The sequence below is a fragment of the Kitasatospora sp. NPDC088134 genome, assembly GCF_044741705.1.
Lineage (GTDB): Bacteria > Actinomycetota > Actinomycetes > Streptomycetales > Streptomycetaceae > Kitasatospora.
This window is the reverse complement of record NZ_JBIUTD010000017.1, coordinates 111709-156978: the sequence shown is the minus strand read 5'-3', so window position 1 is coordinate 156978 and position 45270 is coordinate 111709. Positions and strand designations below refer to the sequence as shown.

At 75.5% G+C, this 45270-nt stretch carries 24 protein-coding genes (1 of these 24 only partly in view); 15 read left to right on the top strand and 9 right to left on the bottom strand.

Going from position 1 to position 45270, the window contains the following annotated elements:
• Positions 1 to 91 precede the first annotated feature (91 nt).
• The 9 genes from ACIOHG_RS25125 (at position 92) to ACIOHG_RS25085 (ending at position 31084) form a co-directional block, all read left to right on the top strand.
• Positions 92 to 1084 carry an ABC transporter substrate-binding protein gene (locus tag ACIOHG_RS25125; protein ID WP_400953845.1) on the top strand — a complete coding sequence of 331 codons (993 nt, stop codon included), beginning with the start codon at positions 92 to 94 and terminating at the stop codon, positions 1082 to 1084.
• A 140-nt stretch (positions 1085 to 1224) separates the two neighbouring features.
• Positions 1225 to 14037, top strand: a complete 12813-nt coding sequence (locus ACIOHG_RS25120; protein WP_400953844.1) for an amino acid adenylation domain-containing protein — start codon at positions 1225 to 1227, stop codon at positions 14035 to 14037.
• A gap of 107 nt (positions 14038 to 14144) precedes the next feature.
• Entirely contained in the window at positions 14145 to 23759 is a 9615-nt protein-coding gene (locus tag ACIOHG_RS25115) for an amino acid adenylation domain-containing protein (RefSeq protein WP_400953843.1), read from the top strand.
• Positions 23760 to 23804: 45 nt separating this feature from the next.
• Positions 23805 to 24017, top strand: coding sequence for an MbtH family protein (locus ACIOHG_RS25110; RefSeq protein WP_400702072.1), 213 nt, complete (start codon positions 23805 to 23807; stop codon positions 24015 to 24017).
• An 87-nt stretch (positions 24018 to 24104) separates the two neighbouring features.
• Positions 24105 to 25877 (top strand): ABC transporter ATP-binding protein, encoded by a 1773-nt coding sequence (locus ACIOHG_RS25105; RefSeq protein WP_400953842.1) that lies wholly within the window; start codon positions 24105 to 24107, stop codon positions 25875 to 25877.
• Between the two features lie 254 nt (positions 25878 to 26131).
• Positions 26132 to 27889 (top strand): ABC transporter ATP-binding protein, encoded by a 1758-nt coding sequence (locus ACIOHG_RS25100; RefSeq protein ID WP_400953841.1) that lies wholly within the window; start codon positions 26132 to 26134, stop codon positions 27887 to 27889.
• A gap of 113 nt (positions 27890 to 28002) precedes the next feature.
• On the top strand, positions 28003 to 28833 hold the full coding sequence (locus tag ACIOHG_RS25095) for a siderophore-interacting protein (protein WP_400953840.1): 831 nt from the start codon (positions 28003 to 28005) through the stop codon (positions 28831 to 28833).
• Positions 28830 to 30002 (top strand): FecCD family ABC transporter permease, encoded by a 1173-nt coding sequence (locus ACIOHG_RS25090; protein ID WP_400953839.1) that lies wholly within the window; start codon positions 28830 to 28832, stop codon positions 30000 to 30002. The genes ACIOHG_RS25095 and ACIOHG_RS25090 overlap by 4 nt, the downstream gene beginning before the upstream one ends.
• The gene (locus ACIOHG_RS25085) at positions 29999 to 31084 is read left to right on the top strand and encodes a FecCD family ABC transporter permease (RefSeq protein ID WP_400953838.1); all 1086 of its coding nucleotides are present in this window, start codon (positions 29999 to 30001) and stop codon (positions 31082 to 31084) included. The genes ACIOHG_RS25090 and ACIOHG_RS25085 overlap by 4 nt, the downstream gene beginning before the upstream one ends.
• Before the next feature lie 12 nt (positions 31085 to 31096).
• On the opposite strand, the gene ACIOHG_RS25080 is transcribed toward ACIOHG_RS25085, so the two are convergent.
• Positions 31097 to 31981: an amidohydrolase family protein gene (locus ACIOHG_RS25080; RefSeq protein WP_400953837.1), complete on the bottom strand. Its 885-nt coding sequence runs from the start codon at positions 31979 to 31981 to the stop codon at positions 31097 to 31099.
• Positions 31982 to 32031: 50 nt separating this feature from the next.
• On the opposite strand from ACIOHG_RS25080, the gene ACIOHG_RS25075 reads away from it, so the two are divergent.
• A complete protein-coding gene (locus ACIOHG_RS25075) occupies positions 32032 to 32607 on the top strand; it encodes a hypothetical protein (RefSeq protein ID WP_400953851.1) in 576 nt (191 codons plus the stop codon).
• Positions 32608 to 32614: 7 nt separating this feature from the next.
• On the opposite strand, the gene ACIOHG_RS25070 is transcribed toward ACIOHG_RS25075, so the two are convergent.
• From ACIOHG_RS25070 to dhbA, 8 genes are all read right to left on the bottom strand, one after another.
• Positions 32615 to 32839 carry a hypothetical protein gene (locus ACIOHG_RS25070; protein ID WP_400953836.1) on the bottom strand — a complete coding sequence of 75 codons (225 nt, stop codon included), beginning with the start codon at positions 32837 to 32839 and terminating at the stop codon, positions 32615 to 32617.
• 116 nt (positions 32840 to 32955) lie between these two features.
• Positions 32956 to 33438, bottom strand: coding sequence for a GNAT family N-acetyltransferase (locus ACIOHG_RS25065; protein ID WP_400953835.1), 483 nt, complete (start codon positions 33436 to 33438; stop codon positions 32956 to 32958).
• On the bottom strand, positions 33435 to 34235 hold the full coding sequence (locus ACIOHG_RS25060) for an ABC transporter ATP-binding protein (protein ID WP_400953834.1): 801 nt from the start codon (positions 34233 to 34235) through the stop codon (positions 33435 to 33437). Before ACIOHG_RS25060 ends, ACIOHG_RS25065 begins: the two co-directional genes overlap by 4 nt.
• Entirely contained in the window at positions 34232 to 34861 is a 630-nt protein-coding gene (locus tag ACIOHG_RS25055) for an isochorismatase family protein (RefSeq protein ID WP_400953833.1), read from the bottom strand. The genes ACIOHG_RS25060 and ACIOHG_RS25055 overlap by 4 nt, the downstream gene beginning before the upstream one ends.
• A gap of 43 nt (positions 34862 to 34904) precedes the next feature.
• Positions 34905 to 36644: a (2,3-dihydroxybenzoyl)adenylate synthase gene (locus ACIOHG_RS25050; protein WP_400953832.1), complete on the bottom strand. Its 1740-nt coding sequence runs from the start codon at positions 36642 to 36644 to the stop codon at positions 34905 to 34907.
• Positions 36641 to 36844 carry a hypothetical protein gene (locus ACIOHG_RS25045; protein WP_400953831.1) on the bottom strand — a complete coding sequence of 68 codons (204 nt, stop codon included), beginning with the start codon at positions 36842 to 36844 and terminating at the stop codon, positions 36641 to 36643. Before ACIOHG_RS25045 ends, ACIOHG_RS25050 begins: the two co-directional genes overlap by 4 nt.
• Entirely contained in the window at positions 36841 to 38025 is a 1185-nt protein-coding gene (locus tag ACIOHG_RS25040) for an isochorismate synthase (protein ID WP_400953830.1), read from the bottom strand. Before ACIOHG_RS25040 ends, ACIOHG_RS25045 begins: the two co-directional genes overlap by 4 nt.
• A 90-nt stretch (positions 38026 to 38115) precedes the next feature.
• On the bottom strand, positions 38116 to 38883 hold the full coding sequence (gene dhbA, locus ACIOHG_RS25035) for a 2,3-dihydro-2,3-dihydroxybenzoate dehydrogenase (protein WP_400953829.1): 768 nt from the start codon (positions 38881 to 38883) through the stop codon (positions 38116 to 38118).
• 253 nt (positions 38884 to 39136) lie between these two features.
• Between dhbA and ACIOHG_RS25030 the strand changes: the two genes are divergently transcribed.
• The 5 genes from ACIOHG_RS25030 to ACIOHG_RS25010 all read left to right on the top strand — a co-directional run.
• A complete protein-coding gene (locus ACIOHG_RS25030; RefSeq protein ID WP_400953828.1) occupies positions 39137 to 39439 on the top strand; it encodes a hypothetical protein in 303 nt (100 codons plus the stop codon).
• A gap of 124 nt (positions 39440 to 39563) precedes the next feature.
• Positions 39564 to 41195, top strand: a complete 1632-nt coding sequence (locus ACIOHG_RS25025; RefSeq protein ID WP_400953827.1) for an AMP-binding protein — start codon at positions 39564 to 39566, stop codon at positions 41193 to 41195.
• 234 nt (positions 41196 to 41429) lie between these two features.
• Positions 41430 to 43355, top strand: coding sequence for a hypothetical protein (locus ACIOHG_RS25020; RefSeq protein WP_400953826.1), 1926 nt, complete (start codon positions 41430 to 41432; stop codon positions 43353 to 43355).
• 259 nt (positions 43356 to 43614) lie between these two features.
• The gene (locus tag ACIOHG_RS25015) at positions 43615 to 44844 is read left to right on the top strand and encodes a hypothetical protein (protein ID WP_400953825.1); all 1230 of its coding nucleotides are present in this window, start codon (positions 43615 to 43617) and stop codon (positions 44842 to 44844) included.
• 130 nt (positions 44845 to 44974) lie between these two features.
• A protein-coding gene (locus ACIOHG_RS25010) for an endonuclease/exonuclease/phosphatase family protein (RefSeq protein ID WP_400953824.1) crosses the window boundary here: on the top strand, positions 44975 to 45270 show its start. Its footprint extends 688 nt past the window's final position; 296 of the gene's 984 nt are visible here — the first part of the coding sequence; its start codon is at positions 44975 to 44977; the stop codon falls past the right edge of the window.

The window sequence follows — 45270 nt, the reverse complement described above, 5'->3', positions numbered from 1 at the left end:
GCCGGACGGCCACTCCTCAGAAGCCACTGAAGGCAGAGAACCATAAGCCACATCCGGCCCTCCCGGGCCGCCTAACACCTTACGGAGAACCATGAACACCCGCGCGCTGACCTCCCGGACCGCGAGGGCGCTCGCCGCGGCCGCCGCCGTCGCGCTCGCCGCCACGGCCTGCGGCTCCGGCGGCGACCGCAAGGACGCCGCCCCCGCCGCCCCGGGCGGCGCCGCGAACAAGGGCCCGGTCGTCGTCGAGGCCAGCAACGGCAAGGTCACCGTCCCGGCGGGCGTCCAGCGGATCGTCAGCGTCTCCTACGCCACCGGCGCGCTGCTCGACCTCGGCGTGCAGCCGGTCGGCACCAGCACCATCGACGAGAACAACCCGATGGAGCTGCTGCCCGCGCAGACCGAGGCCGCCAAGAAGATCGAGCCGATCGGCTCCGGCATCGAGATCAACATCGAGAAGGTCGCCTCGCTCCGCCCCGACCTGATCGTCGTGGAGGGCGCCACCGCCTTCGACTGGGGCGTCAAGAAGCTCGAAGGCATCGCCCCCACCCTGTACTTCGGCATCGACAAGCCCGTCGACCTGCTGAACGCGCAGGAGAAGATCGCCACCGCGGTCGGCAAGGAGACGGAGTTCAAGAAGCTGAAGTCCGACTACGAGGCCAAGGCCGCGAAGATCAAGTCCACTTACGCGGACAAGCTCAACTCGACCAAGTGGACCATCGCCTCCTCCTACGGCGGCGGCGAGTTCCTGGTCGACACCGCCACCTCCTGGGTCGGCCGGGTGCTCCACGACGCCGGCGCCACCTTCTCCCGGGCGTCCGCGGACGCCACCGACCACGAGGTCACCTACTCGGTGGAGAAGCTCGACGTGCTCGCCGACGCCGACATCATCCTGATCCCCCGGACCGCCGCCACCGGCGAGGTCCCGCAGGACACCAAGGACCTGGCCAAGCAGCCGTCCTGGCAGAACCTCAAGGCCGTCAAGGCCGGCAAGGTCGTCCCGCTGACCTACGCCACCACCGACCGCTACGGCACCTCGATCAACGTGCTCGACCAGATCGAGACCGTCCTCAAGGGCCAGTAAGGCCCCCGCGCCGGAACCCGGGCCGCCCGCGGCAGCGGCCCGGACCCGGCGCCACCCCGGCACACGCACCTCGCACCACGCTGCGGCCCCCGCCCGTCCCCGGACCGGACCCGGCCGCCGACCTCGGGAAGGGCCCGACCATGGCTGGCACCACGACCACGCAGGCCGAACACGGAGCCGGACCGGAGCTGACGGCGGCCCAGGCCGGCGTCCTCGCCGCGCAACGCATCGACCCCGGCAGCCCCGCCCACAACGTCGGCCAGTACGTGCGCCTGGACGGCCCGCTCCGCCCCGACCTGCTCGAAGCCGCGCTCGCCCGCACCCTCGCCGAGGCCGACGGCCTGCACCTCACCGTCGGCCCGCGCCACGCCCGCCCCGGCCGCTTCGACCCCGACGCCTTCACCCTCGCCCGGCTCGACACCAGCGCCGCCACCGACCCCGTCGAGGCCGCCGTCGACCTGGTGCGCCGCCAACTCGCCCGCCCCGCCGACCTGGAGCGCGGACCGCTGCACGGCGCGCTGCTGGTCCGCACCGGCGAGGACCGCCACCTCTGGTTCCAGTGGTTCCACCACCTGGTGATCGACGGCTACGGCGTCACCCTGTTCACCCGCCGGGTCGCCGAGGTGTACACCGCCCTCGCCACCGGCCACCACGTCCCCGACAGCCCGCTGCGCCCCGCCGCCGTCCTCGCCGACGCCGAACGCGCCTACCTGGCGGGCGAATCCGCCGCCGCGGACGCCACCTGGTGGCAGCGGCGCTTCGCCGACCGCCCGCAGGTGCACGCCCTCACCGAGCAGCAGGCCGCCGCCGCGCCCGCCGCGCTCCGGCACCGGATCGAACTCGACGCCGCCCGCACCGCCCCGCTGCTGGCCGCCGCCAAGGCCGCCCGCGTCACCTGGGCCGAGGCCGCGCACGCCGCCCTCGCCGCCTACCTGCACCGGATCACCGGCACCACCGACCCGGTCGTCGGCCTGCACGTGATGGCCCGCACCGCGCCCGGCACCCTGCGCGTCCCCGGCATGGCCGTCAACATCCTGCCGCTGCGCCTCGCCGTCGCCCCCGAGGACGGCTTCGCCACCCTGCTGCGGCGCTCCGCCGCCGAGCTCAAGGACCTGCGCCGCCACCAGCTGCACCGTGGCGAGGAACTGCGCCGCTCCCTCGGCCTGGTCGGCACCGACGGGCGGCTGTACGGCCCGCTGCTGAACCTCAAGCCCTTCGACCTCGACCTGGACTTCGCCGGCATCCCCGGCCACACCGTCAACCTCGCCGCCGGACCGGTCGACGACCTCTCGCTCTCCGTCGCCAAGACCCCCGACCACCGGCTGCTGCTCGACTTCGACGCCAACCCGCGCCTGTACACCGAAGCCGAACTCGCCCTGCACGCCGAGCGGTTCACCGCCCTGCTGGAACGCCTGGCCGCCGAGCCGGACCGCCCCGTCGGTGAACTCGACCTGCTCACCGCCGCCGAGCGCACCGACCTGCTGGAGCACCGCAACGCCACCGCGCACCCCGTCGAGCCCGGCACCCTGGTCACCCGGATCGCCGCGCAGGCCGCCCGCACCCCCCGCGCCACCGCCGTGATCGCCCCCGACGGGACCCTGAGCTACGCCGAACTGTCCGAATCTGCCGGGAAGTTGGCCCGGGTGCTGGCCGCTGCCGGGGCCGGCCCGGACCGGATCGTCGCCGTCGCCGTGCCGCGCTCCGCCGCCCTGATGACCGCGCTGCTCGGCATCCTCGGCTCCGGCGCCGCCTACCTGCCGCTGGACACCGACCACCCCGCCGAACGCCTCGCCTCGATGGTCGAGGACGCCGACCCCGTCCGGGTCGTCACCACCGCCGCGCTGCTCGACCGGCTCCCCGCCGCCGCCCGCGAACGCGCCCTGCTGATCGACGGGTTGCCGCCGGACGCGGACGGTGCCGAGCCGGTCCCGGCCGGGCCCGACCACGCCGCGTACGTCATCTACACCTCCGGCTCCACCGGTCGCCCCAAGGGCGTCGTGGTCACCCACCGGGCCATCGTCAACCGGCTGGCCTGGATGCAGCACGCCCACCCGCTCGGCCCCGACGACCGGGTCCTGCAGAAGACCCCCGCCGGATTCGACGTCTCCGTCTGGGAGTTCTTCTGGGCCCTCGCCGAGGGCGCCACCGTCGTGCTGGCCCGCCCCGGCGGCCACAAGGAACCCGGCTACCTCGCCGACCTGATCGCCGAACGGGCCGTCACCACCCTGCACTTCGTCCCCTCCATGCTGCGCGCCTTCCTGGAGGAGACCGGCCTCGCCGCCCGCTGCGCCAGCCTGCGCCGCGCCTTCTGCTCCGGCGAGGCACTGCCCGCCGACACCGTGGAGCGCTGGTACGCCGAACTCCCCGGCGTCCCGCTGCACAACCTGTACGGCCCCACCGAGGCCGCCGTCGACGTCACCTTCCACCCCACCGCCCCCGGCGCGGGCACGGTGCCGATCGGCCGCCCGGTGTGGAACACCCGGCTGTACGTGCTGGACGCGGCGCTGCGCCCCGTTCCGGTCGGCGTGGCGGGCGAACTCTACCTGGCCGGTGTGCAGTTGGCGCGCGGCTACCTGGGCCGTCCCGGCCTGACGGCCTCCCGTTTCGTCGCCGACCCGTTCGGCGCGGCGGGGGAGCGGATGTACCGGACCGGCGACCTGGTGCGCTGGGCCGCCGACGGCACCGTCGAGTACCTGGGCCGCACCGACGACCAGGTGAAGATCCGCGGCTTCCGGATCGAACTCGGCGAGATCGAGGCCGCGCTCGCCGCCCAGGCCGAGGTCGCCCAGGCCGCCGTGCTGGCCCGCCGACTCCCCGGCGGCGCCCGCCAGTTGGTCGGCTACGTGGCCCCGCCGCCCGCCGACCCGCAGGCCCTGCTGGACCGCCTCGCCCTCACCCTGCCCGAGTACTCCGTCCCCGCCGTGCTGGTCGGCCTGGACGCCCTGCCGCTGTCCGTCAACGGCAAACTCGACCGCAAGGCGCTGCCCGCCCCCGCGACGGGACCGGGCGGCACCGCCGCGCCGCGCACCGGCACCGAGCGGCTGCTCGCCGCGCTGGTCGCCGAAGTCCTCGGCCTGCCCGTCGAGCAGGTCGGCGCCGACGATAACTTCTTCTCGCTCGGCGGCGACAGCATCTCCGCGATCCAGCTCGGCAGCCGGGCCCGGCACGCCGGCCTCGCCCTCACCCCCCGCGAGGTCTTCGACCGCCGCACCGTCGCCCGGATCGCCGCCGCCGTCACCGCGACGGCCCCCGGGGCCGCCGGGACCGGCCCGGCCGTCGACCCCGTCGGCCCGCTCCCGGCCACCCCCGTCACCGCCTGGCTGCGCCACCGGGGCGGCCCGATCCGCCGCTACGCCCAGACCACCACTGTCACCGTCCCGCCCGGCCTCGACCACGACCGCCTGGTGGCGGCGCTCGACGCCCTGACGGACCGCCACGACGCGCTGCGCCTGCGCCTGCATGCCGGTGCGGACACGCCCACGGGGGAGCAGGACTGGATGCAGGAGGTGCGGCCCGTCGGGGCGGCACCGGCCGGGGAGCGGGTGCGGCGGGTGGCCGTGGCACCGGAGGAGCTGGTGGCGGCCGCGGCCGCCGAGCGGGAGGCGGCGGCCGACCGGCTCGACCCCGAGCGGGGCGTCGTGCTGCAGGCCGTGCACCTGGACGCCGGGCCGGGGGGCGACGGGCTGCTGGTGCTGGTCGTCCACCACCTGGCGGTGGACGGGGTGTCCTGGCGCATCCTGCTGCCCGACCTGCGGGACGCCTACCAGGGGCGGCAGCTCGCGCCCGTCCCGACCTCCGTCCGGGCCTGGGCGCACGGGCTGGCGGAGGCCGCCGGGAGCCCCGCCGTGCAGGCCGAACTGCCGTACTGGCAGCAGCAGGTGACGCCGGAGCCGGCCCCGCTGCTGGCCGAGCGGGCGCTCGACCCCCGGCAGGACACCGCCGGCCGGCAGCGCCGCCTGCGGCTGACCCTGCCGGCCGGGCGCACCGCCCCGCTGCTGACCGCCGTCCCCGCCGCCCGCCGGGCCGGGGTCGACCACGTCCTGCTGACCGGCCTCGCGCTGGCGCTCCAGGACCGCCGCCGCGCCCTGCACGGCGAGGCCGCCGCCACCGGGCTGCTGCTGCGTCTGGAGGGCCACGGCCGCGAGGACCACCTCGTCCCCGGCGCCGACACCTCGCGCACCGTCGGCTGGCTGACCAGCGAGTTCCCGCTCCGGCTCGACCTGACGGGCCGCGAGGACCCCGGCACCGCCCTCGGCCTGGTCAAGGAGCGGATGCGCGCCCTGCCCGCCGCCGGCACCGGCTGGGGCCTGCTCCGGTACCTCGACACCGCCGGCGGCCTCGCGCTCGCCGACGCCCCCGAGCCGCGCCTGCTCTTCAACTACCTGGGCCGCTTCGCCGCCACCGGCGAGACCTGGACGCCCGACCTGCGGGCCGGGGACGCGATCACCGCCACCACCGACCCGGAACGGCCCTGCGGCCATGCCCTGGAGATCGGCGCGTTCGTCCACGACCGCCCGGACGGCGCCGAACTGACCGTCCAACTCGCCTGGCCCGAAGGGGTGTTCACCGAGGCCGAGGTGGAGGCGCTGGCCGCCGCCTGGTGCGACCGGCTGGACGGCCTGGCCCGCTGGGCGGCCCGCCCGGACGTTGCCGCGCCCACCCCGTCCGACGTGCCGCTGGCCCCCGTCACCCAGGCCGACCTGGACGCGCTGGCCGCCCGCCACCCCGGCCTGGAGGACGTGCTGCCGCTCTCCCCGCTCCAGGAGGGACTGCTGTTCCACGACCGGATGCAGCGGCCCGGCGACGACGAGCTGTACACCTCGCTGACCTCGCTCGACCTGCACGGCCCGCTCGACCGGGCCGCCCTGGTCCGCGCCGTCGACCTGGTGGTCGACCGGCACGGCGCGCTGCGCGCCGCCTTCGTCCCCACCGCCGCCGGCGAACCCGTGCAGGCCCTCGCCACCGAGGTCCGCGTCCCGTGGACCGAGCACGACCTGACCGCCCTGGACGAAGAGCGGCAGGCCGCCGAGAGCGCCCGGATCGAGGCCGCCGAGGCCGCCCGCCGCTTCGACCTGGCCCGGCCGCCGCTGCTGCGCTGCGCCCTGGTCGCGCTCGGCCCCGACCGGCACCGGCTGCTGCTGACCCGCCACCACATCGTGATGGACGGCTGGTCCACGCCCGTGCTGCTGCGCGAGGTGCTGACCGCCTACGCGGGCGGCGAGCTGCCCGCCGCGCCGCGCTGGGCCGACCACCTGGCCTGGCTGGCCGGACGCGACACCGCTGCCGACACCGCCGCCTGGCGCGACGCCCTGGCCGGGCTCGACGGCCCCACCCTGCTCGCCGACGCGCTCGGCGCGCCCGCCGCCCCCGACGGCGCCCCGGCCCGCGCACTCGACCTGCCGATCCCGGCCGCCCTGGCCGCCGGGCTCACCGCCACCGCCCGCCGCCACGGCCTGACCCCGAACACCCTGGTGCAGGGCGCCTGGGCGGTCCTGCTGTCCCGGCTCACCGGCCGCACCGACGTGGTGTTCGGCGCCACCGTCTCCGGCCGCCCCGGTGAACTCCCGGGCGTGGAAAGCGCCGTGGGCCTGTTCAGCAACACCGTCCCGGTCCGCTTCGCGCTCCGCGAGGACGAGCCGGTCGCCGCGGCGCTCACCCGGCTCCAGCAGGCGCAGTCCGCGCTGCTCGACCACCAGCACGTCGGCCTCGCCCGGATCCAGGCCGACGCCGGGCACGGCACCCTGTTCGACACCCTGCTGGTGTTCGAGAACTACCCGTTCGACCCGGACGCGCTGGCCACCGCCGGCCTGCGGGTCGCCGCCGTCGGCCACCGCGGCGCCACCCACTACCCGCTGACGCTGCTCACCCTGCCCGGCGAGCACCCGAAGTTCACGATCGAGTACCGGCCCGACACCTTCCGCCCCGAGCAGGCCACCGCGATCGGCCGGCGCCTGCTCCGCCTGCTGGACGCGATGGTCGCCGAACCGTCCACGCCGGTCGGGAAGTTGGACGTCCTGACGGCCGAGGAGCGGCACACCGTCCTGACCGGCTGGAACGCCACCGACCGCCCCGTCCCGGCCGGCACCGTGGTCGACGCCTTCCGCGCCACCGCCGCCGCCCGCCCCGAGCAGGTCGCCGTCGTGCACGACGGACACACCCTGACGTTCCGTCGGCTCGCCGACCGGGTCGAGGCGTACGCCCGCCACCTGGCCGCGCTCGGCGCCCGCCCCGACACCGTGGTCGCGCTCGCCCTGCCGCGCTCCGCCGACCTGGTCGCCGCGCTGCTCGGCGTGCTCGCCGCCGGCGCCGCCTACCTGCCGGTCGACCTCGACCACCCGGACGAGCGGATCGCCCTGATGCTCGCCGACGCCGAACCGCTGCTCACCCTCACCACGAGCGAACTCGCCGCCGAGCGGCCGGTGTTGGCGAACGCCCGGCTGGGCGCCGTCCCGCTCGCCGAGCTCGGCACCCGCTCCGAGCTCGGCACCCGCTCCGACCTCGGCACCCGCTCCGCCGAGCCGGTCCGGCCCGGGCCCGACGACCTGGCGTACGTCATCCACACCTCCGGCTCCACCGGCCGCCCCAAGGGCGTGCAGGTCCCGCACCGGGGCCTGGCCAACCTGCTGGAGCACCACGGCAGTACGGTCTTCGCCAAGGCCGTCGCCGCGGCCGGCGGACGGCGGCTGCGCGCCGCGCACACCGCCTCGTTCTCCTTCGACTCCTCCTGGGAGCAGCTGCTGTGGCTGCTGCTCGGCCACGAACTGCACGTCTACGGCGAGGAGTTGCGCCGCGACCCGCAGGCCCTCGCGGCCCGCCTGCTCGCCGACCGGATCGACACCCTGGACGTCACCCCGTCGTTCGGCGCCCAGCTCGTCGAGTGGGGTCTGCTGGACGACCCCGCCCACCGGCCGCTGCTGTTCCTGGTCGGCGGCGAGGCCGTCGGCGACGCCCTGTGGCAGCGCATCCGGGCCACCCCCGGCGTGCTCGGCCACAACTTCTACGGCCCCACCGAGTACACCGTCGACACCCTCGGGGCCGACCTCGCCGACAGCCCGACCCCCTTCGTGGGACGGCCGATCGGCAACACCCGCTGCTACGTGCTGGACGCCCGGCTGCGCCCGGTGCCGCCCGGCATCCCCGGCGAGCTGTACGTCGCCGGGCCCGGCCTGGCCCGCGGCTACGGCAACCGGCCCGGCCTGACGGCGTCCCGGTTCGTCGCCGACCCGTTCGGCCCGCCCGGGGAGCGGATGTACCGCACCGGCGACCTGGTCCGGCACCGCGCCGACGGCAGCCTGGACTACCTGGGCCGCGAGGACGACCAGGTGAAGATCCGCGGCTTCCGGGTCGAACCCGGCGAGGCCGAGGCCGCGCTCGCCGCGCTGCCCGGCGTCGCGCAGGCCGCCGTGCTGGTCCGCCCCGGCCCCGGCGGGGGCAAGCGCCTGGTCGGCTACCTGGTGCCCGCGCCCGGCGCGGACGCCGACCCGGCGGCGCTGCGCCAGGCCCTCGGCGAAGCGCTGCCCGCGTACCTGGTGCCCGCCGCCCTGGTGGTGCTGGCCGCGCTGCCGCTGAACGTCAACGGCAAGCTCGACCGGCAGGCGCTGCCCGAGCCCGGCGCCGACGCGTACGCCGCCCCCGTCGGGCGGGCCCCGCGCACCGCGCACGAGCAACTGGTCTGCGCGGCCTTCGCGGACGTCCTCGGCCTGCCCGCCGTCGGCGTCGACGAGGACTTCTTCGCCCTCGGCGGCCACTCGCTGCTGGCGACCCGGGTGGTCGGTCGGCTGCGCGCCGCGCTCGGCACCGAGGTCGCGATCCGCGACCTGTTCGAGGCCCGCACCCCCGCCGCGTTCGCCGCCCGGCTGGACGGCGAGGGCCCCGCCGCCCGGACCGCCCCCGTCGCCCGGCCCCGCCCCGAGCGCGTCCCGCTCGCCCCCGCGCAGGCCCGGCTCTGGTTCCTGGACCGCCTGCAGGGGCCGTCCACCGCCTACACCATCCCGTGCGCGCTCCGGATCGACGGCGAACTCGACGCCGCCGCACTGGAGTCCGCGTTCGGCGACGTGCTGGCCCGGCACGAGGCGCTGCGCACCGTCGTCGCCGAGCACGAGGGCCGCCCCTACCAGCGCGTCCTGCGGCCCGAGCGGGCCGGGGTGCCGTTCGAGGTCCGCGCGGTGCCCGGGCACCGCCTGGACGCGGAGACCGCCGCCGCGGGCGCCCACGCCTTCGACCTGACCGGTGAACTCCCGGTCCGCGCCGTCCTGCTGAGCGCGGGCCCGGGCCGGCACGTGCTGAGCATCGCGCTGCACCACCTGGCCGGGGACGAGTGGTCCGAGGGCGTGCTGCTGCGCGACCTGGACGCCGCCTACGCCGCCCGGCGGGCCGGGCGCGCGCCCGAACTTCCGCCGCTGCCGCTCCAGTTCGCCGACCACACGCTGTGGCAGGCCGAGCAGCCGACGGACCGCCAGAGCGCCTACTGGGCCGAGCGGCTGGCCGGCCTGCCCGCCGAACTCGCACTGCCCACCGACCGGCCGCGCCCCGCCGAGGCCACCGGCCGCGGCGGCGCCGTCCGGCTCGCCCTGCCCGCCGAACTGCACACCGCTCTGGGGGAGTTGGCCCGGCGCACCGGCGCCACCCCGTTCATGGTGGTGCAGGCCGCCGCCGCGCTGCTGCTCGGCCGGCTGGCCGGGAGCCGGGACGTGGCGCTCGGCGCCCCCGTCGCCGGGCGCGGCGAACAGGCGCTGGAACAGCTGGTCGGCTTCTTCGTCAACACCCTGGTGCTGCGGCACCGCTGGGAGGACGGGCAGAGCTTCGAGCAGCTGGTCGCCGGGGCCAAGGAGACGGTGCTGGGCGCGCTCGCCCACCAGGACCTGCCGTTCGACCGCCTGGTCGACCTGGTCAACCCCGAACGGACCCTGGGCCGGCACCCGCTGTTCCAGGTGATGGTGCAGCACCGCAAGGAGGCCGACGGTCTGGGCGCCCTGTTCGGCGCCCGCACCGCGCTGCTGCCCGACCCGGTGCACGCCGCCCGCTTCGACCTGGCGTTCACCTTCGTGGAGTCCGCCGACGGCACCCGCACCGACCTGACCGTCATCCACGCCGAGGACCTGTTCGACCGGGCCACCGCCCGCCTGTTCGGCGCCCGCCTGCTGCGCGTCCTGGAACAGGCCGCCGCCGACCCGGCCCGGCCGGTCGGCACGATCGAGCCGACCGCCGCCGAGGAGGTCCGCGGCCTCGCCGGGGCCTGGAACGCCACCGCGATCCCGGTCCGCGAAGGCACCCTGGTCACCCGGATCGCCGAGGCCGCCGCCGCCACCCCCGACGCGGTCGCCGTCGAGTACGAGGGCACCGCCCTGACGTACCGCGAACTCACCGACCGGGCCGACCGGTTGGCCCGCGCCCTGACTGCCGCCGGGGCCGGCCCGGACACCGTGGTCGGCGTCGCCGTCCCGCGCTCCGCCGAGCTGATGGTCGCGCTGCTCGCCGTGCTCCGGGCCGGGGCCGCCTACCTGCCGCTGGACACCGAGTACCCGGCCGAACGCCTCGCCGGGACGATCGAGGACGCCCGCCCCATCTGCGTGCTCACCCTGCCCGGCGCCGGCGCCGCCGTCCCGGCCGTGCCCGGCGTGCCGCTGCTGCCCGTGGACGCCACCGGCCCCGCCGACCTGGCGCTCACCGCGCCCGGCCCCGACCACGCCGCGTACGTCATCTTCACCTCCGGCTCCACCGGCCGCCCCAAGGGCGTCGTGGTCACCCACCGGGCGATCGTCAACCGGCTGGAGTGGATGCGCGAGATGTACGCGATCGACGCCGCCGACCGCGTCCTGCAGAAGACCCCCGCCGGATTCGACGTCTCCGTCTGGGAGTTCTTCCTCGCCCTCACCGTCGGCGCCCGCGTCGTGCTGGCCCGCCCCGGCGGCCACCGCGACCCCGCTCATCTGGCCGACCTGGTCGCCCGCACCGGCGTCACCACCTGCCACTTCGTGCCGTCCATGCTGGCCGCCTTCACCGCCGCCGCCGAACAGGACCCCGCCCTGCAACGGCAGTTCGCGGGCGTCCGCCGGGTTTACTGCTCCGGCGAGGCACTGCCAGCCGCCGCCGTCGACCGCTTCCTCGCACGCTGGCCGCAGATCGAACTGCACAACCTGTACGGTCCCACCGAGGCCGCCGTCGACGTCACCCACCACCGGGCCTGGGCCGGCGCGGGCACCGTCCCGATCGGCCGCCCCGCCTGGAACACCCGGCTGTACGTGCTGGACGCGGCGCTGCGCCCCGTCCCGGTCGGTGTGGCGGGCGAACTGTACCTGGCGGGCGTGCAGTTGGCGCGCGGCTACCTGGGCCGCCCGGGCCTCACCGCCTCCCGTTTCGTCGCGGACCCGTTCGGCGGCCCCGGGGAGCGGATGTACCGGACCGGCGACCTGGTCCGCTACCGGGTCGACGGCAGCGTCGAGTACCTGGGCCGCACTGACGACCAGGTGAAGATCCGCGGCTTCCGGATCGAACTCGGCGAGGTGGAGGCCGTGTTGGCCGCCGTTCCGGGTGTCGCGGCGGCCGCCGCGACGGTCCGGGAGACCGCCGGCGGCTCGAAGCAACTGGTCGGATACGTGGTGCCCGCGGCCGGCTCGGGCGCCACCGGCTCGGGCGCCACCGGCTCCGGGGCGCGGGCCGCGCTCGCCGCCACCCTCCCCGCCCACCTGGTCCCGTCCGTGGTGGTGGAACTCGCCGCGCTGCCGCTGTCCGTCAACGGCAAGCTCGACCGCAAGGCGCTGCCCGCCCCCGAGCGTTCGGCCGCTTCGGGCGCCCCGGTTGCCGCTGCCGCCGCCCCGGCGACCGCGCTCACCCGGGTGTTCGCCGAGGTGCTCGGCCTGCCCGAGGTCGGCCCCGAGGAGAACTTCTTCGCGCTCGGCGGCGACAGCATCGTCTCGCTCCAACTCGTCAGCCGCGCCAAGGCTGCCGGGTACGCCATCACCGCGAAGGACGTCTTCCAGCACCCCACCCCCGCCGCGCTGGCCGCCGCCTTCGGCGCCCCCACCGCACCCCCGGCAGCCCCCGCGGCCCTTCCGGCTGACGGACCGGTCCCGCTGCTCCCCGTCGTGCACTGGCTGCGCGAACGCGGCGGCCCGATCGGCCGGTTCAACCAGTCCGTCCTGCTCACCACCCCCGCCGGCCTGGACCCGACCGCCCTGCGCACCGCCCTGCTCGCCCTGATCGACGCCCACCCCGCACTGCGGCTGCGCCTCGACACCACCGACGGCCTGTGGACCCAGGAGACCGTCCCGACCGCCGAACTCGGCCTGCTGGACGGGGACGCGACGCCGGCCGACGCACGGCCGGTCGGGCCGGCGGGTGCGGCTGCGCCGTTCGGTGCCTCCGGCGGTGGGGGAGCTGGTGCTGTTTCGGGCGGGCGGGCCGAGGTGGTGTCGATTGCCGCTCTTGGGGGGCTCTCGGCCGGACCGGTGGCTGCGCCGCTCGGTGCCTCCGGCGGTGGGCGGGCCGGTGCGGTGCCGGTCGCTGCGCCCAGTGGTCGCTCGGCCGTGCCGCTCGGCGCTCCCGGCGGTGGGGGAGCTGGTGCTGTTTCGGGCGGGCGGGCCGAGGTGGTGTCGGTTGCCGCCCTCGGGGGCCTCTCGGCCGGACCGGTGGCTGCGCCGCTCGGTGCCTCCGGCGGTGGGCGGGCCGGTGCGGTGCCGGGTGCTGCGCCCAGTGGTCGCTCGGCCGTGCCGCTCGGCGCTCCCGCCGGCGGCGGCGGGCTGCTGCGCCGGGTCGACGCCCCCGGCGGGCCGAGCGCGGCGCAGCTCGCCGTCGAGGCGGACCGGGCGGCCGGGGAGCTCGACCCGGCGGCCGGGCGGATGGTGCGGGCGGTGTGGTTCGACGCCGGGGACGGGGCCGCGGGCAGGCTGCTGCTGACGGTCCACCACCTCGCCGTGGACGGTGTCTCCTGGCGGGTGCTGCTGCCGAGGCTCGCCGCCGCGTACCGGGACGCCGCCGCCGGGCGCCGCCCCGTCCTCGCACCCGAGCCGGTCGGTCTGCGCGCGTGGGCCGAGCACCTGCACGCCCACGCCCAGCAGCGGGCCCGCCTCGCCGAGACGGCGTACTGGCGCACCGCGACGGCGGGCCCCGCCGGGCCGCTGGCCGCCCTGACCGCCGACCCGGCCCGCGACACCGTCGCCACCCTGCGCACCCTGCGCCGGGTCCTCCCGGCGGAGCGCACCGCCCCGCTGCTCGCCACCACGAGCACCGGCGTCGACGAACTCCTACTGACCGCCCTGGTGTTGGGCCTGACCACTGCCCGGCCCGGCCACGCACCGAACCTCCAGGTCGACCTGGAGGGCCACGGCCGGGGCGGCCACGACGGCCACGACGGCCACACCCCCGACCTGTCCGGCACCGTCGGCTGGTTCACCACCGTCCACCCCGTCCGGCTCGACCTGGCCGGGCTCGACCCGGCCGCGCCGGCCGACGTCCTGGCCCGGGTCAAGGAACAGCTGCGCGCCGCCCCCGACAAGGGACTCGGCCACGGCCTGCTGCGCCACCTCAACCCGCAGACCGCCCCACTGCTGGCCGCCGCCCCGGCCTCCCCGGTGCTCTTCAACTACCGGGGCCGCACCGACCAGGCCGCGCCCGCCGCGGACGGCTGGCCGCTCGCCCCGGCCGATGAGCGTGCCGCAGTGGCGGCCGGGGCCGGACCGGACCCCCAACTCCCCGCCGGCTACCCCCTGGAGATCGACGCGGCCATCGTCCCCGACCCGGCCGGCCGCCCTGTGCTCGCCGTCGAACTCTCCTGGCCCGCCGCCCTGTTGACGGAACCCGAGGCCGCCGAGATCACCGACGCCTGGCTCACCGCCCTCGACACCCTCACCCACCGTACGGCCCCCCTCACCCCGGCCGACCTCCCCCTGGTCACCCTGCAACAGGGCCAGCTCGACCGCCTCCAGTCCAAGCTCCGTACCCGGCGCCCCCGATGACCCACCCCCACGAGACCCCGCCTGCGGCGAGCACCGCCGCGTTCCCGCAGGGTTCCGGTTTCGTCGAGCAGTTCCCCTCCCTTTCCTCCTTCCCCGAGAAAGCGATCATGAGCAGCGAATCCACCACCTCGCACGACGACGACCCGCAGCAGACCGGTGCGGCGCCTTCGGACCTGGAGGACGTGTATCCGCTGTCCTCGCTCCAGGAGGGCCTGCTGTTCCACGCGCTGTACGACGACGGGGCGCGGGACGTCTATGTCGTGCAGTCGTACCTCGATCTCGCGGGGGAGGTCGCGGCGGACCGCCTCGCGGCGGCCGTCGACGCGCTGCTGGTACGGCACGCCAACCTGCGGGCCGGGTTCTGGTACGAGGACCCGCAAGACGTGGTGCAGTTCGTGCAGCGCACCGTCGGGACCCCGCTGCGTACCGTCGATCTGACGGAGCGTCAGGAGGGCGACGTGCAGGCGGTGATGGACGAGGAGTGGCGCCGCCGCTTCGACCTGGACGCGCCGCCGCTGCTGCGGTTCGCCCTGCTGCGGTTGGGGGTTGAGCGGTACCGCCTGGTGCTGACCTGCCACCACCTGCTGCTGGACGGGTGGTCGATGCCGATCGTGGTGCGGGAGTTGCTCGCGCTGTACCGGGGTGAGGCGCTGCTGCCCGTGCGGCCCTACCGGGATCATCTCGCGCTGCTGGCGACCCGCGACACCGCGGCCGCCGAGCGGGCCTGGGCGGCGGCGTTGGACGGGTTCGAGGGGCCGCACCCGGTCGGGCCGGCCGTCGCGGGGGCGGGTGCCGTCGAGCCGGGGCTGATCACCCGGTACGCGGGGCCGGAGTTGACGGCGCGGCTGGCGGCGGCCGTCCGCGGGCGCGGCCTGACGCTCGGGAACGTGGCGTACACGCTGTGGGGGGTGCTGGTCGGTGCGATGACGGGTCGGACCGACACCGTGTTCGGCACCACCGTCTCGGGGCGGCCCGCCGACCTGCCGGGGGCGGAGTCGATGGTCGGGCTGTTCATCAACACCGTTCCGGTCCGGGTGCGCCCGGCCGCCACCGCGACCCTTGCCACGGCCGCCGCCGAAGTGCAGCGCGCCCAGGCGGAGTTGCTGGATCACCAGCACCTCGGCCTGGCCGCGATCCAGCGGGCGGCCGGGGTCGGCGGAGCGCTGTTCGACACGCTGCTGGTGGTGGAGAACTACCGGGGTGGCGGCGACGGGCTCAAGGAGGCGCTGGCGGGGGCGGGCGGCCCGGTCGTCACCGGGCTCGGGGCCCGCGACGCCACCCACTACCCGCTGGGCCTGACGCTGCTGCCCGGTGCGGACCTGCGGGTCGAACTCGAGTACCGGCCCGACGTGTTCGACCAGGCGGAGGCCCAGGCCGTCGCCGAGCGCTTCCTCGGCCTGCTGGCCGCGTTCGCCGCCGACCCGGACACCCCGCTGGCCCGCCTCGACCTGCTGACGGCCGCCGAACGGGACGCCCTCCCGAAGGCGACGACCGGCCCGGCGCTGCCCGCCGTCCCGGCGCCCGGCATCGACGACCTGCTGCGCGCCCGCGCCGCCGAGCAGCCCGCGCTGCGCGCCCTGGTCGGCCCCGGCCCGGACGGGACCCGCACCGAGCGGAGCTTCGCCGAACTCGACGCCGACACCGACCGGTTGGCCCGCCTGCTGCTGTCCCGGGGAGTGCGCGCGGAGCAGATCGTCGCGCTCGCGCTGCCGCGCTCCACCGAGTCCGTGACCGCGCTGCTCGCCGTGCTCCGGGCCGGCGGCGCCCACCTGCCGATGGACCTCGACCACCCGGACGAGCGCCTCGCGTTGCTGCTGGACGACGCCCGCCCGGCCGTCCTGCTGACCACCTCGGCGGTGCTGCCCCGGCTGCCCGCGCACCCGGCCGCCACCGTCGTGCTGCTGGACGACCCGGCGGTCCGGGCCGAACTCGCCGCCCTGGACGGCGGACCCGTCACCGACGAGGAGCGCGGCGGACCGATCGACCCCGCGCAGGCCGCGTACGTCATCCACACCTCCGGCTCCACCGGCCGGCCCAAGGGCGTCGTGCTGGCCCACGCGGGCCTGGCCAACCTGGCCCACGACCACCTGGGCCGGGAGTTCGCGGCCGCGCTCGCCGCCACCGGCGACCCGCGCCTGCGCGCCCTGCACACCGCCTCGTTCTCCTTCGACTCCTCCTGGGAGCAGCTGATCTGGCTGCTCGGCGGCCACGAGCTGCACCTGCTCGGCGAGGACGACCGGCGGGACGCCGAAGCGGTGGTGGCGTACACTCGGGCCGAACGGGTGCACGCCCTGGACGTCACCCCCAGTTACGCCCAACAGCTGCTGGACAGCGGCCTGTTGGCGGGCGAGCACCGCCCGCCGGTGCTGCTGCTGGGCGGCGAGGCCCTGCCCGAACCGCTGTGGACGGCGCTGCGGACGAGGTTGCGGGAAGAGCCCGGCGTCACCGTGCTCAACTACTACGGGCCGACCGAGTTCACCGTGGACGCCCTGGTCGCCGACCTCGCCGACAGCGCCACCCCGACGGTCGGCCGCCCGCTGACCGGCGGCCGGGCGTACGTGCTGGACGCGCTGCTGCGCCCCGTCCCGGACGGCGCGCCCGGTGAACTCTTCCTGGCCGGTGTGCAGGTGGCGCGCGGCTACCTGGGCCGGCCGGGGCTGACGGCCTCCCGTTTCGTCGCCGACCCGTTCGGCGAGCCGGGCTCCCGGATGTACCGGACCGGCGACCTGGTGCGCCGCCGCGCCGACGGTGCGCTGGACTACCTGGGCCGGGCCGACGAGCAAGTGAAGATCCGCGGCTACCGGATCGAACTCGGCGAGATCGAGGCCGCGTTGGCCGAACACCCGGGCGTCGCGCAGAGCGCCGTGCTGCTGCGGCGCGGCCCCGTGGACCGGATCGTCGGCTACCTGGTGCCCGCCGCCGGGGAGTTGGACCCCGCCGAGGTGCGGGCCCACCTCGCCGCCCGGCTGCCCGAGTACATGGTGCCCTCGGCGTTCGCCGTGCTGGACGCGCTGCCGCTGACCGTCAACGGCAAGCTCGACCGGGCGGCGCTGCCCGAGGACGGCCTCGCCTACGCGGGCGCGGCCGGCTCCCGGGCTGCCGCCACCGCCACCGAGGAACTGCTCTGCGCGCTCTACGGCGAGGTGCTGGGCCTGCCCGCCGTCGGCGCCGAGGACGACTTCTTCCGCCTCGGCGGCGACTCGATCTCCTCGATCCGGCTGATCGGCGCGGCCCGCGCCGAAGGATTCGCGCTCAGCCCCCGGGACGTTTTCGAGCGCCGCACGCCGGCCGCGCTGGCCGCCCTCGCCGACGGGCGCGGCGCCGCCGGGGCAGCACCCGAACTGCCCGAACTCCCGGCCGCCACCTCGGCCGAGCACGCCGCCGTCCGGGCCGCCGCCCCGCACCTGGAGATCGCGGAGATCTGGCCGGTCTCCCCGCTCCAGGAGGGCCTGCTGTTCGAGGCCGCCTACGACGACGGCGCCGTCGACGTGTACACCGCCCGCGACGTCATCACGCTGGACCGCCGCCTGCCGCTCGCCACCCTGCGGGCCGCCGTCGCCGCCGTCCTGGACGCCCACCCCAACCTGCGGGCCGGCTTCCTGCCGACCGGCCCCGACCGGCCCGTGCAGTTCGTCCCCCGGGCCGTGGACGTGCCGCTCACCGAACTCGACCTCTCCCACCTCGGCGAGGCCGAATTCGCCGCCGAACTGGCCGCCTTGACGGCCCGCGAGGCCGCCACCCGGTTCGACCTGGCCGCGCCGCCGCTGCTGCGCCTGGTCTCGGTGCTGGCCCCCGGCGGCGGTCAGCGCATCCTGGTCACCAACCACGCCCTGCTCTGGGACGGCTGGTCTTCCGGCCTGTTCCTGCAGGAGCTGCTGGGCCGCTGCGCCGACCTGCCCGCACCCGAACCCGCCCTGCCCTACCGGGACTTCCTGCGCTGGCTGGCCGCCCGCGACGGCGCGGCCGGCGCCGCCGCCTGGACGGCCGCGCTGGCCGGGCTGGACGGCCCGACCCTGCTCGCCCCGCAGGCCCGCGAGCGCGCCGGACTGCTCCCGCACTCCGTCACGGCCCGGCTGAGCACCGAACTCAGCGGCCGGATCACCGAGTTCGCGCGGATCCGTGGCCTGACCCTGAACACCGTGCTGTCCGGCGCCTGGGCGCTGCTGCTCGGCGGCCTGACGAACCGTCAGGACGTGGTGTTCGGCGGCACCGTCTCCGGCCGCCCGGCCGAACTGCCCGGCATCGACGGCACGATCGGCATGTTCCTGAACACCGTCCCGGTCCGGGCCGTGCTCGACGGCTCGGAGTCCGTCGCCGCCTTCCTGGCCCGCCACCAGGCCGAACAGGCCGCCTTGCTCCCGCACCACCAGACCGGCCTGGGCACGATCCAGCGCGGCACCGGCTTCGGTCGCCTCTTCGACACCCTCCAGGTGCTCCGCAACACCCCCGCCGACGCCGACACCCGCGCCGAACTGCGCGACCGCCTGGGCGTCCGGGAGATCGAGGACGTCGACGCCGCGCACTTCCCGCTGATCTTCATCACCAACCCCGGTGAGGCGCTGACCTTCGAGTGGAAGTACCGCCCGGACGTCTTCGACCGCCCCGAGGTCGAGCAGCACGCCCAGCGCCTGATCGTCCTGCTCGACCGGCTCACCGCCGACCCCGACCGCCCCGTCCGGACCCTGGACGTGCTGACCGGCGCGGAGCGGGAGTTGTTGGGGGAGTGGGCGGCGACGGGTCGTGGGTTGCCGTCTGCTTCGGTGGCGGAGTTGTTGGCGGAGCGGGCGGTATCGGTGCCGGGTGAGACGGCGTTGGTGTTCGGGTCCCAGTCGTGGACGTATGCCGAGCTGGATGCGCGGGTGGACCGGTTGGCGCGGTTGTTCGCGTCGCGGGGTGCGGGTCCGGAGCGGGTGGTGGCTCTGGGGTTGCCGCGTTCGTTGGACATGGTGGCGGCGCTGTTCGCGGTGCTGCGGGCGGGTGCGGCGTATCTGCCGCTCGAACTCGACTACCCCGCCGACCGGTTGGCGTTCATGGTCGAGGACACCGCGCCGGTGGTGCTGGTGACGGACTCCACGGCCGCCGCCCTGCTGCCGGAGCACCCCGTCACCCTGCTGCTGGACGACCCGGCCGTGACCGCCGAACTGGCCGCCCTGCCCGCCGAGCCGTTCCGGGTGCCGTACGAGCCGGACGCCGCCGCGTACGTGATCTTCACGTCGGGGTCGACGGGTCGGCCGAAGGGGGTGGTGACGCCCTACCGCGGCCTGACCAACATGCAGTTGAACCACCGGGAGGCGATTTTCGACCCGGTGGTGGCCTCGGCCGGCGGCCGTCGGCTGCGGATCGCGCACACGGTGTCGTTCTCCTTCGACATGTCGTGGGAGGAACTGCTCTGGCTGGTCGAGGGCCACGAGGTGCACGTCCTCGACGAGGCGCTGCGCCGCGACGCCCAGGGGCTGGCCGACTACTGTGCCGAACAGTTGGTGGATGTCATCAACGTGACACCCTCTTACGCGCAGGCGCTGGTGGAGTGCGGCCTGCTGGACGAGGATCGGCACCGCCCGGTGCTGGTGCTGCTCGGCGGCGAGGCCGTCGCCGAGACGCTGTGGTCGAAGCTGCGCGAGACCCCGGGTGTCATGGGCTACAACCTGTACGGGCCGACGGAGTACACCATCAACACGCTCGGCGGCGGCACCCTCGACTCCGCCACCGCCACCGTCGGCCGGCCGATCTGGAACACCGTGGCGCACGTCCTCGACGCCCACCTGCGCCCCGTCCCGGTCGGCGTCCCGGGTGAGTTGTACGTCAGCGGTGTCGGCCTGGCCCGGGGCTACCTCAACCGCCCCGGCCTGACCGCCGAGCGCTTCGTCGCCGACCCCTTCGGCACCCCGGGCTCCCGGATGTACCGCACCGGCGATGTCGTCCGGTGGCGGCGGGACGGGTTGCTGGACTTCCTCGGCCGCGCCGACGACCAGGTCAAGATCCGCGGCTACCGGATCGAACCGGGCGAGGTCGAGGACGCGCTCACCCTGCACCCGGACGTCGCACAGGCCGCCGTACTGGTCCGCGAGGACACCCCGGGCGTCAAGCGCCTGGTCGCCTATCTGGTGCCCGCCGCAACGGAGTTGGACCTCGCCGAGGTCCGGGCCCAGCTCGCGGCCCGGCTGCCCGAGTACATGGTGCCCGCGGCCTTCGTAGTGCTGGACGCGCTGCCGCTGACCGTCAACGGCAAGCTCGACCGCAAGGCGCTGCCCGCGCCGCAGCTCGGCGGCGGGGAGCGGGCGCCGCGCGGGGCCCGGGAGGAGATCCTGTGCGGCGCGTTCGGCGAGGCGCTGGGCCTGGCGGAGGTCGGTCCGGAGGAGAACTTCTTCGACCTCGGCGGCCACTCGCTGCTCGCCGCCCGCCTGGTCGCCAAGGTCCGCGCCCTGCTCGGCGGCGCCCTGACGGTCCGTGACCTGTTCGAGGCCCCGACGCCCGCCGACCTGGCGCTGCGCCTGGACGGCCCGGGCGAGGCCCGCCCCGCGCTGACCCGCGGGGACCGGCCCGCCGACCTGCCGCTCTCGCACGCCCAGCGCCGGATGTGGTTCCTGCAGAACCTGGACGGCGACGGCGCCACCTACAACGTGCCGCTGGTGGTCCGGGTCGCCGGCCCGCTCGACACCGACGCGCTGCGCACCGCCGTGCGCGCCGTCAGCACCCGGCACGAGAGCCTGCGCACCGTCTTCACCGAGCGCGACGGCTCGGTGTTCCAGCACCTGCTGGACGCGCCGCCGCACCAGGAGGCGATCGAGCTGCGGCCCGTCACCGAGGCCGGCCTGGACGCGGCGGTCGAGGCCGCCGTCCGGCGCGGCTTCGACCTGGCGACGGAGCGTCCGTTGCGCGTCACCGTGCTCGAACTCGGGCCCGAGGACCACGTGTTGGTGCTGCTGTTCCACCACATCGCGGGCGACGAGTGGTCGATGCTGCCGTTCGTCGAGGACCTGACCGCCGCCTACGCCGGGGAGGCGCTCGCGCCGCTGCCCGTGCAGTACGCCGACTACACCCGCTGGCAGCGGGAACTGCTCGGCGACCCCGCCGATCCCGACAGCCTGCACAGCCGACAACTCGCCTACTGGCGAAAGGCGTTGGCGGGACTTCCGGAGGAGCTGGCGCTGCCGCTGGACCACCCGCGCACCCCCGCCGCCGGGTACCGGGGCGACACCGTGCACGCCCAGGTGCCGCCGGCCGTCTACCGGGGCCTGCGGGCCGCCGCCCGGGCCACCGGCACCACGACCTTCATGGTGCTGCGGGCCGCCGTCGCCACCCTGCTGCACCGGCTCGGCGCGGGCGAGGACATCCCGCTCGGCGCACCCGTCGCGGGCCGCGCGGACAGCGGTCTGGACCGCCTGGTCGGCTTCTTCGTCAACACGGTGGTACTGCGCACCGACCTGGGCGGCGACCCGACTTTCGCCGAACTCCTCGGCCGGGTACGGGAGTTCGACCTGGCCGGCTTCGCCCACCAGGACCTGCCGTTCGACCGCCTGGTGGAGGACCTGAACCCGCCCCGGGTGCCGGGCCGCCACCCACTGTTCCAGGTGATGCTGGGTTACCAGCACAACGACGGGCAGGCCGGGCGGCTGCTCGGCCTGGAGAGCCGGATCGTGCCGTTCGAGCTGGGCGCGGCGAAGTTCGAACTCGACTTCAACTTCGAGGAGACCTCCTCGGCCGAGGAGATCGACATCGCCTTCGAGTACGCCGCCGACCGCTACGACCGCACCACCGCCGAGGCCCTGGTCGAGCGCCTGCTCGCCGTCCTCGCCCAGGTGGCGGCCGACCCGCACCGCCGGGTCGGCGCCCTGGACGTCCTGACCGACGGCGAAAGGAAGCTGCTGGGGGAGTGGGCGGCGACGGGTCGTGGGTTGCCGTCGGCTTCGGTGGCGGAGTTGTTGGCGGAGCGGGCGGCTTCGGTGCCGGGTGAGACGGCGTTGGTGTTCGGGTCCGAGTCGTGGACGTATGCCGAACTGGATGCGCGGGTGGACCGGTTGGCGCGGTTGTTCGCGTCGCGGGGGGCCGGTCCGGAGCGGGTGGTGGCGTTGGGGTTGCCGCGTTCGTTGGACATGGTGGCGGCGTTGTTCGCGGTCCTGCGGGCGGGTGCGGCGTATCTGCCGCTCGAACTCGACTACCCCGCCGACCGGTTGGCGTTCATGGTGGAGGACACCGCGCCCGTCCTCCTGGTCACCGACCGGGCCGCCGAAGCGCGGATGCCGTTCACCCCGGGCGTGCCCCGCCTGCTGCTGGACGACCCGGTGGTCGAGGCCGAACTCGCCGTGCTCCCCGACACCCCCTACCGGGTGCCGTACGAGCCGGACGCCGCCGCGTACGTGATCTTCACATCGGGTTCGACGGGTCGACCGAAGGGAGTGGTGACGCCCTACCGCGGCCTGACCAACATGCAGTTGAACCACCGCGAGGCGATCTTCGACCCGGTGGTGGCCTCGGCCGGCGGGCGTCGGCTGCGGATCGCGCACACGGTGTCGTTCTCCTTCGACATGTCGTGGGAGGAACTGCTCTGGCTGGTCGAGGGCCATGAGGTGCACGTCCTCGACGAAGCCCTGCGCCGTGACGCGGAAGCCCTCGCGGCCTACTGCGCCGAACAGTTGGTGGATGTCATCAACGTGACACCCTCTTACGCGCAGGCGCTGGTCGATCAGGGACTGCTGGACGAGGATCGGCACCGCCCGGTGCTGGTGCTGCTCGGCGGTGAGGCCGTGGCCGAGACGCTGTGGTCGAAGCTGCGGGACACCCCGGGCGTGATGGGTTACAACCTGTACGGGCCGACGGAGTACACCATCAACACGCTCGGCGGCGGCACACTCGACTCCGCCAGCGCCACCGTCGGCCGGCCGATCTGGAACACCGTGGCGCACGTCCTCGACGCCCACCTGCGCCCCGTCCCGGTCGGCGTTCCTGGTGAGCTGTACGTCAGCGGCGTCGGCCTGGCCCGGGGCTACCTCAACCGCCCCGGCCTGACCGCCGAGCGCTTCGTCGCCGACCCCTTCGGCACCCCGGGCTCCCGGATGTACCGCACCGGCGACGTCGTCCGGTGGCGACAGGACGGGCTGCTGGACTTCCTCGGCCGCGCCGACGACCAGGTCAAGATCCGCGGCTACCGGGTCGAGCCCGGCGAGGTCGAGGACGCGCTGAGCGCACATCAGGACGTGGCACAGGCGGCGGTCGTGGTCCGCGAGGACACCCCGGGCGTCAAGCGCCTGGTCGCCTACCTGGTCGCAGGTGAGGGTACCCTTATCGAGGCCGCTGCGATCCGTCGTACGCTGGCCGCCCGGCTGCCCGAGTACATGGTGCCCGCGGCCTTCGTGGTCCTGGACGCCCTGCCGCTGACCGTCAACGGCAAGCTCGACCGCAAGGCGCTGCCCGCGCCCCGGGCCGAGGACTTCACCACCGGCGGCGAACGGCGCGCCCCGCGCTACCCGAGCGAGCGGGCGGTGCACGCGGCGTTCGCCGAGGTGCTCGGCCTGCCCGAGGTCGGCATCGACGAGAACTTCTTCGACCTCGGCGGCCACTCCCTGCTGGCGATGGAACTGCTCCAGCGCCTGCGCGCCGACTTCGAGGGGGACCTGCGCCTGCCCGACCTGCTGACCCGGCCCACCGTCTCGGCCCTCGCCGAGTTCCTGGTCGACCGGCTGGTCGGCGCCGCCCTCGGCGACGCACCGTCCTGCTCCGCCTGACCCCGGCTTTCCCACCCATCCCCACCCCTTCGAGGAGAGACTCCGATGGCTGCCACCAACCCCTTCGAGGACGACGACGCCCGCTACCTGGTCCTGGTCAACGACGAGAACCAGCACTCGCTGTGGCCCGCGTTCGCCGAGGTCCCGGCCGGCTGGCGGACCGTGCACGGCGAGGACACCCGCGAGGGCGCCACCGCGTGGATCGACGCCCACTGGACCGACCTGCGCCCCGCGAGCCTGGTCGCCCGCACCTCCTGACCCGACCGCCGCCGGAGGGGACGGCCCGGCACCACCGGGGTCGTCCCCTCCGCCGCACCTCCCGCCGACCGACGGATGGCCAACGCCGTGAGCACCCACCAGCCAGCCCCCGCCGCCGACCCGACCGCCGAGCACGCGGACGCCGAGCGACTCGCCGACGAGGACCTGCCGCCGACCGCGCTCTCCCCGGAGCGCCGCCGCCGCGCCAAGGCCCTGCTGCGCGGCGCACTGCGCCCGCACCGCGGCACCGTCGCCGCCGCGATGACCGCCGCTGGCGTCCGCCAACTCGCGCTGCTCGCCGTCCCCTGGTGCGTGCAGCAGGCCCTCGACGAGGGGCTGCAGAAGCACGACGGCGGCGCGCTGGCGCGCTGGGCCGCCGCGACCGCGCTCGCCGCGCTGGTCCAGTTCGCCGGCCTGTACGGCTGGCAGTACTGGGCCGGGTACGCGGACGCCAAGGTCGGCGCCGACCTGCGCGGCCGGCTGCTGCGGCACCTGTCCGGGCTGGACCGGGCCGCGCTCGCTGCCCGCGGCCACGGCGACCTGGCGATGCGCGCCACCCGGGACACCGACCTGGTCCGCGAGTGGGTGCACGGCCTGGCGATCTGGGTGGTGCTCGGCACCACCTTCCTCACCGTGCTGCCCGCGATCGGCGCGCTCGACCCGAGCCTGCTGCTGGTCACCCTGGCCACCCTGCCGTTCCTGGTCTGGGTCAACCTGCACTACCCGCGCCGCTTCGCCACCGCCTCCGCCGACCTCGCCGCCGCGCACGGCGCCCGCGCCGACGCCGTCGCCGACCTGCTCCAGCTCGGCACCGGCCTGCGCGGCACCGGCGGCCACCGCCCGCTGGTCGACCGGCACCACGCCGCCAGCGCCGACGTCACCCGACGCACCGTCACCGCCGCCCGGGTCGAGGCGTCCTGGGCCGCCGTCGCCCCGCTCGTCCCGCGACTGGCCGTCGCCGCGGGCGTCGGTCTCGGCGGCCTCGCCGTCCTGGACGGGCGGCTCAGTGTCGGCGGGCTGGTCGCCTTCACCTCCTGGATGGCCATCGTCACCCTCGCCACCCGGGTCCTGGTCGACCGGCTGCTCGAACGCGGCCAGGCCGACGTCGCGGCCGCCCGGATCGACGAGGCGCTCTCCATCGGCGCGACCGTCGCCGACCCCGCCGCCCCCGTCGACCTCCCGGCCGCGGGCCCGCTGGAGTTCACCGGCGTGCGCGCCCGGCGGGACGGCAAGGACGTCCTCGGGCCGGTCGAACTGACCGTCGCGGCAGGCGAGTTCGTCGCTCTCTCGGGTGCCACCGGCGCCGGCAAGAGCACCCTGCTGCGGCTCGGCGTCCGGCTCGACGACCCCGACGCGGGCACCGTCCGCTACGGCGGCGTCGACCTGCGCGCCGCCGCGCTGGACCGGGTCCGGACCCGGATCGCGTACGTCGCGCAGCGGCCGGTGCTGCTCTCCGGCACCGTCGCCGACAACCTGCGGCTCGGCCGCGACCTCCCGCAGAGCGCACTGGAGGACGCCTGCCGCACCGCCGCCCTGCACGACCAGCTCGCCGTGATGCCGGACGGCTACGCCACCGAACTCGGCGAGGGCGGCACCGCGCTCTCCGGCGGCCAGGTCCAGCGGCTGGCGATCGCCCGCGCCCTGCTCGGCGACCCCGCCGTCCTGCTGCTCGACGACGCGACCTCCGCCCTCGACACCACCACCGAGGCCCTGGTCCTGGACCGCCTCCGCCACTGGTCCGCCGGCCGGCGCACCCTGCTCTTCGCCACCCACCGCCCCGCCGTCCTGGCCGCCGCCGACCGCACCGTCCACCTGCACGCCCCCGCCACCCCGACCCCCACGGAGGCCCCCCGTGGCTGAGCCCCCCACCACCGACGCCCGCGGCGAAGCGCTCCGGCCTGCCGGCTTCGTCCGCGCCGCAGGCGGTACCCGCTGCGCGGGCGCCACCCGTTGCACACGCGGCATCCGCTGCGCGGGCCCGGCGCACCCGACGCCGATCGGCGGCCCTTGCGCCCGCGGCGGGCGGCAGCGCCCCGGTTCTCCGTCCTCGGCCGTTGGCGCCGCAGGCAGCCTGCTGTCCGGGTCCGTCCGTCCCGTTCTTCCGGAGGCCGTCCATGGCTGAACAGCCGCTGTTGCGCGAGGAGGCCGACGAGCGCGGGGTGCTGCGGCGGGCCCTGCCGTTCCTGCGGCCGCACCGGCTCCGGTTGGGGGTGGCGCTCGGGGTGGGGCTGGCGGATTCGGCGGCGCTGGTGGCCGTCGCCCCGCTGGTCGGGGTGGCCACCGACGCGCTGCTGGACGAGGACCGGGGGCGGCTCGGTCTGGCCGTCGTGCTGCTCGCCGTCCTCGCCGCCGCCCAGTTGGTGCTGGCCCGGGTCGGCGAGCTGCTGCTGATCCGCAGCGGCGAGGACGTGGTCCGCACCCTGCGCGAGCGGGCCGTGGAGAACCTGGCGACCGCGCCGTTGCGGTTCCTGGAGACGCACCGCAGCGGTGACCTGCTGCGCCGGGCCACCGGCGAGGTCGCCGCGCTGGCCGCGTTCGTCCGGCTGCACCTGCGCAACCTGGTGTCGGCGGTGGCGACCCTCGGGTTCACGCTGACCGTACTGGCCGGGTACTCCTGGCAGTTGCTGCTGGTCCAGCTGGTGGTGTTCCTGCCGCCCGCGCTGCTGGTCACCCGCTGGTTCCAGCGGGACGCCGCGTCCGCGTTCGGCGGGAAGGCGAGCGCGGAGGCGACCGTCGCGGCGACCTTCACCGAGACGCTGACGGCCCGGGAGGCGTTGCAGACCTCGCGCGGCCTGGCCGGCTGGACGGTGCGCTTCGACCGGGAGAACCGGCACGCGGTGCGGGCCGCCCGGCGGGCGCTGCGGGTGGAGAACCGGATCGACCTGGTCAGCCTGGCCGAGGGCCTGGCCCTGGTGGCGCTGCTGGCCGTCGGCGGCCTGCTGGTCACCCGGGACGCGGTGGGCGTCGGCACCGTGGTGGTGTTCGTGGTGGCGAGCCGCAACCTGTTCGACTCCTGCACCGACCTGTCCCAGCTGGTCGGCGAGGTCGCCACCGCCCGCACCGGCCTGGCCCGGCTGCTGGACCTGCTGGCCGCCACCGCGCCCGCCGCCGTCCCGGCCCCCGTCGAGGAGCTGCCCGAGCGCGGTGAACTGCGGTGCGCGGGCCTCGACTTCGGCTACCGCGCGGACGGCCGGGCGCTGCACGGCGTCACCCTGGCCTTCCCGGCGGGCAGCCGCACCGGCCTGGTCGGCGAGACCGGCTCCGGCAAGACCACGCTGGCCAAGCTGCTCTGCGGCCTGTACCGGCCGGACGCCGGCGAGGTCCGGTTCGCGGGGACGCCGCTCGCCGCGATCCCCGAGGAGCAGCTGCGCCGCCGGATCGTGCTGGTCCCGCAGGAGGTCCGGCTGGTCACCGGCACCGTCGCGGAGAACCTGGCCCTGGTGCGGGGCGCGCCGGACCGGGCCGCGATCGAACGGGCCGTCGCCCGGCTCGGCCTGACGCCGTGGCTGGACGGGCTCGGCGGCCTGGACACCGAGGTCGGGCAGCGCGGCTCCCGGCTGTCGGCGGGGGAGCGGCAGATCCTCGGCGTGGTCCGCGCCGTGCTGGCCGACCCGGCGGTGCTGGTGCTGGACGAGGCCACCGCCGACATCGACCCCGGCACCGCGGCCCGGCTGGAGCACGCCCTGGACGAGCTGCACGCCGACTGCACGCTGATCGTGGTGGCGCACCGGCCCGCGACCATCGCCCGCCTGCCCCGGGTGGTCCGCCTGGCCGACGGCGAGGTCGTCGCGGACGGCCGTTCCGAAGCGGCGGCTGAGGGAACGTCACCCCCGGTTCGCTCTGGCCACGAAAAAAAGGTTAGGCTAGCCTAATCTTCAGGCGTTCGCCCGACGCCGCCGCGCCGTCCCCCCGTGCCGTTCTGCCCGGGGCCGGCCCGGCGGCGTCCGGCTGTTCCGGCCACCACCGACCGAATGGGCTGACCGAGATGACCACCACCGCCGCGCCGCCCCGGATGCGGATCGTCCGCCACCCGCTCAAGTACCGCCTCCTGGAGGTCAAGCGGGTCGAACGGGTCACCCCCGGCACGGTCCGGGTCACCTTCGCGGGCGACGCGCTGGAGGGCTTCTGCGAACAGGCCCCCACCGACCACGTCAAGCTCTGCTTCGCCGCGCCCGGCCAGGAGTTGCCCACCGAACCCCTGGTCGAGAACGACACCTGGATGGACGCCCCGGTCGAGCCGATCACCCGCGACTACACGATCCGGCACTACCGGCGCGAGGCCCGCGAACTCGACATCGACATGGTGCTGCACGGCACCGGCGTCGGCTCCGGCTGGGCCGCCGCCGCCCGACCCGGCATGAAACTCGGCGTGTTCGGGCCGCGCGGCTCCGAGCAGATCGACCTCGTCCACGACTGGTACCTGCTCGGCGCCGACGAGACCGCGCTGCCCGCGCTGGCCCGCTGGCTCGAAGCCCTCCCGGCCGGCGCGAAGGCGCTCGCCTTCGCCGAGGTCCCCGGCCCCGCGGACGAGCAGCCGCTCGCCACCGCCGCCGACGCCACCGTGGTCTGGCTGCACCGCGGCGACGCCGAACCCGGCACCACCGACCACCTCGAACGCGCCGTCCGCGCCGCCGAGTTGCCCCCGGGCCTGGGCTTCGCCTGGGTCGCCGGCGAGGCGAACACGCTCCGCCCGATCCGCCGCCACCTGCGCAACGACCGCGGCCTGACCCGCGACCAGGTCGACGTGGACGGCTACTGGAAGCGCGGCACCGCCAACCACGACCACCACGAGGACGAGCACACCCCGCACGCATGAGCACCCAGCACCCCCGAACCGCCCCGCGCGCCGGGCGACTTGACGAGCCCACCGAGCGACTCGACGCGACCGCCGAGCGCCCCCGGCCCACCCGAACCGCCCCGAGCACCGGGCCGCAGGCGGCGTCCGCCCCGGCCGACCCGCCCGCTCCCCGGCGCCGGGCCCCGGCCGCGAGCGCGGGCCGCCGCACCGCCTGGCTGCTCGGGGCACTCGCGCTGCTGGCCGTCCTCGCCGTCCTCTCGCTCGCCGTCGGCGCCCGCGCGATCGCCCCCGGACAGGTCCTGCACGTCCTGCTGCACCGCGAACCCGCCTCCGAGGACTGGATCGCCGTCCACCACTCGCGCCTCCCGCGCACCCTGCTCGGCATCGCCGTCGGCGCCGCCCTCGGCCTCTCCGGCGCGTTGATGCAGGCCCTGACCCGCAACCCGCTCGCCGACCCCGGCCTGCTCGGCATCAACGGCGGCGCCGCCGCCGCGGTCGCCGCCGGCACCGCCCTGTTCGAGCTGCGGACCTTCGCCGCCTTCGTCTGGTTCGCGCTGCTCGGCGCCGCCGTCGCCGCCCTGGTCGTGCAGCTCCTCGGCGGCGGGCGCGCCGCCGCCACCCCCGCCCGGCTCGCACTGGCCGGCACCGCCGTCACCGCCGTGCTCACCGCCTTCGTCAACGCGCTGGTCCTGCTCGACCCGCTCACCCTGAACCGCTTCCGCTACTGGCAGGTCGGCACCTTCGCGGGCGTCGAGGCCCCCGTCCTCGGCCAGGTGCTGCCGTTCCTCGCCGTCGGTGCCGTCCTCGCCCTGCTGCTCGGCCGCCCGCTCGACGCGCTCGCCCTCGGCGACGACACCGGCCACGCCCTCGGCGCCCGCCCCGCCCGCACCCGCGCCCTCGGCCTGCTCGCCATCACCCTGCTGTGCGGCGCCGCCACCGCCGCCGTCGGCCCGATCGCCTTCGTCGGCCTCGCCGTCCCGCACCTCGCCCGCCACCTCTGCGGCCCCGACCAGCGCTGGATCATGCTGCTCTCCGGCGTGCTCGCCCCCGTCCTGCTGCTCGCCTCCGACGTCCTCGGCCGGCTGCTGCTCCGCCCCGCCGAACTCCAGGTCGGCGTGGTCACCGCCTTCCTCGGCGCCCCGCTCTTCATCGCGCTGGTCCGCGGCCGGAGGATCGCCCAACTGTGAGTACTGCCAAGTTTCTTGACGCACCGTCAACCGACCGCGCCCCGGCCGCCGTCCCGCTGCGCGCGCTGCCGCTGCCCGGCGGCCGCTCGGTGCGCTGGCATCCGCGCGCCGCCCTGGTCGCAGCCGTCCTGCTGCTCGCCCTGCTCGGCACCGCCGCCTGGACGCTGACCGCCGGCGACTACCCGCTGCCCGTCCGGGACGTGCTCGACGTCCTCGGCGGCGGCGGGCGGCGCGCCGACCGGTACATCGTCATGGAGGTCCGGCTGCCCCGGCTGCTCACCGCGCTGCTGGTCGGCGCGGCGCTCGGCCTGGCCGGGGCGCTGTTCCAGACCCTGGCCCGCAACCCGCTCGGCAGCCCCGACGTGATCGGCTTCACCGTCGGCTCGGCGACCGGCGCGCTCGCCGTCATCCTGCTGATCGGCGGCAGCGCCGCCACCGTCGCGGGCGGCGCCGTCGTCGGCGGCCTCGCCACCTCGCTGCTGGTGTACCTGCTGGCCCGGCGCGGCGGCACCCACGGCTACCGGCTGGTCCTGGTCGGCATCGGCGTCTCCGCGCTGCTCGCCTCGCTCAACTCCTACCTGATCGCCCGGGCCTCGTTCGGCGACGCGCAGAGCGCCACCGTCTGGCTCACCGGCAGCCTCCACGCCCGCGGCTGGGAGCACTGCACGCCGATGGCGCTGGCCCTGCTGCTCCTGCTGCCCGCCGCCGTGCTGCTCGGGCGGCCGCTGCGGATGCTGGAGATGGGCCAGGACACCGCCGCCTCGCTCGGCGTCCGCACCGAGGCCGTGCAGCTGTGGCTGGTGCTGATCGGGGTCGGGCTGACCGCCGCCGCGACCGCCGCGGCCGGCCCCGTCCCGTTCGTCGCGCTGATCGCCCCGCAGGCCGTCCGACGCCTCACCCGCACCACCGGCCCCAACCTGCTCGGCTCGGCGCTGCTCGGCGCGCTGCTGCTCGCCCTCTCCGACCTGGCCGCGCAGCGGCTGCTGGCGCCCACCCAGCTGCCCGTCGGCGTCCTGACGGGCGTGGTCGGCGGCGGCTACCTGCTCTGGCTGATCGCCCGCCAGTGGCGGCGCACCGCCTGAACTCCCCTGCGTTCAGAGGCCGAACAGCCGGGCGCCGTTGTGGTGGCAGACCGCGCGCAGCCAGTCCGCGCCCAGGTCGAGCCGCTCCAACGCCCGCAGCTGGTGCAGGTACGGGTAGGGGATGTTGGGGAAGTCGGTGCCGAGCAGCACCCGGTCGCCCTGCGCGGCGAGCCGGGGCAGCAGCGCGGGCGGGAACGGCAGGAGGTCCTCGGTGAAGTCGGTGAACGCCATCGTGGTGTCCAGGTGCACCCGTTCGTACCGCTCGGCGAGGTCCAGGAACTCCCGGTACTCGGGCATGCCCAGGTGCGCGACCACCAGGCACAGCCGCGGGTGCCGGGCCAGCACCCGGGCGACCGGCTCCGGCCCGGTGTGCTTCCCCGGTGCCGGCCCCGACCCGCAGTGGATCACCACGGGCGTCCCGGCCTCCGCCAACAGCCCCCAGGCGCCGTCCAGTTGCGCGTCCGCCGGATCGTACCCGCCGACCTGCACGTGCGCCTTGAACACCCGCGCCCCGGCCTCCAGCGCCTCCCGGACGTACTCCTCGACGCCGGGTTCCGGGAACAGCGTCGCGGTGTGCAGGCAGTCCGGCGTCCGGGCCGCGAACTCCGCCGCCCAGCCGTTCAGCCAGCGCGCCATCCCCGCCTTGTGCGGATACAGCATCGCGGTGAACGCCCGCACCCCGAACTCCCGCAGCAGCGCCGTCCGTTCCGCCTCCCCGCGCCGGTACGTGATCGGCCACCCGCGGTCCCCGATCAGCGGCCCGGCCGCGTCGAAGTACTCCCAGACCTTCCGGAGCACCCGCTCCGGCATGAAATGCGTGTGCACGTCCACCAGCCCGGGCAGCCCCAACCCGCCCCAGAACGCCCGGACCTCCGCCGCCTCGCTCACGTCCACCATCCCCCGATCATGCCGCACCCCGGTCGGCTGGCAGACTCGGGCCCGTGGACATGGGAATCACGGGGTTCGAGCGAGTGCCGCTGGTCGGCCTCGCCGCAGTACGGGCAGCACACGGGGCCCGGCTCGCCGCACTGGCCGGCCGACGGCTGACGGGCTTCGCGGTGGTCCGCTTCGCCGAGGACGGCGACGGGTACGCGGACTGCCCGGTGGTGCTGGAGTTCGACGGCCGCCAGGTCGAGATCTGCCACTGGAAACTCGACGAACTGCACCTCGGCTGGGACGCGATCGACACCTCCGCCCCGATCACCGGCTGGGAGTGGTTCGAACTCACCCCGGTCTGGTCCCGCACCGACGACCGTCTCGCCCCTTTCCTGGGCCGGCAGCTGCTGGAGACCGCCCTCCTGGAGTGGCGCCCGACCGACCGCCGCGACCTCGCCGCGGGCACCGTCGCCGTCGAGTTCACCTTCACCGACGGCAGCACCCTGCGCATCGTCAACGGCCTGGACGAGAACCTGCTCGCCTCCGGCCCACCCGACCCCCAGTACCACCGCCACCCCCTGCCCGCCCCGGATGTTCCGGACGTTCCGGACGCCCCGGATGTTCCGGACGTTCCGCCGGGCGGTTGACGGGGCGTCAGCGGGTGGTGTTGCGGGGGTGGTGCTTGGCGGTGCGTTCGTTGCCGCGTTTGTAGTTGCCCGTCCAGCGGGCCATCACGAGTTGGGGGTCGCCGGATTCGGCTTCGGCGAGGAACCGGTCGGCGCGGTTGCCGCGGAGGGTGCCGGCGGGGCGGCCGCGGTGCAGGATCAGGACGGTGCCGTCCGGGCGCTGCTGGTACTCGAATCCCGAAGGGGTCGGCATGGGTGGGGCGGCTCGCTTTCCGTGGCGGGGTCGGGTCGGACCCCCACATGGTGGGGCCGGTCCGGGCGGCGGGCAACGGCTTTTCGGCCGTCAGGGGGTGCCGTCAGGGGGTGCCGTCAGGGGGTGAGGAGGCGGCGGAAGACCCGGGCGCGGCGGGCCGGGTCGAGGGTGGCGGTCCAGGACGGGGGCGCGGCGGCGGGCGGGATCTCGGTGAAGCCGTGGCGGCGGAAGGGCGTGCCGTCGGTGACGGTCGCGGCGAGGACGGCGCGCAGCCCGGACCGGCGGGCCTCGGCCAGCACGGCGGTGATCAGGACGCCGCCCAGGCCCAGGTTCTGCCGGTCCACCCGGACGCACAGGTTGTGCAGGACGCCGGTCGCGGGGTGGCCGGGTTCGGGGGCGAGGACCCGCAGCGCGGCGCAGGCGTCGAGCCCGGCGGCGCCGCGGACCACCAGGAAGGTGTCCGCGGCGCACCGGTAGTCGTCCGGGGTGCGGGCGCGCAGCGCGCCCGAGCGGAGGAACGGCAGCGACAGCGCGTACAGCGCCCCGGCGTCCCGGGAGTCGGTGCGGACGGCGACGGGCGCCGCCAGGACGGGCGTCACCGGCGGCCGGGGGCGAGCGGGACGACCAGCGGGGTGCCGGTCTGCGGGTCGGCGATCACCTGGCAGGGCAGGTCGAAGACCCGCTCGACGAGTTCGGCGGTGACGATCTCGCCGGGCGGCCCCTCGGCGACCACCGCGCCGTCGCGCAGCGCGATCAGGTGGGTGGCGTACCGGGCGGCCTGGTTGAGGTCGTGCAGCACCGCGACCAGGGTGCGGCCCTGCTCGCGGTGCAGCCGGGCGCACAGGTCGAGCACCTCCACCTGGTGCGCGAGGTCGAGGAAGGTGGTGGGTTCGTCGAGCAGCAGCAGCGGAGTCTGCTGGGCGAGCGCCATCGCCAGCCAGACCCGCTGGCGCTGACCGCCGGAGAGCTCGTCCACGAAGCGGTCGGCGAGCGCCTCGACGTCGGTGGCGGTCATCGACTCGGAGACGATCCGCCGGTCCTCGGCCGACCACTGCCGCAGCAGCCCCTGGTGCGGGTAGCGGCCGCGGGCGACCAGGTCGGCGACGGTGATCGCGTCCGGCGCGGTCGAGGACTGCGGCAACAGGCCCAGCCGGCGGGCCAGTTGCTTGGCGGGCAGGGCGGCGATCTGCTCGCCGTCGAGCAGCACCCGCCCGGCGCTGGGCTTCAGCAGCCGGGCGAAGGCCCGCAGCAGGGTGGACTTCCCGCAGGCGTTCGGCCCGACCACCACGGTGAAGGAGCGGTCGGGGACGGCGACGGTCAGCTCACTGGCGATCGGCCGGTCGCCGTACCGGAGGGTGACCCGGTCGGCGACCAACCTACCCTCGGCGGCGGTCACTCGACGGTCTCCAGCAGCTCGGCGGTGTCCAGGACGACGGCGCACTTGCCGGCTACCCAGCGCAGCGCCTCGCGGTGCTGCTCGGCGGAGAAGTCGGCGACCGCGTCGGCGACCACGAACGCCTGCAGGTCGCGCTGCCAGGCGTCGGCGGCGGTCAGCTGCACGCCGATGTGGGCGTACACGCCGACGATCACCAGCTGGTCGCGGCCGAGCTCGGCGAGCTGCTCGGCGAGCTCGGTGCGGACGAAGGCGCTGTACTTCCACTTCCGCACGTGCCGGTCGCCGGGGACGGGCGCGACGGGCGCGGGCGCGGCCTGCGCGCGCTCCTCGGCGGGCAGGCCGGGGCCCCAGAAGTCCAGTTGCAGGCCGCGCTGTTCGGCGCTCTGCCCGCCCCGCTGGTGCGAGTGGAACACCGGCAGCCCGGCCGCCCGGGCGGCGGCCAGGATGCGCGCGGCGTTGGCGAGCACCGGCTCCAGCGGCGGCCCGGCGGCCGGGAACGCGTCCAGGAAGTAGTGCTGCAGGTCGTGCACCAGGACGGCGGCGCGCCCCGGGTCGACCCGCCAGGGCACGCGGCGCGGCGGCAGCTCGGTCGGCAGTTCGTACGGGGCGATGGCGGGCAGGGCCATGGGGAGCGGAAGCCTTTCTCGGTGAACGGGCCTGCGGGAATCATCAGTTGGCGGCGCGCAGGTCCTTCTTGCTGACCTTGCCGATGCCGGTGGACGGGAACGCCGCCACGAACTCCACCCGGTCCGGGACCTTGAACTCGGCCAGCCCGGCGGCCCGGACGAAGGCCTTCAGCTCGACCGGCCGGGGCCGCCGCGCGGCGGGACGCAGGATCACGTACGCGCAGGAGCGTTCGCCCAGGTACGCGTCGGGGACGGCGACCACCGAGACGTCGTGCACGGCGGGGTGGGCCAGCAGGACGTTCTCCACCTCCTCGGCGGCCACCTTCTCGCCGCCGCGGTTGATCTGGTCCTTGGCCCGGCCCTCCACCACCAGGTGGCCGGTGGGGGTGCGGCGGACGATGTCGCCGGTGCGGTAGAAGCCGTCGGCGGTGAACGAGCGGGCGTTGTGCTCGGGCGCCCGCCAGTAGCCGCGGATGGTGTACGGGCCGCGGGTGAGCAGGTGGCCGGACGCGCCGGGGGGCAGGTCGCGGTCCGCGTCGTCGACGATCCGGATCTCGTCGTCGGGGGAGATCGGGCGGCCCTGGGTGGTCAGCACGGTCTGCTCGTCGTCCTCGGGGCGGGTGTAGTTGACCAGCCCCTCGGCCATCCCGAACACCTGCTGGAGCCGGCAGCCGAGCGCCGGGCCGAGCCGCCGGGCGGCCTCCGCGCTGAGCTTGGCCCCGCCGACCTGGAGCAGTCGCAGGCTGGACAGGTCGTACCGGCCCGGGTCGGCCTCGGCGGCGTTCGCCCAGGCCAGCGCGAGCGGCGGCACCACGCCGGTCAGGGTGACGCGTTCGCGTGCGACCAGGCCGAGCGCGGTGGCCGGGCTCGGGTCGGGGGCGAGCACCACCCGGCCGCCCGCGTGGAAGGTGCCGAGCGTGCCGGGGGAGGACAGCGGGAAGTTGTGCGCCGCCGGGAGCGCGCACAAGTACACGGTTTCCGGGCCGAGTTCGCAGATCTCGGCGGACGCCCGGACGCTGTACAGGTAGTCGTCGTGGCAGCGCGGGATCAGTTTCGGCAGGCCGGTCGAGCCGCCGGACAGCTGGAGGAACGCCAGGTCGCCGGAGCGCGGCGGCGCGGGCACCGGCACCCCGGCGGGGGCGCGCAGCTCGGCCAGTGGCGTGAACGGGCCGGGCTCGCCGACCACGAACACCTCCGGCGGCTGCGGCACCGCCGCCCGCACCTCGGCCGCCAACTCCCGGTGGTCGAAGCCCTCGTGGCGGTCCGGTACGAACAGCGCCCGGGCCCCGGCGAACGCGCAGAAGTAGGAGACCTCGGCGCGCCGGTGCGCGGGCAGCGCCAGCACCGGCACCACGCCGGCCCGCAGCGCGCCGAAGAACACCTCGAAGAACTCGGCCACGTTGGGCAGTTGCAGCACCACCCGGTCACCGGGGCGCAGCCCGCGGGCGGCCAGCCCGGCCGCCAGTCGGTCGGCCCGGGCGTCCAGTTCGGCGTAACTCCACTGCCGGGCCCGGTCGGTGACGGCGATCCGGTCCGGCGTGGCGGCGGCGTGCCGGCGGACGCCCGCGTCCAGCAGCTCGCCCGTCCAGTACCCGGCGGCCCGCCAGCGGGCGGCCACCTCGATGGGGTACAGCTCGGCGGGGTACAGCTCGGCGGGGTGCTGCTCGGCGGGGTGCTGCTCGGCGGGGTGCTGCTCGGTGGGATGAAGCTCGGCGGGGTGGAGCTCGGCGGGGTGCGGCTCCGGCGCGCGCTCTTCGGCGGCTTCGTCGGGGTGCGGGCTCATCGCGGGTCCTCCGGGCCCTGCGGCGCGATCGGGTGGGTGCGGAACTGCGGCCGCTCGTCCGGCCGTTCGTCCCCGGCGGGGTGCTGGCGCAGGCCCGGCTCCGGCGGGCGGGCCGACCAGCGGCGGGTGCTCACCGCCTCGACAGCTGCCTCGACAGCTGCCTCGACAGCTGCCTCGGCGGCGGCCTCGCCGGGGGTCATCGGGCACCGGCCGGGCCGGCCAGGCCGACGGCCTCCAGGAAGGTGCCGAACTTGGCGGCGGTCTCGGCGAGTTCGAGCTCCGGATCGGAGGCGGCGACGATGCCCGCGCCCGCGAACAGCCGCAGCCGGTCGCCGTCGGCCTCGGCGCAGCGCAGCGTCACCACCCATTCGCCGTCGCCGCGCTCGTCGCCCCAGCCGACCACGCCGGTGTACAGGCCGCGGTCGAAGGGCTCCAACTCGCCGATGGCGTCCCGGGCCAGGGCGGTCGGGGTGCCGCAGACCGCGGGGGTGGGGTGCAGGGCGAGCGCCAGGTCGAGGGCGCTGGTGGCAGGGGCGCGCAGGACGCCGGTCACGGTGGAGGACAGGTGCCACATCGCGGCGGTGCGCAGCAGGGTCGGCCGGACGGGGACGGCCAGGTCGGTGCAGAACGGGGCGAGCGCGGCCCGGACGGCGTCGACCACGAAGGCGTGCTCGGCGAGGTCCTTGGCGGACTCCAGCAGGGCCTCGGCGCGCCGCCGGTCCTCGGCCGGGTCGGCGCTGCGGGCGGCCGAACCGGCGAGCGGGTTGGACACCACCCGGTCACCGCGCCGGGAGACCAGCAGTTCGGGGCTGGCGCCGATCAGGGTGGCGGCGCCGCCGGCCGGGACGGCGAAGGTGTAGCCGTGCGGGTCGCGGTGCACCAGGCGGGCCGCCATCGCGCCCAGGTCGGCGCCGCCGGGCGCGGTCAGCTCCAGGGTGCGGGCCAGCACGACCTTCTCCAATGGCCCGGCACCGGCCAGGCGGCGCACCGCCTCGGCGACGGCCGCCCGGTATCCGTCCGGCCCGGGCACCGGGTGGCTGTGCCAACGCCCGTCCGCGGCAAGGCCGGTGGGCAGCGGCGCGCCGATGGGCGGCGGCACCGGACCGGCCTGCCGGACCCGTTCGGGTATGAACAGCCGGGCGGGCGCGCCGGGGGCGAACGGGATGGCGCCGACCAGCAGCCGCCGCCCGCCGTCGGGCCGGGCCGCGGCCAGTAGCCGGGCGGCCGCCGCCGGGTCCTCGACGGCGCGGTGCACGCCCTCGGCCAGCAGAGTGCGGGTGGGCGTGGTGAGGAAGGCCCGGTCGGGCCCGGACCGGTAGGCGGCCAGCAGGTCGCTGCCGGTCGCCGCCGCGGGCGGCCGAAGCTCGGAGGCCGTGGTCATCGGGGTCCCTTCGTGGTGGCGCCCGGCCGGGCGGGCGGCCGGGGCTTTGGCTGGTCAAGGACGTTTCAGGAAAAGATGATTGACGGAGCGTCAGGCGCGCAGGGTGGCCCCGCCGTCGACGTACAGGTCGTGCATGGTGATGTGCCGGGCCCGGTCGCCGGCCAGGAAGGCGACGGCCTCGGCGACGTCGGCGGGGTCGGCGAGCCGGCCGAGCGGGATGCCGACCCGGTAGCTCGCCGGGTCACCGGTCAGCACGCGCTGCTCGGCGCCGGGGTCGGTCCACAGCGAGCGCTGCATGTCGGTGTCGGTGGAGCCGGGGGAGACCAGGTTGCAGCGGACGCCCGAGCCGGCCAGCTCCAGGCCCAGGCAGCGGACGAACATGGCGGTGGCGGCCTTGGCGGCGGCGTACGCGGCCATGCCGGTGCGCGGCACCCCGGCGGCGTTGGAACCGACCGTGACGATGCTGCCCCGGCCGCGTCCGGCCATCCGGCGCCCGACGGCGCGACAGGTGTGGAACACGCCGGTGGTGTTGACGGCGAAGGAGTGCTGCCAAGCTTCGTCGGTGAGCTCCAGCGCGGGGCCGACCCGCAGCACGCCCGCGACGTTCACCAGCACGTCCACCGGGCCGACCGTGCGCTCCACCTCGGCCACCAGCTCCTCCACGGCGGCCCCGTCGGTGACGTCCAACTCCCGGACGGGGTAGGGCCCTTCGGCGATGGCGCCGTGCAGGTCGGCGCCCACCGTCCGGGCGCCGCGCTCGGCGAGCAGCGCGGCCACGGCCGCGCCGATGCCCTGCGCCGCGCCGGTGACCAGCGCGACCCGTCCGCCGAAGCCGTCCCCGGCGACGCCGGCCGTCACCGGGCGGTCGGACAGGGGAGGGCGGAGGTGCGGACGGTGAACGGCATGGGGGCTCCCGGGTACGCGGATGCGCAGATCGCAGACCTGCGGCCTACTTAGGTTAGGTTAGCCTAATCAATCATGGGCGGATGCTCCAGGTGTCCGGACCGCCCGGAGGCGGCCGGGCCGCTCGGCCTTGCGGTCCGCCGCCGGGGTGCGGAGGCTGGAAGGGGCGAGTGGCGGCGTCCGACCGCCGGGCCCCGGGAGGTCTCCGGTGCACTTCATCCAGATCATCGAGTACCGGACCGGGCGGATCGACGAGTTCAACGCGCTGCTGGACGAGTGGGCCGCCAAGAACGAGGGCCACCGGCTGGCCGTACGGGCCCTGCAGGCCCGCGACCGGGACGGTACGGACGTCTACCTCAACATCGTCGAGTTCCCGTCCTACGAGGTGGCGATGGAGAACTCGCAGCGCCCCGAGACGACCGAGTTCGCCGCCCGGGCCGCCGCGCTCTGCGACGGTCCGCCGACCTTCCGCAACCTGGACGTGATCGGGGACCGCACCCTCGCCGACTGAACCGGCCGGACCGACCGGGCGGGGCGCACCGACCGGACCGGCGTCCCCGGGGCGTCCTCTGGTCAACGCGCGCCGCGATGCGCAGCATGGGTGGGTCCTGCCCGTGCACGTCCAGGAGGCACCCGTGCCGCACGACCCGCGTCCGCTGAGCTACTCCTCCGGCCCGTCCGCCGCGCCGCTGCTCGGCGACACCATCGGAGCCAACCTCGACCGGGCGGTCCGCGCCCACCCGGCCCGGGAGGCGCTGGTCGAGTGCGCGACCGGGCGCCGCTGGACGTACGCCGAACTCGCCGTCGATGTGGACGCGGTGGCGCTTGGCCTGGCCGCGCTCGGGGTCGGCCGGGGCGACCGGGTCGGCATCTGGTCGCCGAACCGGGCCGAGTGGGTGCTGGTGCAGTACGCCACGGCCCGGCTCGGCGCCGTCCTGGTGACGGTCAACCCGGCTTACCGCGCACACGAGTTGGAGTACGTGCTGAATCAGGCCGGTATCCGGCTGCTGGTGGCCGCCGAGCGCTTCAAGGACTCCGACTACGCCGGGATGGTCGCCGAAGTCCGGCCGCGCTGCCCCGAGTTGGCGCAGGTGGTGCTGCTGGACACCCCGGACTGGGCGGAGTTGGTGGCGGCCGGCCGGGCCGGCGACCCGGCGCTGCTGGAGCGGGCGGCGGCCGAGCTGGGCGCCGACGACCCGATCAACATCCAGTACACCTCGGGCACCACCGGCTTCCCCAAGGGTGCCACCCTCTCGCACCACAACATCCTCAACAACGGTTACTGGGTGGGGGAGTTGTGCGGCTACACCGAGCGGGACCGGATCTGCGTGCCGGTGCCGTTCTACCACTGCTTCGGCATGGTGATGGGCAACCTGGCCGCCACCTCGCACGGCGCCTGCGTGGTGATCCCGGCCCCGGCCTTCGACGCCTCGGCCACCCTGGCCGCCGTCGCCGCCGAGCGCTGCACCTCGCTGTACGGGGTGCCGACCATGTTCATCGCCGAACTCGCCGACCCGGACTTCGACTCCTACGACCTGTCCAGCCTGCGCACCGGCATCATGGCGGGCGCGCCCTGCCCGACCGAGGTGATGAAGGACGTCATCGGCCGGATGGGCATGGCCGAGGTGTCGATCTGCTACGGCATGACCGAGACCTCCCCGGTCTCCACCCAGACCCGCGCGGACGACTCGGTCGAGCGCCGGGTCTCCACCGTCGGCCGGGTCGGGCCGCACCTGGAGGTCAAGGTGGTCGACCCGGCCACCGGCCGGACCGTGCCGCGCGGCGAGCCCGGCGAACTGTGCACCCGCGGCTACTCGGTGATGCTCGGCTACTGGGGCGAGCCCGGGAAGACCGCCGAGGTGATCGACGCCGCCCGCTGGATGCACACCGGCGATCTGGCGGTGATGGACGCGGACGGCTACCTGTCGATCACCGGCCGGATCAAGGACATGGTGATCCGCGGCGGCGAGAACGTGTACCCGCGCGAGATCGAGGAGTTCCTGCACACCCACCCCGACGTGCTGGACGTCCAGGTGATCGGCGTCCCCGACGAGAAGTACGGCGAGGAGCTGATGGCCTGGGTGCGGATGTGCGAGGGCGCCGAGCCGCTCACCGCCGAGGCGGTGCGGGCCTTCTGCGCCGGGCGGCTGGCCCGGTACAAGGTGCCCCGGTACGTGCGGGTGGTGGACGCCTTCCCGATGACCGTCACCGGGAAGGTCCGCAAGGTCGAGATGCGCGCCGAGGCCGCCCGCTTGCTGGGGCGCTGACCCCCCGTCACCTCCCTTGACCAGGCGCGTTGCCGCGGCCGGGCCCCGCCGGGTTCCGGCCGCGCCGACGCGCGGCGGGAACCCGCCCGTCCCGGAGTCTTGACGCCCACTTTTCTCATACGTTAAATCTCGGCCTGAACTAAGCGGTGGCGGTGCGTCGCCGACCTCGGGTCGGCCGGAGCCCCGGACGCCGCGCCGCCGTCCCCCCGGACCTCACCAGACGGGTGTGCCCCCATGACCAGAGCCACCGGACCGCTGACCGGAGCCACCGGACCGCGCCGCCTCGGCCTCGCCGCCGGCGCCGCCACCGCCCTCGTCGCGGCCCTGCTCGCGCCCACCGCGCAGGCGGCCGGGACAGCGGCCGACAGTGCCGTCCCGCCCGGCGGCGGCAGCCTCGGCGAGCACGTCCTGGTCCTCGACCCGAGCATGCCCAAGGCCGAGATCCAGCACCGCCTGGACGCCCTCGCCCAGGCCCAGGCCGGCAACGAGTTCGGCGCCGAGCGCTACGCGGTCCTGTTCGAGCCCGGCACCTACGGCACCGCCGCCGACCCGCTGAACTTCTCGGTCGGCTTCTACGAGTCGGTGGCCGGGCTCGGCCGCGACCCCGGCGACGTGGTCCTCAACGGCTCCGTCGACGTCTACAACCAGTGCGTCGACGGCGACCGGGCCAAGTGCTACGCCACCACCAACTTCTGGCGCTCGCTCAGCAACCTGACCGTCAACGTGGCGGGCAAGAGCGGCTGTTACGCCAACACCGACTTCTGGGCGGTCTCCCAGGCCGCGCCGCTGCGCCGGGTCCACGTCAACGGCAACCTGACCCTGATGGACTACTGCACCGGCTCGCCGGCCTGGGCCAGCGGTGGCTTCATCGCCGACTCGAAGTTCACCGGCGGCACCGTGATCAACGGCTCGCAGCAGCAGTTCTTCACCCGCAACAGCGAACTGGACGGCTGGACCAACGGCGTCTGGAACCAGGTCTTCTGCGGCACCCCCGGCGCCCCCGCGCAGTCCTTCTCCACCGACCCGGCCGCCGCGCCCTACACCACCCTCGACACCTGCCCCGCGACCCGCGAGGCCCCCTACCTGTACCGCGACCCGGCCGGGGCCTACCGGGTCGCCGTGCCCGCGCTGCGCCGCGACTCGGCGGGCACCGACTGGGCCGGTGGCGCTGCGGGCGGTGACGCTGCGGGCGGTGGCGTCGCGGACAGTGGTGTCGCGGCCGGTGGCTCGCTCCCGCTGGACGGCTTCTACGTGGTCCGGCCCGGCGCGAGCGCCCGGCAGATCAACGCCGCGCTCCGGGGTGGCCGCAACCTGCTCTTCACCCCCGGCGTGTACGAGCTCACCGAGGCGCTGAAGGTCACCCGCCCGGGCACCAAGGTGCTCGGCCTCGGCTTCGCCACCCTGGTCCCGACCCGCGGCGACGCGGCGATCAGGATCGCCGACGTGGACGGTGTGGACGTCTCCGGCCTGATCGTCGACGCCGGTCCGGAGAACTCCCGGGTCCTGGTGCAGGTCGGCGAGCGCGGCAGCCACGACCGCCACGACCGCCACGACCGCGACCCGATCGGCCTCTCCGACGTGTTCTTCCGGGTCGGCGGTGCCCGCGACGGCTACGCCACCACCGCGCTGGAGGTCAACAGCGACGACACCCTGATCGACGACGCCTGGATCTGGCGCGCCGACCACGGTGCCGGCGGCGGCAGTTGGAACACCGCCCGGAGCGAGACCGGCCTGGTCGTCAACGGCGACCGGGTGGTGGCCACCGGGCTCGCCGTCGAGCACTTCCAGAAGACCGAGACGGTCTGGAACGGCGAGGACGGCCGGGTGGTGTTCTTCCAGAACGAGAACCCGTACGAAGTCCCGAGCCAGGACGTCTGGATGGCCTCCCGCACCCAGAAGGGCTACCCGGCGTTCGCCGTCGGGGACCGGGTGCGGTCCTTCGAGGGCTGGGGCATGGGCAGTTACTCGTTCTTCAACCAGGGCGTGGACATCCACAGCTCCACCGCCTTCCAGGCACCGAGCCGCCCCGGCGTCCGGCTGCACGACCTGCTGACCGTCTTCCTGAACGGCTCCGGCGGCATCGACTCCGTGGTCAACGGCACCGGACGGGCCGTCAACTCCGGCTTCGGCGGCCCCAGTAACGTGCTCTCGCAGCCGTGACACCCTCTCACTGATCGGATTGTCGTACTGTGCGTTTCGGGGTGTCCCCGCCCCCGGGACGGGTGGTCCGGGACGGGCGTTCCGGCCGGGCCGGGCGGCGGAGCTGTCAGGGAACTCCCAGACATGCCGCCGTTCGGCCCAGCGGCACGCTCCCAGGAATGCCGCCGTTCGGCCCAATAGCGGGCTGGAATGTCTGACGGATGGTCAGGTGGGAGGACAGTCGTCCCCGGCCGCCCAGGCCAGACCCGAGGAGTCCGCCTTGTCCCGTCCCCGCACCGCGCGCCGCGCGCTGACCGTCTCCGCCACCCTGGCGGTCGCGGCGTGCACCCTGGCCGCCCCGGCCGCCTACTCCACCGACAGCCGTCCGACCGCGCACGGCCGCGCCGCGGCCCAGACCCTCGCGGAGAACCGGCTGCCGTTCACCACCCGCTTCCAGGGCGACTTCCACGGCGGGATCACCCACATCAGCAACTCGCTGATGACCTGCGACGAGACCAAGCCCCCCGTCGATCCGGCCCAAGCACCCTGCGAACAGGCCCGCAACGGCGACGGGGCGATGCCGATCAACAACAAGTACCAGATGAAGTACGTCAACATCGAGGGCCCCGGCAAGTTCGGCCCGCTCGGCGACCCGATCTACTCCTCCAGCTCCGCCGACCTCCAACTGCCCGAGGGCGCCACCGTCAAGTACGCCCGCCTCTACTGGGGCGGCACCCGCGGCATCGGCAGCACCGTGCTGCCGGAGAGCCAGATCGACGAGATCTACCTGAAGTTCCCCGGCGACCCCGAGTACACCAACGTCGCCAACCAGCAGCCCTCGATCGGCTACATCACCACCGACGACGAGAGCAGCTACCAGGCATCCTCCGACATCACCGAGATGGTCCGCAAGCACGGCTCCGGCACCTACACCGCCGCCGACATGGACTCCGTCGTCAAGCCGCACAGCTGGGGCGGCTGGACCATCGTCGTCGCCTACGAGAACGACTGCGACCCGATGCGCCACCTGCACATCTGGGACGGCTTCCAGCCCGAACTGCCCAACAGCCCCGCCCTGTCCGGCACTCTGTCCGGCATCCGGACCCCCGCCAGCGGCCCCGTCACCGGCCACCTCGGCTGGGTCGTCTACGACGGCGACCACAAGTGGACCGGCGACACCATGGACCTGAAGTCCACCAACGGCCCGCTCACCCGGTTCACCGACGCCCTGCACCCCGCCGACGACGCCTTCACCTCCAACCTCGACAACGCCGACCCCGCCCAGCGCTTCCCGCGCAACCCCGCCTACCCCAACTCCTTCGGCTACGACGCCAACCGCTGGAACGTTTCGCCCTTCCTGCGCAACGGCGACACCGACGTGACCGTCACCGTCAACACCCAGGGCGACGGCTACAACCTCGGCGTCTTCTACGCCGACATCGACGTCGACCCGGCCTCGCTGCGCACCGGCCAGGCCACGCCGCGCTCCACCTGGAGCACCAGCAAGTAGCCCCCCCCGCGCCGACCCCCGGCCACGGTTCCGCCGCCCCGCCCACCGGGCGCGGGCGGCGGAACCGTCCGGCGTCCGGGCGCGTCCCTCCCCCCGAACGGATGATCATGCCGGTGCGGGAGGAGGACGGATGACCGACGGAACGCCGGAGCACACCGCAGCGAGGGGACGCCGCCCCCGGCTGCGGACGGCCGCCCTCGCGCTCTGCCTGCTCCTGCTGGCCGGATCCGCCGCCCTCGCCGCCGCCCGGCTGCTCGGACTCGACGACGGCACCCGCTGGGCCCTGCCGATGTCCTTCCTCCCGCACGCGGCCCTGCTCACCCTGCTGACCCTCGCCGCCCTCGCCGCGCTCCGCCGCTGGTGGGCCGTCGGCCTAGCCGCCGCCCTGGCCGTGCTGCAACTGTGGTGGGTGCTGCCGAGGACCGT

Coding starts and splice junctions, on each gene's coding strand:
- ACIOHG_RS25115 (WP_400953843.1), top strand. CDS start 14,145: ATGAGCAGCGAATCCACCACCTCGCACGACGACGACCCGCAGCAGACC.
- ACIOHG_RS25045 (WP_400953831.1), bottom strand. CDS start 36,844: ATGACCCCCGGCGAGGCCGCCGCCGAGGCAGCTGTCGAGGCAGCTGTC.
- ACIOHG_RS25125 (WP_400953845.1), top strand. CDS start 92: ATGAACACCCGCGCGCTGACCTCCCGGACCGCGAGGGCGCTCGCCGCG.
- ACIOHG_RS25110 (WP_400702072.1), top strand. CDS start 23,805: ATGGCTGCCACCAACCCCTTCGAGGACGACGACGCCCGCTACCTGGTC.
- ACIOHG_RS25075 (WP_400953851.1), top strand. CDS start 32,032: ATGGGAATCACGGGGTTCGAGCGAGTGCCGCTGGTCGGCCTCGCCGCA.
- ACIOHG_RS25120 (WP_400953844.1), top strand. CDS start 1,225: ATGGCTGGCACCACGACCACGCAGGCCGAACACGGAGCCGGACCGGAG.
- ACIOHG_RS25040 (WP_400953830.1), bottom strand. CDS start 38,025: ATGACCACGGCCTCCGAGCTTCGGCCGCCCGCGGCGGCGACCGGCAGC.
- ACIOHG_RS25070 (WP_400953836.1), bottom strand. CDS start 32,839: ATGCCGACCCCTTCGGGATTCGAGTACCAGCAGCGCCCGGACGGCACC.
- ACIOHG_RS25080 (WP_400953837.1), bottom strand. CDS start 31,981: ATGGTGGACGTGAGCGAGGCGGCGGAGGTCCGGGCGTTCTGGGGCGGG.
- ACIOHG_RS25050 (WP_400953832.1), bottom strand. CDS start 36,644: ATGAGCCCGCACCCCGACGAAGCCGCCGAAGAGCGCGCGCCGGAGCCG.
- ACIOHG_RS25095 (WP_400953840.1), top strand. CDS start 28,003: ATGACCACCACCGCCGCGCCGCCCCGGATGCGGATCGTCCGCCACCCG.
- ACIOHG_RS25100 (WP_400953841.1), top strand. CDS start 26,132: ATGGCTGAACAGCCGCTGTTGCGCGAGGAGGCCGACGAGCGCGGGGTG.
- ACIOHG_RS25055 (WP_400953833.1), bottom strand. CDS start 34,861: ATGGCCCTGCCCGCCATCGCCCCGTACGAACTGCCGACCGAGCTGCCG.
- ACIOHG_RS25020 (WP_400953826.1), top strand. CDS start 41,430: ATGACCAGAGCCACCGGACCGCTGACCGGAGCCACCGGACCGCGCCGC.
- ACIOHG_RS25090 (WP_400953839.1), top strand. CDS start 28,830: ATGAGCACCCAGCACCCCCGAACCGCCCCGCGCGCCGGGCGACTTGAC.